Origin of the sequence: Streptomyces cucumeris, from assembly GCF_024295805.1 — a bacterium.
Classification (GTDB): Bacteria; Actinomycetota; Actinomycetes; order Streptomycetales; family Streptomycetaceae; genus Streptomyces; species Streptomyces cucumeris.
Window position 1 is genome coordinate 42,353 of sequence record NZ_JANCLX010000033.1, and the last position, 57,671, is coordinate 100,023.

At 72.4% G+C, this 57,671-nt stretch carries 46 protein-coding genes and 2 pseudogenes (1 of these 48 cut by a window edge); 23 read left to right on the forward strand and 25 right to left on the reverse strand.

Annotation, left to right across the window (positions count from 1 at the left end; translation table 11 throughout):
* Positions 1-167: 167 nt before the first annotated feature.
* From NMK44_RS33515 to NMK44_RS33525, 3 genes are all read left to right on the forward strand, one after another.
* Positions 168-1,433, forward strand: a complete 1,266-nt coding sequence (locus tag NMK44_RS33515; RefSeq protein ID WP_254750236.1) for a Glu/Leu/Phe/Val dehydrogenase dimerization domain-containing protein — start codon at positions 168-170, stop codon at positions 1,431-1,433.
* The gene (locus NMK44_RS33520) at positions 1,417-2,535 is read left to right on the forward strand and encodes an FAD-dependent oxidoreductase (RefSeq protein ID WP_254750238.1); all 1,119 of its coding nucleotides are present in this window, start codon (positions 1,417-1,419) and stop codon (positions 2,533-2,535) included. The genes NMK44_RS33515 and NMK44_RS33520 overlap by 17 nt, the downstream gene beginning before the upstream one ends.
* Positions 2,536-2,643: 108 nt before the next feature.
* A complete protein-coding gene (locus tag NMK44_RS33525; protein ID WP_254750240.1) occupies positions 2,644-3,402 on the forward strand; it encodes a nucleotidyltransferase domain-containing protein in 759 nt (252 codons plus the stop codon).
* Between the two features lie 19 nt (positions 3,403-3,421).
* Here the strand turns inward: NMK44_RS33525 and NMK44_RS33530 are convergent, their stop codons facing one another.
* The 11 genes from NMK44_RS33530 to NMK44_RS33580 form a co-directional block, all read right to left on the reverse strand.
* On the reverse strand, positions 3,422-4,684 hold the full coding sequence (locus NMK44_RS33530; protein ID WP_254750242.1) for an MFS transporter: 1,263 nt from the start codon (positions 4,682-4,684) through the stop codon (positions 3,422-3,424).
* A gap of 88 nt (positions 4,685-4,772) precedes the next feature.
* Complete coding sequence (locus NMK44_RS33535; protein ID WP_254750244.1) at positions 4,773-6,749, reverse strand: CocE/NonD family hydrolase; 1,977 nt, start codon at positions 6,747-6,749, stop codon at positions 4,773-4,775.
* Positions 6,746-7,600, reverse strand: coding sequence for an ABC transporter ATP-binding protein (locus NMK44_RS33540; protein WP_254750246.1), 855 nt, complete (start codon positions 7,598-7,600; stop codon positions 6,746-6,748). The genes NMK44_RS33535 and NMK44_RS33540 overlap by 4 nt, the downstream gene beginning before the upstream one ends.
* Positions 7,597-8,589, reverse strand: a complete 993-nt coding sequence (locus NMK44_RS33545) for an ABC transporter ATP-binding protein (RefSeq protein WP_254750248.1) — start codon at positions 8,587-8,589, stop codon at positions 7,597-7,599. Before NMK44_RS33545 ends, NMK44_RS33540 begins: the two co-directional genes overlap by 4 nt.
* The gene (locus NMK44_RS33550) at positions 8,586-9,506 is read right to left on the reverse strand and encodes an ABC transporter permease (RefSeq protein ID WP_254750250.1); all 921 of its coding nucleotides are present in this window, start codon (positions 9,504-9,506) and stop codon (positions 8,586-8,588) included. The genes NMK44_RS33545 and NMK44_RS33550 overlap by 4 nt, the downstream gene beginning before the upstream one ends.
* Positions 9,491-10,435: an ABC transporter permease gene (locus tag NMK44_RS33555; RefSeq protein WP_254750252.1), complete on the reverse strand. Its 945-nt coding sequence runs from the start codon at positions 10,433-10,435 to the stop codon at positions 9,491-9,493. Before NMK44_RS33555 ends, NMK44_RS33550 begins: the two co-directional genes overlap by 16 nt.
* Complete coding sequence (locus NMK44_RS33560) at positions 10,432-12,105, reverse strand: ABC transporter substrate-binding protein (RefSeq protein WP_254750254.1); 1,674 nt, start codon at positions 12,103-12,105, stop codon at positions 10,432-10,434. Before NMK44_RS33560 ends, NMK44_RS33555 begins: the two co-directional genes overlap by 4 nt.
* Before the next feature lie 471 nt (positions 12,106-12,576).
* Positions 12,577-14,088 carry an aldehyde dehydrogenase family protein gene (locus tag NMK44_RS33565; protein ID WP_254750256.1) on the reverse strand — a complete coding sequence of 504 codons (1,512 nt, stop codon included), beginning with the start codon at positions 14,086-14,088 and terminating at the stop codon, positions 12,577-12,579.
* Positions 14,089-14,383: 295 nt separating this feature from the next.
* Positions 14,384-15,976: a phytoene desaturase family protein gene (locus NMK44_RS33570; RefSeq protein WP_254750258.1), complete on the reverse strand. Its 1,593-nt coding sequence runs from the start codon at positions 15,974-15,976 to the stop codon at positions 14,384-14,386.
* 876 nt (positions 15,977-16,852) lie between these two features.
* A complete protein-coding gene (locus NMK44_RS33575; protein WP_254750260.1) occupies positions 16,853-18,322 on the reverse strand; it encodes a carbohydrate-binding protein in 1,470 nt (489 codons plus the stop codon).
* 628 nt (positions 18,323-18,950) lie between these two features.
* Complete coding sequence (locus NMK44_RS33580; RefSeq protein ID WP_254750262.1) at positions 18,951-21,857, reverse strand: helix-turn-helix transcriptional regulator; 2,907 nt, start codon at positions 21,855-21,857, stop codon at positions 18,951-18,953.
* Between the two features lie 347 nt (positions 21,858-22,204).
* On the opposite strand from NMK44_RS33580, the gene NMK44_RS33585 reads away from it, so the two are divergent.
* The 9 genes from NMK44_RS33585 (at position 22,205) to NMK44_RS33625 (ending at position 32,656) form a co-directional block, all read left to right on the forward strand.
* Positions 22,205-24,955: a helix-turn-helix transcriptional regulator gene (locus NMK44_RS33585; protein ID WP_254750325.1), complete on the forward strand. Its 2,751-nt coding sequence runs from the start codon at positions 22,205-22,207 to the stop codon at positions 24,953-24,955.
* 101 nt (positions 24,956-25,056) lie between these two features.
* Positions 25,057-25,797, forward strand: a complete 741-nt coding sequence (locus tag NMK44_RS33590) for a class I SAM-dependent methyltransferase (RefSeq protein ID WP_254750264.1) — start codon at positions 25,057-25,059, stop codon at positions 25,795-25,797.
* Between the two features lie 68 nt (positions 25,798-25,865).
* Complete coding sequence (locus NMK44_RS33595; RefSeq protein WP_254750266.1) at positions 25,866-26,936, forward strand: FecCD family ABC transporter permease; 1,071 nt, start codon at positions 25,866-25,868, stop codon at positions 26,934-26,936.
* On the forward strand, positions 26,937-27,752 hold the full coding sequence (locus NMK44_RS33600) for an ABC transporter ATP-binding protein (protein ID WP_254750268.1): 816 nt from the start codon (positions 26,937-26,939) through the stop codon (positions 27,750-27,752).
* Positions 27,752-28,783, forward strand: a complete 1,032-nt coding sequence (locus tag NMK44_RS33605; RefSeq protein ID WP_254750270.1) for an ABC transporter substrate-binding protein — start codon at positions 27,752-27,754, stop codon at positions 28,781-28,783. The genes NMK44_RS33600 and NMK44_RS33605 overlap by 1 nt, the downstream gene beginning before the upstream one ends.
* Positions 28,780-29,907, forward strand: coding sequence for a pyridoxal-phosphate dependent enzyme (locus tag NMK44_RS33610; RefSeq protein WP_374215378.1), 1,128 nt, complete (start codon positions 28,780-28,782; stop codon positions 29,905-29,907). The genes NMK44_RS33605 and NMK44_RS33610 overlap by 4 nt, the downstream gene beginning before the upstream one ends.
* Complete coding sequence (locus NMK44_RS33615) at positions 29,904-31,148, forward strand: ATP-grasp domain-containing protein (protein ID WP_254750272.1); 1,245 nt, start codon at positions 29,904-29,906, stop codon at positions 31,146-31,148. Before NMK44_RS33610 ends, NMK44_RS33615 begins: the two co-directional genes overlap by 4 nt.
* A complete protein-coding gene (locus tag NMK44_RS33620) occupies positions 31,145-32,449 on the forward strand; it encodes an MFS transporter (protein WP_254750274.1) in 1,305 nt (434 codons plus the stop codon). The genes NMK44_RS33615 and NMK44_RS33620 overlap by 4 nt, the downstream gene beginning before the upstream one ends.
* Before the next feature lie 18 nt (positions 32,450-32,467).
* On the forward strand, positions 32,468-32,656 hold the full coding sequence (locus NMK44_RS33625) for a hypothetical protein (protein WP_254750276.1): 189 nt from the start codon (positions 32,468-32,470) through the stop codon (positions 32,654-32,656).
* On the opposite strand, the gene NMK44_RS33630 is transcribed toward NMK44_RS33625, so the two are convergent.
* Positions 32,657-33,553, reverse strand: a complete 897-nt coding sequence (locus tag NMK44_RS33630) for an alpha/beta fold hydrolase (RefSeq protein WP_254750278.1) — start codon at positions 33,551-33,553, stop codon at positions 32,657-32,659.
* 154 nt (positions 33,554-33,707) lie between these two features.
* Here NMK44_RS33630 and NMK44_RS33635 point away from each other — a divergent pair, with 154 nt between their 5' ends.
* Positions 33,708-35,696, forward strand: coding sequence for an AfsR/SARP family transcriptional regulator (locus NMK44_RS33635; RefSeq protein ID WP_254750280.1), 1,989 nt, complete (start codon positions 33,708-33,710; stop codon positions 35,694-35,696).
* 7 nt (positions 35,697-35,703) lie between these two features.
* Here NMK44_RS33635 and NMK44_RS33640 read toward each other — a convergent pair whose 3' ends face one another.
* Together NMK44_RS33640 and NMK44_RS33645 are read right to left on the reverse strand one after the other, a co-directional pair.
* Positions 35,704-36,462: a class I SAM-dependent methyltransferase gene (locus NMK44_RS33640; RefSeq protein ID WP_254750282.1), complete on the reverse strand. Its 759-nt coding sequence runs from the start codon at positions 36,460-36,462 to the stop codon at positions 35,704-35,706.
* Positions 36,459-37,123: pseudogene (locus NMK44_RS33645) on the reverse strand (AAC(3) family N-acetyltransferase). The gene NMK44_RS33640 and the pseudogene NMK44_RS33645 overlap by 4 nt, the downstream one beginning before the upstream one ends.
* A 267-nt stretch (positions 37,124-37,390) precedes the next feature.
* Here NMK44_RS33645 and NMK44_RS33650 point away from each other — a divergent pair.
* The gene (locus tag NMK44_RS33650) at positions 37,391-37,855 is read left to right on the forward strand and encodes a lamin tail domain-containing protein (RefSeq protein WP_254750284.1); all 465 of its coding nucleotides are present in this window, start codon (positions 37,391-37,393) and stop codon (positions 37,853-37,855) included.
* Between the two features lie 96 nt (positions 37,856-37,951).
* Here the strand turns inward: NMK44_RS33650 and NMK44_RS33655 are convergent, their stop codons facing one another.
* Positions 37,952-38,401 carry a DUF5959 family protein gene (locus tag NMK44_RS33655; protein WP_254750286.1) on the reverse strand — a complete coding sequence of 150 codons (450 nt, stop codon included), beginning with the start codon at positions 38,399-38,401 and terminating at the stop codon, positions 37,952-37,954.
* Positions 38,402-38,566: 165 nt separating this feature from the next.
* Here NMK44_RS33655 and NMK44_RS42250 point away from each other — a divergent pair, with 165 nt between their 5' ends.
* The 3 genes from NMK44_RS42250 to NMK44_RS33670 all read left to right on the forward strand — a co-directional run bounded on the left by NMK44_RS42250 (position 38,567) and on the right by NMK44_RS33670 (position 41,838).
* Positions 38,567-40,126: an alkaline phosphatase family protein gene (locus tag NMK44_RS42250; protein WP_308358672.1), complete on the forward strand. Its 1,560-nt coding sequence runs from the start codon at positions 38,567-38,569 to the stop codon at positions 40,124-40,126.
* 243 nt (positions 40,127-40,369) lie between these two features.
* Positions 40,370-41,602: a cytochrome P450 gene (locus NMK44_RS33665; RefSeq protein ID WP_254750288.1), complete on the forward strand. Its 1,233-nt coding sequence runs from the start codon at positions 40,370-40,372 to the stop codon at positions 41,600-41,602.
* Between the two features lie 5 nt (positions 41,603-41,607).
* Positions 41,608-41,838, forward strand: coding sequence for a ferredoxin (locus tag NMK44_RS33670; protein WP_254750329.1), 231 nt, complete (start codon positions 41,608-41,610; stop codon positions 41,836-41,838).
* Between the two features lie 18 nt (positions 41,839-41,856).
* Here NMK44_RS33670 and NMK44_RS33675 read toward each other — a convergent pair whose 3' ends face one another.
* The 3 genes from NMK44_RS33675 to NMK44_RS33685 all read right to left on the reverse strand — a co-directional run bounded on the left by NMK44_RS33675 (position 41,857) and on the right by NMK44_RS33685 (position 47,716).
* Positions 41,857-42,960, reverse strand: a complete 1,104-nt coding sequence (locus NMK44_RS33675) for a branched-chain amino acid aminotransferase (protein WP_254750290.1) — start codon at positions 42,958-42,960, stop codon at positions 41,857-41,859.
* 89 nt (positions 42,961-43,049) lie between these two features.
* Complete coding sequence (locus NMK44_RS33680; protein WP_254750292.1) at positions 43,050-44,189, reverse strand: acyl-CoA dehydrogenase family protein; 1,140 nt, start codon at positions 44,187-44,189, stop codon at positions 43,050-43,052.
* A gap of 26 nt (positions 44,190-44,215) precedes the next feature.
* A complete protein-coding gene (locus NMK44_RS33685) occupies positions 44,216-47,716 on the reverse strand; it encodes an indolepyruvate ferredoxin oxidoreductase family protein (RefSeq protein WP_254750294.1) in 3,501 nt (1,166 codons plus the stop codon).
* 166 nt (positions 47,717-47,882) lie between these two features.
* Between NMK44_RS33685 and NMK44_RS33690 the strand changes: the two genes are divergently transcribed.
* Entirely contained in the window at positions 47,883-48,323 is a 441-nt protein-coding gene (locus NMK44_RS33690) for an Lrp/AsnC family transcriptional regulator (protein WP_201880467.1), read from the forward strand.
* Positions 48,324-48,360: 37 nt separating this feature from the next.
* On the opposite strand, the gene NMK44_RS33695 is transcribed toward NMK44_RS33690, so the two are convergent.
* From NMK44_RS33695 to NMK44_RS33710, 4 genes are all read right to left on the reverse strand, one after another.
* On the reverse strand, positions 48,361-49,002 hold the full coding sequence (locus NMK44_RS33695) for a LysE family translocator (RefSeq protein ID WP_254750331.1): 642 nt from the start codon (positions 49,000-49,002) through the stop codon (positions 48,361-48,363).
* 122 nt (positions 49,003-49,124) lie between these two features.
* Positions 49,125-49,796, reverse strand: a complete 672-nt coding sequence (locus tag NMK44_RS33700) for an enoyl-CoA hydratase-related protein (RefSeq protein ID WP_254750295.1) — start codon at positions 49,794-49,796, stop codon at positions 49,125-49,127.
* Positions 49,797-49,894: 98 nt separating this feature from the next.
* Entirely contained in the window at positions 49,895-50,476 is a 582-nt protein-coding gene (locus NMK44_RS33705; protein ID WP_254750296.1) for a TetR/AcrR family transcriptional regulator, read from the reverse strand.
* 121 nt (positions 50,477-50,597) lie between these two features.
* The gene (locus NMK44_RS33710; RefSeq protein ID WP_254750297.1) at positions 50,598-51,263 is read right to left on the reverse strand and encodes a TetR/AcrR family transcriptional regulator; all 666 of its coding nucleotides are present in this window, start codon (positions 51,261-51,263) and stop codon (positions 50,598-50,600) included.
* A 97-nt stretch (positions 51,264-51,360) separates the two neighbouring features.
* On the opposite strand from NMK44_RS33710, the gene NMK44_RS33715 reads away from it, so the two are divergent.
* Positions 51,361-52,638 (forward strand): ABC transporter permease, encoded by a 1,278-nt coding sequence (locus tag NMK44_RS33715; RefSeq protein ID WP_254750298.1) that lies wholly within the window; start codon positions 51,361-51,363, stop codon positions 52,636-52,638.
* A gap of 72 nt (positions 52,639-52,710) precedes the next feature.
* Here the strand turns inward: NMK44_RS33715 and NMK44_RS33720 are convergent, their stop codons facing one another.
* Positions 52,711-53,151 carry a nuclear transport factor 2 family protein gene (locus tag NMK44_RS33720; RefSeq protein ID WP_254750299.1) on the reverse strand — a complete coding sequence of 147 codons (441 nt, stop codon included), beginning with the start codon at positions 53,149-53,151 and terminating at the stop codon, positions 52,711-52,713.
* Positions 53,152-53,292: 141 nt separating this feature from the next.
* On the opposite strand from NMK44_RS33720, the gene NMK44_RS33725 reads away from it, so the two are divergent.
* The gene (locus tag NMK44_RS33725; RefSeq protein ID WP_254750301.1) at positions 53,293-53,862 is read left to right on the forward strand and encodes a PadR family transcriptional regulator; all 570 of its coding nucleotides are present in this window, start codon (positions 53,293-53,295) and stop codon (positions 53,860-53,862) included.
* On the forward strand, positions 53,849-54,652 hold the full coding sequence (locus NMK44_RS33730) for an SGNH/GDSL hydrolase family protein (RefSeq protein ID WP_254750303.1): 804 nt from the start codon (positions 53,849-53,851) through the stop codon (positions 54,650-54,652). The genes NMK44_RS33725 and NMK44_RS33730 overlap by 14 nt, the downstream gene beginning before the upstream one ends.
* 40 nt (positions 54,653-54,692) lie before the next feature.
* On the opposite strand, the gene NMK44_RS33735 is transcribed toward NMK44_RS33730, so the two are convergent.
* Complete coding sequence (locus NMK44_RS33735; RefSeq protein WP_254750305.1) at positions 54,693-55,634, reverse strand: aminoglycoside phosphotransferase family protein; 942 nt, start codon at positions 55,632-55,634, stop codon at positions 54,693-54,695.
* Between the two features lie 228 nt (positions 55,635-55,862).
* Here NMK44_RS33735 and NMK44_RS33740 point away from each other — a divergent pair.
* Together NMK44_RS33740 and NMK44_RS33745 are read left to right on the forward strand one after the other, a co-directional pair.
* Positions 55,863-56,429: pseudogene (locus NMK44_RS33740) on the forward strand (isochorismatase family protein); the annotation flags it as partial.
* Positions 56,430-56,486: 57 nt separating this feature from the next.
* Positions 56,487-56,963: a GNAT family N-acetyltransferase gene (locus tag NMK44_RS33745; protein WP_254750333.1), complete on the forward strand. Its 477-nt coding sequence runs from the start codon at positions 56,487-56,489 to the stop codon at positions 56,961-56,963.
* 48 nt (positions 56,964-57,011) lie between these two features.
* Here NMK44_RS33745 and NMK44_RS33750 read toward each other — a convergent pair whose 3' ends face one another.
* Positions 57,012-57,671, reverse strand: the final stretch of a protein-coding gene (locus tag NMK44_RS33750) for a SpoIIE family protein phosphatase (RefSeq protein WP_254750307.1). Its footprint extends 2,010 nt past the window's final position; 660 of the gene's 2,670 nt are visible here — the last part of the coding sequence; the start codon falls outside the window, past its right edge; its stop codon occupies positions 57,012-57,014.

The following is a 57,671-nucleotide window of genomic DNA, read 5'->3' on the forward strand; positions in this document are numbered from 1 at the left end:
CTCGACCGGCCGGCGCCCCCCGACCGCCTGGCCCCGGTCACGGGGATGACCTGACCGGTGTGGTGGCCCGGTCCGGGGCCGGGCCACCACACCTCCATCCGAACCCGCATTCCCCACCCCTGACTGAACGCGCATTCAGTGACGAGTGCCCGCACTGGACGGAAGCCATGACAGCGACCCCCCTGAGCACACCTCCCCTCACCGGTGCCACCCAGCCGCACCTCCAGCTGATCTGGACCGACCCGGTCACCGGACGGCGCGGCTTCGTCGTCATCGACCGGCTGATCCGCGGCGTGGCCAGCGGCGGGCTGCGGATGCGCGAGGGCTGCACCCTCGAGGAGGTGCGCGGCCTCGCGGCCGGGATGACCCGCAAGGAAGCGCTCCACTACGACCCGGACAACCGCTACATCCCGCTGGGCGGGGCCAAGGGCGGTATCGACTGCAGTCCGCACGATCCGCGCGCCCGCGAGATCCTCTCCCGGTTCCTGGAGGCCATGCGCTGTGTCCTGGAACACCACTGGACCACCGGTGAGGACCTCGGACTGCGCCAGGACACCATCGACGAGGTCATCACCGAGGTCGGGCTGGCCAGTTCGATCCAGGCCATCTACCCCCTGCTGGACGACGACGCCCAGGCGCGGCAGCGGCTGGCGGACGCGTTCGCCATCGATGTCGACGGGGTGGCGCTGCCCGAGCTGGTCGGCGGGCTGGGCGTGGCCGAATCGGCCCTCACCGCACTGGATGTGATCGGTCTCCCCCGCGGTTCGGCACGCGCGGTGGTCCAGGGCTTCGGCTCGATGGGCGGTGCGACGGCCCGCTATCTGGCACAGGCGGGCGTCACCGTCGTCGCGGTGGCCGACGCGCACGGTGTCATCACCAATCCGGACGGTCTGGACGTCGAACACCTGCTGCGCACCCGTGATCCGCTCGGCGGCATCGACCGCGGCCGGCTGCGTCCCGGGGACCGCGAGGCCGACGGTGACACCTGGCTGGACATCCCCTGCGACGTCCTGGTGCCCGCGGCGGTCTCGTACTGCATCGACGCGGTCAACCAGAGCCGGATCGACACCCGCATCATCGCCGAGGCCGCCAACATGCCCACCCTCCCCGAGGCGGAGGCCGCGCTGCACGCCCGCGGTGTCCAGGTCATCCCGGACTTCGTCGCCAACTCGGCCACCAACGCCTGGTGGTGGTGGACGCTCTTCGGCGACATCGGCGCCGACGCAGCCCAGGCCGACCGCAAGGTGCGCGAGTCCATGCGGCGGATCACCACCGACATGCTCACCAACGCCCGGCAGTTCGGCATCACCCCGCGTGACGCCGCGCTCGGCGTCGTCGGTAACAAGATCGCCGCCATTGACGCCCGTTTCGGTACCGGCGGCGTCGCGGCCGGTCCGGTCCCCGGTGGAGGAAACCATGCCGCAGCGCTGTGAACTGGCCGTGATCGGCGGCGGGTTGATGGGTGCCGCCACCGCCTGGGCGGCCAGCCGCCGCGGTCTTTCGGTCCTGCTGCTGGAGCAGTTCGACCCGGGACATCACCGCGGGAGCTCGCACGGCAGTGCGCGGATCGTCCGCCGGGCCTACGACGACGCGATGTACACCCGGCTCACCGGGCGCGCCTTCGAGCTGTGGCGCGAGCTGGAGTTCGACAGCGGGTCGCCCCTGCTGCGGATGCTCGGCGGGGTGGACTTCGGGGCCCGTGCCTACGTCGACGCCGTCGCCGGACAGCTCGCGGACGCCGCGGTGGAACACGAGGTGCTGGACGCGCGGGAGGCGGAGCGCCGCTGGCCGGGCCTGGTCTTCGAAGGGCCGGTGATCCATCATCCGCAGGCCGGGACGGTCGACGCGGCGGCGGCCGTGACCGCGTTCCTGGACGGCGCCGAACGCCGCTCCGCCACACTCCGCTTCGGTACCGCGGTACGGTCCCTGGAGGAACGGCCCAGCGGAGTCCGGATCGTCCTGGACGACGGGGAGTCGGTGGAGGCCGCGCAGGTCGTGGTCGCGGCCGGGGGATGGACCGCGGAGCTGCTGGGCGACCGCCTCCCGCTGCCCACGTTGGCCGTCACCCAGCAGGACGCCTTCCACTTCCCCCGGCTCGACGCGGCCGCCGACGCCTGGCCCAGTGTCATCCACGAGCACGGCAACGGCATCTACCACCTCGCCGGGGGCCGTGACGGCGGCCCGGGGGACGACCGGAAGATCGGCGAGCACTACGGCGGTCGCAGAACCACCGCGACCGGCCGGGACGGTGTCGTCACCGACGCGACACGTCAGTGCCTGACCGAGTACGTCAAGCGGTGGCTGCCGGGGCTGGATCCCGTGCCACGGACCGAGACCACCTGTCTGTACACCACGACACCGAGCGAGGACTTCCTCCTGGACCGGGTCGGTTCGCTCATCGTGTGCTCGCCGTGTTCGGGGCACGGGGCGAAGTTCGCCCCGCTCATCGGTGAACTGACCGCGGACCTGGTGACCAGTGGCGAGGGCCCGCCCGCCGCCTTCCGGCTCGCCGCCCACACCGCCCGCGGCGCCTGAGACGCGGCGCCCGCGACGGGGACACGGCGCCGTCGTTCCGGCAACAGCCGGAGCGGCGGCGCCTTTCCGAGTGTCCGCGGACACCCGGCGGCACTAGCCTGGTGTGCCATGATCGCTACGATGGACGACGCCTTCCTCGACCCCATCGCCGACCGGCTCGTGGCGCTGCCGACGGTGCGCGCCGTGGCCCTGGGCGGCTCCCGGGCGCAGGGCACCCACACCCCGGAGAGCGACTGGGACCTGGCCGTGTACTACCGCGGCGCCTTCGATCCGGACACCTTGCGTGCCGTCGGCTGGGACGGTGTGGTGTCCGAACTCGGTGACTGGGGCGGCGGGGTGTTCAACGGGGGCGCCTGGCTCACCATCGACGGGCGGCGGGTCGACGTCCACTACCGCGACCTCGATGTCGTGGAGCACCAGCTCGCCGAGGCCGGACAGGGCCGGTTCCACTGGGAGCCGCTGATGTTCCACCTCGCGGGCATCCCGAGCTATCTGCTGGTCGCCGAACTCGCCCTCAACAGGCTGCTGCGCGGTTCCCTGCCCCGCCCCGCGTTCCCCGACGCGCTGCGTACGGCGGCCCCGCGGGAGTGGCGGGGCCGGGCCGCGCAGCGGCTCGCCTACGCCAGGACCGCCTACGCGGCCCACGGGAAGGCCACCGAGCTGGCCGGGGCACTCGCCACCGCCGCCCTGGAGACCGCCCACGCGGTACTGGCGGCGCGCGGGGAATGGATCACCAATGAGAAGCAGCTCCTGATGCGGGCGGGGCTGCGCGGTATCGACACGATCCTGTCGGGGCTGCGCCCGGAACCCGGGGCGCTGACGCAGGCGGTCGAGGCCGCCGAGGAGTTGTTCACGACGGCCGGATGACCCGCGCGCCGCCGTGACGTCAGCGGCTGTCGTCCTCGGCGGGCGCGGCGGCCTCCGCCGGCCGTTCCGCGGCGGCGGTCCGTTCGGTCTCCTGCGGCGGGCCCGGGTCGGCGATCCGCAGCGCGAAGCATCCGGCCAGCACCGCGCCGAAAGCCGCCGCGAGGAAGGTCATGGGCAGGCCCCACGGCTCGATGAGCACACCGGCCAGGGCACCGCCCGCCGCGGCGCCCCCGTAGGCCACGGTGCCGAACCAGGTGAACCCCTCGGTGGCCCGGGAGCTGTCGGTGTTCCGGCTCGCCAGCATGTACTCCACGGAGGTGGCGGGCGCCATCAGGGTGCCGCCGACGGCGAGCAGCAGGGCGAGCTGCCAGGGTTCGCGGGCGACGGCCAGTACGGCGAACCCCGCGGCGTTGGCGAAGATCAGGACGACGAGCTGGCGCACCAGGGGTGAGCGCGGCGCGAGACGGATGTAGAGGATCCCGCCCACGATGCTGGCGGACGACCACACGCCCAGCAGCAGTCCGCTGGAGGACGGTGAGCCCGCCTCCACCGCGAAGGCGGGCACCAGGACCTCCAGGACGCCGTAGGCGACGGACATCAGGAAGGTGACCATCAGGATGCGGCGCATGGCGGGCGAGGCCAGCACATGCCCGCTGCGGGCCGGACGCGGAGTGTCCCGGCTGCTGTACGAGCGGATCACCGGGGCGCGGGCGAGGCTGAGGGAACCGATCGTCACCGCGGCGGCGCCCACCAGCAGACCGGCCGAGGGGCTGGCCACCGCGCACACCAGTCCGGCCACCAACGGGCCCAGGACATAGAGGATCTCGACGACCACGGCCTCGAAACCGAAGGCGACGGGATGGAGTCGGCCGTCGACCAGGTGGGGCCAGACCGCCCGGGTGACCGCGGCGATCGGCGGCGCGGCGCCGCCCGCCACCGCCGCGCCCGCCACGATGGCCCACACCGGGGCACCGTTGTGCACCAGCAGCAGGAAACCGACGGTGGCCAGGGGGTTGGCACAGCCCACGATCACCATGACCCACACCGCGTGACCGCGGTCGGAGACACGGCCGTAGAAGGGCGACGTGGCGGCGAACGCGAGCCAGTTCGCCCCCATCGCCAGACCCGCCGCCCGGTAGGAGCCGGTGCTGTTCTGGACCAGCAGGACGAGCAGCACCGATGTCATCCCGACGGGCAACCGGGCCAGGATGGACGGCAGGACGACGGCGGGAACGCCCGGGGAACGCAACAGGGCCGGGTAACCGGCGCGCTCGCTGGACATGGCGGCTCCGGGAAGGGGACGTCGGGGCGGTGTGCAGTGGTGTCGGGGCCCGGCCGTCGCTCTCGGGCGAGGTCGCCGCCCTTTGGTGTCAGGCGAGGTCGCGCGGCAGGGATCGCCGCCAGTCGCGTTCGAAGACCTGCTGGTCATCCTCGCTGGCCCGGACGGTGATGTCCACCTCGTACCGGTCGGCGTGGGCGGTCAGGAACAGATCGGCGGCGGTGGTCACCCGTGCCTCGGGCCAGCCCACCGTGTACACGCAGCGGGCCACCAGGGTCTGGTCGTGGGTGCGTTCGTCCACGGTGACCCGGCCGGTGTTCCGTGCCTCGCACACCGTGCCGTCGTGGGTGGTCCAGACATCGGCGTAGTCCACGAAACAGGTGGTGGTGCGGGCCAGCACATCACGTTCGACGGTCCAGGTCACCCCCTTGCCGTCGGGGAGCGACTCGGGGGTCACCTCGTGGAAGACCGGCGGTGGACACGGCCCCGGTCCGGCGGTGACGGGCAGTGTGAGCCCGCTCCCGGCCGCGTCCACGGACAGCGTCAACGGCGTGGGCGGGGCGAAGGTGTTGGGCCAGTCGGCTCCCGCGAGGGACAGCCGCAGCCGGTGTCCGGGGGGCAGCACGCACGCGGTGGCGTTCAGTTCGATGTCGACCGTCTCCGCGTGCCCCGGTGTCAGCGGACGCGGTTCGGCGTCATGGCCGTCCCGGTGGGTGAGGTTGAGCAGGGTCCGGGTGATCAGCGAGGAGGTGCCGTCGGGGAACACCTCGCTCAGCTTGGCCGACACATAGGCCACCGGGGCGTCGGCGCTCACCTTCAGCCGCAGCCGGGGGTGGCCCAGCAGTTCCAGGGAGCCCTCGGGCAGCGGCTGTTCGCCGACCGTCCACTCCCAGGTGAGGGAGTCGGCGTCGTCGTAGCGCTGGTCGCTCGGCTGACCCCAGGGCAGTGAACCGGCGCAGTCGATCCAGGCCGCCGTGCCGGTGGAGGGCTTGACCCGCAGCTCACGGGGATCCCGGCCGAGATCCAGGGTGACTTCGCTCGCGCGGGCCGGGGGCCACTGTTGTTCGCTGCGCCACTCCCCCCGCAGTCGTGCGAGGTCCGGTTCGGGGCGGGTGGAGTGCCGGGTGAAGTAGCTGATCGGGGGTTCGCGGTCGACACCGTTGTCGGTCCCCCGCAGCCAGCGGTCGAACCACCGGGCCATCTCCGGCACCAGGTCGATCCATGGACCGGGCAGCGAGGACTGGGTGGACATATGGCTCCACGGACCGATCAGCAGCCGGTAGGGCGTGCCCTGGTCCTGGAGCCGGCTGATGGTGCGGAAGCTGTTGTTGCGGTATCCGTCGGCCCAGCCCTGGACGATCATCGTGGGGCAGCGCACCAGGTCGTAGTCGGGGCGGATCGAGCCGCGCCGCCAGAACGCGCCGTGGCGCTGGTTCTCCAGCCAGCTCAGCAGCCAGGGCTCCATGGTGTCCATCCGCTTGTGCCAGGTCTCGCGCCAGTCGGGACCGGCCAGTGCGGGCACCGGCGGCAGCGCGTTCATCGCGGCCAGGTAGAGCGGGTAGTCGATCAGGTCGACCGCGCGCAGCGCGCCGCCCAGGTAGTGGACGTCGTCGGTGTAGCGGTCGTCGGAACTGTAGATGGGGACGATGGCCTTGAGGGCGGCCGGGGCGCGCATGGCGGCGTGGAAGGCGTTGAAACCGCTGTAGGAGGTGCCGAACATGCCCACCGAACCGTTGCACCACGGCTGTCCGGCGAGCCAGGCGATGACCTCGCACAGGTCCTCGGGCTCCCGTTCGGGGTACTCGTCGTCCGCGTACCCCTCGGAGCTGCCGGTGCCCCGCAGGTCCACCCGGCAGACGGCGAAGCGGTACTCGTCGCGGAAGCGCAGGTACTCGGGGCGGGCCTCCACTCCGAGGTGGTCGTCCTTGCGGTACGGAAGCGCCTCCAGCAGGACGGGGACGGGCTCCGGACCCGGTACGGGCAGATAGAGGGTGGCCGCGAGCCGGATCCCGTCACCGAGGGGGATGGTGGTGGTGTGTGTGGTGCCGGTCTCGGTGGTGGTGGTCACGCGGGGTCCTCCTTCGCGTCGTGGGGCGGCCGCGGTGCGGGGGTGTCGATGTCCAGCGGCGGGCCGATGTGGCGCTGACGCGGCGAGATCGCCGGTACCGCGCCCAGCAGCCGCTGGGTGTAGGTGTGTTCGGGGCTGCGGGTGATCTGCTCGGCGGTGCCGCGTTCCACGACGGTGCCGCGCAGCAGGACGTCCACCTCGTCGCTGATCCGCCGCACCACGTCGAGGTCATGGGTGATGAACAGGTAGGCCAGCTGCCGCCGGGACTGGAGGTCCAGGAGGAGGTTGAGGATTTGGGCCTGGACCGACACGTCCAGGGCGGAGGTGGGTTCGTCGCAGATGACCAGATCGGGGTCGGTGGCCAGGGCGCGGGCGATGCACACGCGCTGCCGCTGGCCGCCGGAGAACTTGTGCGGATAGGCGTCGGGTTCGGCACCGTGCATACCGACGGAGTCCAGCAGTTCGCGGACCCGCTCCTTGCCGCCGTCCCGGTACATGCCGTGGGCGCGCAGGGGTTCGGCGACGATCTCGCCGATGGTCAGCCGGGGGTCCATCGACTCGTAGGGATCCTGGAAGACCATGCCGACGCTGCGCCGGAAGGCGTGGCGGGACCGGCGGCCGCGGATCGCCTCGCCGCGGAAGCGGACGGTGCCGCTGTCGGCGCGCTCCAGGCCGACGATGATGCGGGCGAGGGTGGACTTCCCGGAGCCGGACTCCCCGACGATGCTGACCGTACGCCCGGTCTCGATGCGCAGGTCCACGTCGTCCAGCGCGGTGTACTGGCCGTAGCGTTTGGTGATCCCGGTGGCTTCCAGCAGCGGTGTGCCGGGGGCGGGCTGGGGCGCGCTCACGGTGTCTCCTCCAGACGGTGACAGGCCGCGGTGTGGTCGTGGCCGACCCGGCGGGGCGCGGGGAGTTCGGTGCCGCACCGGGCGTCGGCCTGCGGACACCGGGGGTGGAAGGGACAGCCACCGGGGGGACCGGCGACCGGCGGACTTCCGGAGATGGTGGTGAAGGGCTGCTTGGGCCCCGCGAAGCGGCCGCTCTGGAAACAGGTGAGGAGGGCCTGGGTGTAGGGGTGGCGCGCGCCTTCGAAGAGCGTGAGCACATCGGTGTGTTCGACCAGCCGCCCGCCGTAGAGCACGGCCACGTGGTCGGCGAGTTCGGCGACCACCGACATGTCGTGGGTGATCCAGATGACGGTGAGCCCGCACTGCTGCTGGAGTCTGCTGACCAGGGCCAGGATGTCCGCCTGGACGGTGACGTCCAGCGCGGTGGTGGGCTCGTCGGCGATGAGCAGCTGGGGGCGGAAGGCGAGCGCGATGGCGATGATGACCCGCTGCCGCATACCGCCGGACAGCGCTCCGGGGTAGAGGCGCGCCACCCGGTCGGGGTCGGGGATGCCGACGTCGGCCAGCCCCTGCCGGGCCAGTTCGGCGGCCTCGGCCCGGCTCGCCCCGCAGCGCACCTGGTGCACTTCGGCGATCTGCTTCCCGACCCGGATGACGGGGTTGAGGGCGGCCGAGGCGTCCTGGGCGAGGTAGGCGGCGGTGTGGCCGCGGGCCTCGCGCAGTGCCTTCCCCCTCAGCGCGGTCAGTTCGGTGTCGCCCACCGTCACGGACCCGCCGCTGATCGAGGCGCCGGGCGGCAGGATGCGTCCGGCGGCGAGCGCGAGGGTGGACTTCCCGGAGCCGGACTCGCCGACCAGGGCGGTGGTGGTGCCCGCGGGAACGGTCAGGCTGACGTCCCGCAGGGCGGTGAAGTCGCCGTAGTTCACGGACAGACGGTCGATGGTGACCTCGCTGCCGAGGGTGGCGGCGGGAGCCGGGGCGGTGGTCATGGTGCCTCCGATGCGGCACGGGGGTCGATGGCGGACCGGAGCAGATCCACCAGGAGGTTGGCCGTGACCACGAGGGCGGCGGCCACGATGACGGTGCCGGTGAGCAGCGGGCGGTCCAGATCCGCGAACGCCTCGGTCTGCATCTGGCCGATCCCGGGCCAGGCGAAGATCTTCTCGACGAAGACCACACCGGACAGGAACACGGCAACATCCATGCCGATCAGGGTGGTCACCGGGGAGGCGATGTTGCGCAGCACATGGCGGGAGACGATCCGCCTGCGGCTGAGGCCCTTGGACACCGCGGTGCGCACATACGACGAGGAGAGCGCCTCGCGCATGCTGTCGCGGACCACGTTGGCGTAGTACGGCGAGCCCATCAGCCCGAGGGTGATCGCGGGCAGGACGAGCTGGGCCGGTCCGGAGCCGCCGTCGATGGGGAAGATGGGCAACTGGTATCCGAACAGCAGCAGGAGCAGGAAGCCCAGGGAGAACACCGGCATCGACAGCAGACCGACGTTGACGGTGGCCAGCAGCCAGCTGCGCTTGGGCCGCAGCGCCTCCCACATGCCCCACAGACCGCCGAGGACGAGTTCCACCACCAGGGCGGCGGCGGCCAGGGCGGCGGTGGCGGGCAGCCTCTCCAGGATGAGCGAGAGCACGGGCCGGTCGTTGGAGTAGGAGGTGCCCAGGTCGCCCTGGAGAACCGAGGAGAGGTAATGGCCGAGCTGGGACCACCACGGGTCGTCCAGCCGTAGCTGTCCGCGGATCTCCTTGAGGACTTCGGGGGTGGCCTTGGGCCCGGCGATGCTGCGGGCCGGGTCGCCGGGGACGACGTACTGCAGCACGAAGGTGAGCAGGACGACCGCCAGGACGGTGAATGCGCCCAGCAGGATGCGGACGGCTATGCGTCGAGCCATGAGCGTCGCTCCGAGAGGGGGTTGCGGCGGTTGAGTCCCTCGGCGACCAGGACGAACGCCAGGACGGTCGCGATGACGAGGACGAGCGGGACGAACAGGGTGTGCGGTGCGTAGGTCATGCTGCTGGAGCCGTCGGCGAGCATGTTGCCCAGTTCGGGGGTGGGCGGCTGGATCCCGGCGCCCAGGTAGGACAGTCCGGCTCCGACCACCACGACGGCGGCGCCGTTGAGGGCGGCCACGTTGAGCAGGATGGTGGACAGGTGCGGCAGTACGTGGCGGCGCAGCGCGGTGTGACGGCGCACCCCGTGGGCGAGGGCCGCCTCGACGAAGCCGCGGCCGCGCAGCCGTACCGTCTCCCCGTGCACCAGCCGTGCGGTCCAGGCCCAGTACAGGGCGGTGACCACGATGATGATGCCGGTGGTGCCGCGGCCGACGATGCTCGCCAGGGCGAGGCCGGAGAGCACGGTGGGGACGGACAGGAACACATCGACGATGCGCATCAGCACCTGTTCGAACCAGCCGCGGTAGAAACCGGCGACGAGGCCCACCACGGCGCCCAGGGCCACCGAGGTGAGATTGGCGGTCAGCGCGATGATGAGGGTGGCGCGCAGCCCGAAGAGGGTCCGGGCGAACAGGTCACGGCCGATGGCATCGGTGCCCAGCAGGTGTCCGTTCTCGCCGACTCCGGCGGGCAGGCCCTGGCTGGTGAGGCTGTCGGTGTGGATGGTGTAGGGGGATCCGGCCAGCGGCGTGCACAGCGCGAGGACGACCAGGAACCCCAGCAGACACAGCCCGGTGAGCCACAGCCGCCGTCCCGCGGTGCGCGCGGTGGCGCGGGCGGCGGGGCGGGGCTGGTCCGGCCGCGGGCCGGACGCGGCGGTCGCCACCGGGGCGGTGGCGGTCGGCGGTGTGACGGGAACGGTGCTCATCGTTTCACCCACAGCCGGTCGTAGTAGCTGCCGGTCTCGCCGCGCATCTGGTAGTTGCGCAGGTCGGGCGAGCGTGCGGCGAGGAAGTTGAGGCTGCCGATGTAGATGCCCGCGGCGTCCTCGGTGAGTTCCTTCTCGACCTCGGCCAGGATGGCGTTGGACGCCTCGACGGTGGGCGCCTTGCGGGCCTTGGCCGTCAGCGCGTCCACGCGCTTGTTGTGGTAGCCGGTGTAGTTCTGGGCGGCGTCCGAGGTGAAGCAGGTGGTCACCAGCTCCAGTGCGCTGTCCAGGACGATGTACATATCGGTCCCGTACAGGTCGCCCTCGCCTTTGGAGGTGGCCAGTTCGAAGGCGGACTCGCTCATCGCGTCCAGGGTGATCTCCACCCCCACGCTCGCGAACTGCTGCTGGAGGACCTGGGCCATCAGCGGCCACGGGTCCTGGGTGCCGTGCAGGAACCTCAGCCGCAGCCGCCCGACACCGGCCTCCTTGAGGAGGGCCCGCGCACGATCCGGGTCATGGGTGTAGGGGCGCGCGGTACGGCGGTAGCGGTCGAGGTGTTTGGGGAAGGCACAGCCCCAGGGGTCGGAGAGGCCGAAGGAGACCCGGGTGAGCTGTTCACGGTCCACCGCCCAGCTCAGCGCCTGCCGGACCCGGGGGTCCTTCAGCACGGGCCGCTTGTGGTTCGTCGTGATCCACTGGCTGCCGCGCACGGGCACGGGGTGGACGAAGCGTTCGCGCATCTCGGGGTCCGCGGTGAAGCGGGCCGCCTGGCTGGGCACGAGCCCTTCGCCGAGCACATCGACCTTGCCCCCGCTGAGCTGGAGAGCCTGCAGCGGGTAGTCGATGCCCCAGCGGTACTCCAGGGTGTCGATCAGCGGGGTGCCGCGCCAGAAGTAGTGGTCGTGGGGGCGGAACAGCGCGCGCTGCCGCTTGCTGTCGTAGCGGGTGATCCGGAAGGGGCCGGTGCCCACCGGGGTGCGGGAGAAACCGGCGCCCAGGCGCTCCACCTCCTCCTTGGGCAGCGCGGCCATGTACGGCTGGCACAGCAGGGCCTGGAAGAGGATGTCCGGCTCGCTGAGGCGGATCCGCAGCGTGTGGTCGTCGAGCGCCTCGAGCCCGCGGACCTTCTTCGCCTTCTTCTCGTAGACCTCGGTGGCGCCCTCGATGCCCAGCAGATAGCTCGACGCCCACGAGGCCAGCTCCGGGTCCAGCACACGCGTCCAGGTCCAGACGTAGTCCTGCGCGGTGACCCGGCGGCCGTTGTGGAACCGTACGCCCCTGCGCAGGGGCACGGTGTACGTCCTGCGGTCCGCGGAGACCTTGGGCATGGCGGCCGCGGCGTGCGGCGCGGGCCCGTCGGCCGGTCCGGCGTACTGGTACAGCGGGGCGTGCAGCACCGTGGAGATGGCTTCCCAGCTGTGCAGGTCCCAGCCGATGGCCGGGTCGTAGGACTGGGCCTCATTGGACCAGGCGGTGATGATGTGTCCGCCGCGGCGGGCGCCGCTCTGGTCGCCCGGGCCGGGCGCCCAGGCACCGACATGGGCCAGGGCGCCGGGGCGCGGGGGCGAGCCGGGCCCGCCGCAGCCGGAGAGGAAGGCTGCCGCGGCTCCGGCGGCACCGAAGGTCAGCAGATGTCGTCGGCTCGGTAGGGGTGGTGGTCCGGCCATGGGTGTCCTCTCGTGAAGCTGCCGCTTCGCAAGATGACCGGGCGGCAGGGCGATGGGGACCTGACGCCGGGAGCGAAGGAACGGCGAGGGGTGATTCACGTGTGGGTGCGCCGAAGCGGCGGGCGGGGGCTGCGGTGTGCGATGTGCGGGCCCGGGGTGGGGGTGGCCCGGGACGGGGTGGAGCGGTGGCGCGGTGTCCCCCGGGGTACGGGGGTGTGTTCCGGTGTGCGCCGCGGCGTCGGCGGCGCGGTCCGGCAAGGGGCCGGGCGGCGGAGCGGGCCGGTGCCGTACGGGGTGGGGCACGGGGCCGGGGCGGTGCGGTGTCCATGGCGGGTCCGGCGGCCACCCGGTGTCCCCGGCGGCGGCCACGGCGAACCGTGCCGCCGGCGGCCGGGGACGGCGGGAGGTGTCCGGGAGCCGCGGCCGGTCAGGCTCCGCCCGGTTCATCCTCGCCTGCGCAGGGAGTCGGTGTCACCATTGGATGGTCTTCGTTTCCAGGTATTCGGCGAGGCCGTGCGCGCCCAGCTCCCGGCCGATCCCGGACTGCTTGTAGCCGCCGGTCGGGGCCAGGACGTTGAACGTGCCGTCGTTCACGGTGATCAGCCCGGCGCGGATGCGGCGGGCGAAGTGTTCGGCGCGGTACGGATCGGCGCACCACACCGCGCCGGCCAGGCCGTAGATCGAGTCGTTGGCGATCCGGGCGGCCTCCTCCTCGTCCCGGTAGGGCAGCAGGCATACCACCGGCCCGAAGATCTCCTCCTGGGCGATGGTCATATCGGGCGTGACGTCGGCGAACACGGTGGGCAGCACCCAGTGGCCGGCGGCCAGGCCCTCGGGCCGCCGGTCGGCGGGCGCCTCGCCACCGGTCACCAGCCGGGCGCCCTCGGCCGTCCCCTGGGCGATGTGCGCGAGCACGCTGTCGTACTGCGCGGCGGTGGCGATCGGACCGAGGTGGCCCCCGGGTCCGGCCGGATCCCCCAGCGGCCAGCGTCCGGCCTCCTCGGCGGCGAGCGCCACCGCCCGTTCGTACACCGCCTCCGGCAGCAGGACCCGGGTGCAGGCCGTACAGGTCTGGCCCGAGTTGTAGAAGGCGTCGGCCAGGGCCGTGGCGATGGCGCGGTCCAGGTCCTTGACGGTGGAGCCGTCGGGCTCGTCCGCGAGGATCACCCGGGCGGATTTTCCGCCGAGCTCCAGCCCCACGCGTTTGACGGTCTCGGCGGCGGTGCGCGCCACGGCGCGTCCGGCGCCGGTGGAGCCGGTGAAGGAGACGGCGTCGACACCGGGGTGGGCGGCGAGTGTCGCACCGGCCACCGATCCGGCGCCGGTGATCAGGTTGAACACCCCCGCGGGGGCTCCGGTCTCCGCACACGCCCGCTCGAAGACGGTGGCGAGCAGGAAGGCGTTCAGGGGGGCTTCGCAGCTCGGCTTGAGGACGACGGTGCAGCCGGCGGCGAGCGCGGCGGCCACCTTGGCCGCGATGAGGTAGAGCGGATAGTTCCACGGGGTGATGGCGGCGACGACCCCCACCGGTTCCCGGACGACCTGGGAGGAGGCGATGCGCTCCTGCCACTGGAAGTCGGCGAGGACGGTGAGGTAGGAGTCGAAGACCTCGGCCGCGAGGCGGGTCTGCACCTCGAGGGCGTTGTCCCGCGGGGCGCCCATCTCCGCGGTGATGACCGCGGCGAACTCCGCCTCGCGCTCCCTGATACCGGTGGCGACCGCGGCGAGCAGCGCCTGACGGGTCGAGACGCCGGAGGCGGACCAGGCCGGGAAGGCGGCACGGGCGGCCGCCACCGCGGCGTCCACATCGGCCGCCGTCGCCTGTGGCACCCGGCCGATGGCACATCCGGTGGCCGGATCGGTGACCACCGCGTGGGCGTCCCCGGAGCCCTCCAGCGGAGCCTGCCACGTACCGCCGATCCAGAATTCCCGGCGGTCCGGGTCCAGTTGGCCTGACAGGGGATATGAGACCGGATTACCCATGGTCGTGCTCCTCGGGCGCGGACTGGGGTTTCGGTGTGAGAGACGGCGCGGGCTCAGATGGAATGCCACGCGCTTGACTGGTTTCGAACCGTAGGACGCTACTGACTGGGGAGTCAACAGGCGTCACCGAATTTACTGACTGCCGGATCAATACCGCTCCTCCTGGCGGGCTCCGCCACGGAGCGGAGCCGGTCGTTCGCGGCGGGGCCACCGGCCGGCGCGCAGCGCGCCGGTGGCCCGGCCGTGGGCCGTCCGGGGGGGGGGCCCCCGGCCGGCCCGGTGTCGTGGTGCGGGGTCAGCGGCCGAGCACGGCCATGGCCGCGTTGTGTCCCGGCACCCCGCTGACCCCGCCGCCACGGGCCGCTCCCGCCCCGCACAGCAGGACGTTCGCGTGTCCGGTCTCCACTCCCCAGCGGCCCGCGCCGGGCTCGGCATAGGCGAAGTCCAGATCGCCGTGGAAGATGTTGCCGCCGGGCAGCCGCAGATCCTCCTCCAGGTCCAGGGGTGTCCTGGCCTCGATGCAGGGCCTGCCCTCGGCGTCGGTGGCCAGGCAGTCGGCGAGCGGTTCCGCCAGGTGGGCGTCGAGCTGGGCCAGGGTGGCCTTGAGCAGGGACTGGCGGGCGCCCTCGTTGTCCTCGGCGAACAGCCGCGCGGGGGCGTGCAGACCGAACAGGGTCAGGCTGTGCCAGCCCTGTTCCACGAGCCCGGGGCCCAGGATCGAGGGGTCGGTGAGCGAGTGGCAGTAGATCTCCGAGGGGGGCGTGGTGGGCAGGCTCCCGGACACGGCCTGCTGGTACGCCTCCTCGAGCTGGTTGTAGCCCTCGGCGATATGGAAGGTCCCGGCGAACGCGGTACGCGGGTCCACGGAGGTGTCCCGCAGCCGGGGCAGCCGCCGCAGCACCATGTTGATCTTGAGCTGGGCGCCTTCGGCCGGTGTGGGCGGCTGCTCGCCCAGCAGCTCCGCCAGGGCCTTGGGCGAGGCGCCCACCAGCACGTGGTCCGCGTCGACCACCAGCTCGCGGTCACCGGGCAGCCCGTCGCCGTCCACCGGGCGGAAGGTCACCTCCGCGCGGCCGCCGTCGGTGGCCACTCGCGTGGCCTCGGCGCCGGTGACCAGCTCGGCCCCGGCCGCGCGGGCGGCGTCCGCCAGCGCGTCGGTGAGCGCGCCCATACCGCCCACGGGCACGTCCCAGTCACCCGTGCCACCACCGATCACGTGGTAGAGGAAACAGCGGTTCTGCCGCAGCGAGGGGTCATGGGCGCCGGAGAAGGTCCCGATCAGGGCGTCGGTGAGCACGACACCGCGGACCAGGTCGTCCTGGAACCGCGACTCCACGGCCTCGCCGATCGGGCGCTCGAACAGCGCCTCCCAGGCCGCGTCGTCCCCGACCCGGGCCTTGAGCTCGTCCCGGCTGGGCAGCGGCGAGGTGAGCGTGGGGAAGATCCGCTGCCCGACCCGCTCGGTCATCGCGTAGAACTCCTGCCACGCGGTGAACTCGCGGTCGGAGCCGGTGAGCCGGCTGAACGCGTCTCGGGTGCGGGCGGTATCCCGGTGCACCAGCAGCCCGGTGGCCCGTCCGTCGCGGACCGTGGGGGTGTAGGACGACACCGACCGGGAGCGCACCTGGAAGCTGAGCCCCAGGTCGCGCACGATGTGCTGGGGCAGCAGGCTCACCAGGTAGGAGTAGCGCGACAGCCGCGCGTCCACCCCGGCGAACGGCCGGGTGGACACCGCCGCTCCCCCGGTGTGGTCCAGACGTTCCAGCACCAGAACGCTGCGCCCGGCGCGCGCCAGGTAGGCGGCGGCGACCAGCCCGTTGTGACCTCCACCGACGATGACGGCGTCGTAGCGCGTCTTTCGCGGCTTGACTTCGGGAAGAGCGGACACGGTTCCCTCCAGACGGCACAGCAATCTCTTACTGATTGAGCGTTCAGTATTGGGCTACGCGGGACGGCCGCGTCAACCCCCCGTCCGCACCGCGATACCGGTATCCGCGCAACGATCTTCGACAGACGCGCGGGCGCGGGGACACCACGATGCGGGGGTGGCGGAGCGCTATGGGAGAAGGGCGGGCGGGCCGCGGCAAGGGGCACGGGGCACGCACCGCCGACGGGCCGTTCCACCGCCCCGGCCGGGAGGCACCCACGGGCATCGGCGATGGCACGGGAGGGCGCCGGGCGCGAGGCGGGGCGGCGGCGCGCGGCCCGGCACCCGGTCAGGTCTCCACGGGAAATGCCGGTGCGCGCCGGGGCGGCTTTCGGCGTGTCCGCCATCGGCTCGCGCGTTCGGTACACACGGGTGCATTTCTCCGCGTGAACGGATCTTTTCAGGAATTCAAGGGGAGGGCACCAGGGAATTTCCCTAGTCACCTCCAGGGCCGCAATCCGGATTCAGGTGACATAGGCTGTCCACACTTCCGGGGCACCCGAACCTTTGTACGCATATCCGCGTCCGCCTGCCGATGGCACCCGAATGTCATCGCGCGCGGGACCGTGGACGAGCCGTACCGGATCCCGTCCGGGACACATACACCGATCCCATCGGATGGCGCCGGTGTACCGCCGGAAAATGACGTCGTTCCTCCGCGAACGCGGGGACGACGGAAATCATCGAGCTGTCGGCCCCCTTGAGGACACCGGCACCTCCCAGGGGGTCGGCAGTCCGCCGGGGACCCACAAAGACCGGCTCGCCAAGGTGAACTGACCGGCCACCGGGATCACCAGCGGGTGGCCGCCGGGATCCGGCGGCCACCCGCTCCGGGTGTCAGCGGACCACGGTGCCGAACCAGTGGAGGTCCCCGCACACCCGGCGGGCGTCACAGACCGCGGTGATGAACACCGTGTGTCTGCCCTGGACGGCCTGGACCTCGGCGGTGACGTCCTCCTGCTCCCCGTCCGCGGGGACGGTGACGAGGGCCCACGGCTCACTGTCCGCGCAGTCGAGCCGGAACTCCAGCCGCGCCCCGCTCTCACCGCCGTTGGACACCCGGGTGACCAGCCGGCCGTCCCCTTCCTTGCCGAAGTCGACCTGGTCGTAGCGGAGTTGGTCGCCCCCACTGAGGCTGCGGGCGTGCCGGTAGCCGGAGCGGGACCCCTCGGCCCCCTCCTGAGCCGAGTACTCGTCGGCATTGACCCGCAGCCGCGAGGCCAGCGGGGGGCCCGCCTTCGGCGAGGCCGTCGTCCCGGGATCCTGACCGCCCTGTCCGCAGGGGGCCGGGTCGGACGACTCCATCCACCGCATCGCCAGGGTGCCGGTGAGCGCGGTGGCCACGGTGACCGTCACCGCGACGAAGACCGTGGTGCGGTGGCTCGTCCCGCGCAGCCACATCACCGCCTTCCGGACCGGTCCGGCCTCGCGGTGCCGACGGCGGCCCGCACCGGCGGGACGGGGCACGGGCGCGGTGCGCACCGGCCGTTCCCGCGGTGCCTCGGGGGCGGCGGCCTCCTTGTTGCGGCGGTACTCCTCGGCCGGCCACCACCCCAGCAGCCGCAGGGGCAGATGGCGTGCCGCGCGGGCGTCGAGCCGCACCAGGTCCTCGTAGAGGGCCCGGCACCGGGGGCAGGCGGCCAGATGCGCCGTGACCTCGGGACTCGGCGTCGCGTACGGGAGACCGGCGCCCTCGCTGAGGATCTTGATGCAGTCCTCGCTGTCGACCCGCTCGAGGTACAGCTCCATCCGCGAACGCCGCAGACCGCGGTCGGCCGTCGCCAGACGCGCCCGCAGATCGCGGCCGGTGAGGCCGGTGACGCCCGCGAGGGCGGTCATGTCGTCCCGCTCGACCAGGGCGTGCCACAACAGGCACTGCTCCAGCGGGGTCAGCCCCTCATAGGCCACCTGCAACTGGCCGTCGTCGTGCATCGGCCACACCGAACCGCTGGCGATCCACGCCATGAAACCGGACGAGAAGGCGTGTGGATGCCGCAGGGCGTCGGCCACCGCGGCCAGCCGGGTGGACTCCAGGAGCTGGAGCCGGACGCAACCCGCGTGGCGGCCGCGGTCCAGCGGATGCGGCGAGGCCACCCGCTCCCCCAGTTTGGCGAACGCCTCCGACACCAGCTTCGCCGCGAGCGCCGGGGAGGTGGTGCAGGTCAGCGCGTAGGCACGGACGGATGCCTGGTGGCGTTCGTACACCTCCCGGAACACCGCGGTACGGCCCTCCCGGACCGCCCGGAGCGCCGCCATGTCACCGTCGACGGACTCACGGACCAGCGACGCCATCGCCGACCGGTTCATCGGCCGCCACCCCCGGGACACCCCGCGGCCGGAGCGGAGCCGGTGCCGTCACCGATCGGCGGGGATGAGTGTGCCGCACGGCCCTCTAAGGCACGCTCCGCGGTGAGGGTGTCCTTCTTGGCCTTCCAGGCGAGCAATGGCATGGTCCAACCCCGATGGTGTAGTTCTTCGCAGTGCCCGCCTGCCACGATTTCGCCGGTCTCCGCGTACGCGTTGGTTGGTCATTTTGCTTTCAACTTCGACGCGGGTTCCGGTGTGAGGGGGGAGCCGCCTCACACCGGGTGAGCGCGGGCATGGACAACGGCGGCCGGGGATCCAACAGCCGGTCCGATCGTGGGAGTTCTTCGGGTTGCGTGGTCGTCCGGGAACATCAGCATCTTATGCACCAGACGCCATTGTTTTCACCCGCCAGCAAGAAAACTTTCCTAACTGGCCAGTACGGTAACGGCGATGAAACGCCCGAGCGAGAAGTGCGACCATGTAAATCATTTCGTTTTGAAACATCTGTGCGTCGTCAACGCCGCATTCACCCCTGGCTGTTCCCTGTGATACGAGGGCGGCCCCGGGCGCCGTCCGATTTCCGGACGCATCACCGGGCCCCGGCCGTACGCAGTGGTCCCGCGCGGGGTCATAAGCTCCGGTCCTGCACCCGGTTGCGCAACTCCCGGCGGTTGCGCACCCCGAGTTTGCTGAAGATGCTGCGCAGGTGGTACTCGATCGTCTTCACGCTCAACAGCAACTCCTGTGCGATCTCCCGGTTGGTGTGGCCGAGTCCCACCAGACCGGCCACCTCGCGCTCGCGCGGGGTCAGCAGGGCTTCGAGTTCGCCGAGCCCCTCCCGGGTGCTCAGCGCCGCCAGATCGGCGCGGCAGGCGGCCTGGAACGGGATGGCGCCCAGCGCGGTGAACGTGGCCTCCGCCGCCTGGAGATGGCGCTGGGCGTCGGCCACCCGCCCCTGCGCCGCCACACACCGTCCGTACGCCTGTTCCAGCAGCCCCCGGTACAGGGGCACATCCTGTTCCGGGCGCAGCGCGTCGGCCGCCGTGGCGTACACCTCCTCCGCGGCCTTCGGATCGCCACCGGCCTCCACCAGCCGTCCGCGCAACCAGATGTCGGCCACGGCGAGCAGGGCGTTGTCCGGGTCGGTGTCCGGCGCCAGCGCGGTCATGGCCTGCCGCGCCTGTTCCAGCCGGCCGCACTCGATCAGCGCCTCGATCCGGAACGGCAGCCAGCAGGCGGCGAACAGCCGGGCCCGTTCCACGTACGCGGCCTGCTGGGCCACGTTCTGCAGGGCCGCCAGCACTCCGCGGAAGTCCCCCCTGGCCCGTGCCGTCATGGCCCGCGCCAGGGCGATGTGGAACTGCGGGCCCGCGTAGTCCAGGTCACGGGAGGCCTCGGTGGCCAGCCCCACGCTCCGGGCGGCGGCGTTCTGGTCTCCCCGCGCCGACTCGATCATGGCGCTCAGGGAGAAGAGCAGGGCCCGGTCGAAGACCCGCCCGTGTGATTCGACCATCGCCAGCCCGCGTTCCATGTCCCGGGCGGCCTGGTCCCAGTAGCCGGTCAGGAAGTGGCAGATGCCCAGGTACATCCGGGAGCACAGGCCGAGGATGCGCTCGCCTTCCGGGCGCACCCGGGTCGTGGCGGCCGTGAGGTCGGCCTCCGCCTCGGCGAAGCGGCCCGACGCCAGGCGCAGCACCCCGCGCAGCGCGAGCCCCAGCAGATCGTCGTCACGGACCCGGTCGGGCCGCTCGGGGAGGTAGCCGAACGCGTCCAGACCGGGGAGCGCCCCCTCCCGCAGCGCCCGGCCGTACGCGGCGAACGCCCGCGCGGCACCGGCCACTCCGCCGGGCACCACCGCTCCGCCACCGGGCGGAGTCCGCACACCGCCGGTGTCGGCCCTGCCACCGCCGGCCGGCACCGCGGGGCCGTGCGCACGGACGGCCCCGCGGAGGTCCCGTCCGGTGGCAACACGTGGCACGCCACCACGAGTGTCGCGCGGGGCACCGAGGGCGGTGAGGGCGGCCGCCGCGGCCCGTTCGACCTCCTCGCCTTCGCCGAGCACCGCGCATACCGCCGCCAACTCGGCCAGCAGCACGGCAACTTGGGGATCGCGTCCGGTGGTGGCCACCGTGCGGCAGGCCCGCCGCAGCAGGGTCCGCGCGGCGATCAGCCGTCCGGCGGCGAACTCCAGCAGTCCCAGTGCCTCGTCCCGCAGGACCGATGGGCGCCGCGCGCACACCTCCTGGCCGCGACGGGACACCTCCCCGTCCGCCCCGGCCCAGAACCACAGCCGGATCGCGCCGAACACCAGGCGGTCGCTGCGGTCCTCGTCCTCCGCCGCCAGCAGTCCGGACGCCCACCACAGATAGCGAGCGGCCGAGGCGAGCCTGCCCTCGCGCAGCTCCAGCCCCGCGAACGTCTCCAGTTCCGCCGCCAGCGCGGGGTCCGGCGCCTGTGCCGAGGCCACCTTGTGCACCAGCGCGCCACGCCGGCTCACGGCCGCGCCCGCGGCACGGTGCAACTCCCGTCGCCGGGTGGGCGACATGGCGCCGTAGACGGCCTCACGCTGCACCGGGTGGCGGAAGCCCACCGCCGGGAGGTCTCCCTCCACCGACCACTCAACCAGTCCGGCCTGCACCGGCGCGTCCAGCGCGGCGGTGCAGTCGCGGTAGCCCAGCACCCTGCTCAGCACCGCGACGGGCACCGCCTCCCCCAGGACGGCCAGCGCCTCCAGCACCTGACCGCTGTCCACCGGCAATCCCACCATCTGCCGACTCACCACTTCCGCCAGCCGCGAGGGCACGGCCCCCTCGCCGGACACCACGTCCCATGCCTCCCGCCACCCCAGCGCCAACAGGTTTGCCACATACGACGGATGGCCACCGGTGTACCGGTGCAGCCGCCGCACCACCTCCGTACCGGCCCCGTCCCCGCCCGCCAGCCGGACCAGCTCACCGACCTCACCCACCGCGAGCCCCGACAGCCCCACCCGTACGACCGGCTCCACCCCCTCCACCGCCATCCGGGTCGGACCGTCCCATGACGGCGGCCACCGCACCCCCAGCACCACCAGCACCCGGCCGCGCCCCATCCGCCGCATCATGGACGCGAGCGCCTGGAGCGAGGCGGCGTCCACCCCTTCGGCGGAGTCCACCACCAGCGCCACCGGTGACGCCCCCTGCAACTCCCCCACCCAGCCCAGCAGTCGGCGCCCCACGACGCCGGGGGCCATCACACTTCCGCCGCCCACCGGCACCACACCATTGCCCGAAGCCCCACCGGCCCCGGACACCAACTCCCCCACACAGCCGTACGGCACACCCACGCCGTCCCCGGCACCCCGGGCCCCCAGCACCAGGAAATCATCCAGCCCCGCGACAAAACGCCGGATGAGAGCCGACTTCCCGGCCCCCGGCATCCCCTGCACCACGACCAGACCCGGCACACCCAGCCGAACACCCCGTGCCACCACACCCAGTCGGCGGAGTTCCATCTCCCTGCCCACGAAACCGTCCGGCGACTCGGAATTCGACAACCACCCAGAACCCCCCGAACAATCCACCCTGTCGATGACGACACAACCCTTCCCGCAAAGCCACAAACCCATAGCGCCGGAAAAATCCACGACACCCGTTAACACCACCACACCCTAAGCCACACCCATGACAAAACCACCCCAGCGCCCTACTAGGGACAATCACCGACCACACCCCACCACAACCCAGACAAAACAACCACGCGGCAAAACACCCCGCCAGTCCCTGATGGCGCCGACAACCCCCGCCAGCCCTGCCCTCGCCGCCCCGGCACCCCGGGGCGGACCAGAGTAGAATTGATTACACAGTGTTACCTCACCGGGAGAAAGAGACCGCGGGGGTGAACATGGAGGAAGAGGACACCGAATCGTTCATCGGCCGAATCGACGAGCTGGACCAGCTACGCCACAAGGCTCATGCCGCAACCCATGGCAGCCCTAAAGTCATCTTGTTGTCCGGACCGACCGGAATCGGCAAGACCATGCTGGTCCAGCATTTCTCAGAAAGCCTCGGGGACACCTTCACGGCCCTGCGGACCGAGGGTAATCGAGCGGAAATCGATATCCCTTTCGCCGCCGTACTCAGGCTTCTGGACGACGTCACCACCACGTACGGCAGAAATACCGCCGCCCCCGAATACTCCGGACAACAGCCGTCCGTTCTGGCCTTCGGGGGAGCGGTGCTCGGCGCACTCGACACCGCGCAGCAGCACGCACCCCTACTCCTGTGGCTGGACAACGCCCACGACATCGACCTCGACTCCCTCCAGACCCTCGGGTTCGCACTGCTGCGGCTGCGCGCCGACCGCGTCCTGACGGTCGTGGCCACCCAGCGCCCCGCCCGCACCGCCCGCGACATGGGGCTGAACGGCCTGGGCAACGCGGTGCAGCACATCGCGCTGGGTGGTTTCACGGTGCCGGAGACCCGGCAGTTCCTCCAGACCAGGAACGGCCGGGCACCCTCCGAATCACGGCTGCGCAACCTCGTCGGCTGGAGCCGCGGCAACCCGCTCTACCTCCGGGCCGTCCTGGGCGCTCACGCGGGAGCGTTCCCCGACGATCCGGGAACACTGCGGATCCCCACCTCGCTGAGCGAGGCGGTCGGTGAATGGGCCCGTTCGTTCCCCCCGGCCAGCCGCCGCATCCTCGATCTGCTCGCCGTCCTCGACACACCCGCCTCCGTCCCCCTCCTCGGCGAACTGCTCGCCTCGGAGACCGTGGTCACCGACGCCGAACCCCTGGTGCAGCAGCACGCGGCCCAGTGGACGCGGACCGGTGGCGCGCCCCAGCTCCGGCTGATGCACACCGGCCAGCGGGAGGCGCTGTACGCCGCCATTCCGCAGCCGGAGAAGACCCGGGCACACCGCGCCGTCGCCGAAACGCTCGAACCGCCCACCCGGTGGCGCCACCAGATCGCGGCCGCCCAGACCTACGACGCGCCGCTGGCCGATGAACTGGCACACGCGGCAGACCGCGAACTCCAGGCCGGACATGTGTCGCTGGCCGCCGAGTACGTCCTGGCCTCCTCCCAGTGCGACCCCGACGGCGCCCGACGGCAGGACGCACTGCTCAGGGCCGTGCGCATGCTGGTGATCAGCACCCAGTACCGGGCGGCGCTGCACCACTACGACCAGGTGCTGCGGACACCGTCCGGACCTCAGCGCCAGGAGGCGCTGGGGCTGCTGAGCTTCGCCGACGGGCAGGACACCAGGGCGAGCACCTATCTGCGCCGGGCCCGGGACGAGTTCAGCGAGGCCGGAATGCCCGAGGACGCCGCCACCGCGGCCGCCGAACTCGGCGTCGCGGAGGGCTCCCTGGGGCTCGGACGGGAGTCGCTGGCCTCGTCCGCCTTCGCCCTGCGGCACACCCGGGACGAGGCCGTACGCGGTATGGCCCGTGCCACCGCCGCCTACGGTCACGCGCTGCTCAGCGGACCGGCCGAGGGGCTGCGCCATATGGACGGGCTCAGCGCGGACCCGGACCGGGTCCCCGTCCCGGACACCGACACCCTCACCTACCGCGGCATGTTCCGCGGCCTCGCCGGGGACCTCACCGGGGCGCTGTCGGACCTCTCCGTGGCCGCCCGGCGGCGCAGCCTGGGAGTGTCGCGGATCAGCAGCGTCTCGGCGCTGCACAACGGCGCGTGGTGCCACTTCCTCCTCGGCGAGTGGCAGGAGGCCCGCCGCAGCCTCTCGGTGGCCTTCGACGTCGCCCAGACGACGGGGCGTTCGGTCGACTTCTTCACCCTGCACTGTCTCAGCGCCATCCTCTATGCCTTCACCGGCCGTCCGGAGGAGGCCCGGGCGGACCTCCAGGAGGCGCTGGAGCTGGAGTCGACGGCCGACTACGCCGGGCCGGGCTTCCATCTGGCCGCCACCCAGGCCGCGGTGGAGTTCACCCGGGGGAACGACGCGAGGGTGGTCGGCCTGCTGGCACGGGCCCATGAGGAGCCCGCCAATCTCACCCGGTCACGGCTCTACGCCAGCCGCCACCTGCCCCTCCTCGGTATCGCCTGCGCACACACCGGCGACCTCGACCGGGCCCGCAGGGTCCTGGCGGAACTGGAGTCGGCCCACCCGCACGGTGCCCTCCTCCCGGTGTCGGTCCAGTGGGTCAAGGGCAGCATCGCCGCCGCCACCGGGGACACCGAGGGCGCGGTCCGGGAGTTCACTGCCGGACTCGCGGTGACGGCCCAGGGCGGTGACCCGGTGCTGCACAAGGCCGTCATCCGCCACGATCTGGGGGCCCTGCTGATGCGGGCGGGCGACGTCGAACGGGCGCGGGAACAACTGCGGCGCGCAGGGCGGACGTTCGAACGGCTGGGGGCGAAGCCGTACGCGGACCGCTGCCGGTCGCTGCTCGGCGCCGCGGACAGCGCGCGGGAGCGGACGCTGTCCCGCGGGTTCTGGAGCTCACTGACCGACCGGGAGAAGGACATCGCCGGTCTGGTGGCCCGCGGCTGGACCAACCGGGAGATCGCCGAGGAGCTGTACCTCAGCACCAAGACGGTCGAGTACCACCTGAGCAACATCTACGCCAAGCACAACGTCCACGACCGGCGTCACCTCCGCAATCTGCTCCAGCCCGGACGCCGTTGACCCCACCCCCGCCGAAGTCACGGGAACCGGACCGCCGGAGCGTACGACTACCTGATCACCGGCGCACCGGCCGGTGAGGGAACCCCGCGACGGAGGACGTCATGCACTGGTACGAGGACGACGGTTTCTGGTCGGACTTCTCCGAGACGATGTTCTCCGAGCGCCGCAGGGAGCAGACCCGGGAGCTCATCGCCGGTTCCCCGCTGCTGGACTTCCCCACCGGCTCCCGGGTGCTGGACCTGTGCTGCGGACCGGGTCTTTACCTGGTGCCCCTGGCGGCACGCGGCCACACCGTCACCGGGGTGGACCTGAGCCCGGTGATGCTGGAGCGGGCCCGCGCGGCGTGCGCGGACGCCGGGGTGGACGTCCGCCTGATGCGCGCCGACATGCTCGACCACGTCGAACCGCGCGCCTATGACGTGGTGCTGAACGTCTTCACCTCCTTCGGCTACTTCGACGACCCCGAGGACAACGTCCGGGTGCTGCGCAACGCTTATGAGTCACTGGCACCCGGCGGGCGGCTGCTGATCGACGTCATGGGCAAGGAGGTGCTCGCGGGCTGGATCGGCCGCCCCCAGGTGGTGGAGCTGGAGGACGCGTACGTGGTGCAGCGGGACACCGTCCTGGACGACTGGTCCCGGCTGCGCACCGACTGGACCCTGGTGCGCGGGGAGACGGCCCGGGAAGCCTCCATCACCTCCTTCCTCTACAGCGGGACGGAACTGCGCTCGCTGTTCGAACAGGTGGGCTTCACCAAGGTGGAGTGCTTCGGCGATTTCGACGGCTCCCCCTACGACCAGCACGCCCGGCGGCTCATCGTGCGCGGAACGCGGGAACTCTGACGCCCCGTCGTCCGACTACCTACCCCGGGGACACACCGTGCCCCCGGGGCCCGCGTGGAGAGGACCGCATGACCAAGGCACCGGTGACCAGCGGCCGGACGCCAGTCCGGGTCGGTACGAGGACGATCCTCGTACTGCTCTCGGCCTTCCTGGCGATCTCGGTGGTGGCGGGGGTGGCCCTCGGCCCCACCGTCGTCCCCTTCGGCGATGTGCTGCACTATCTCGCCGCGGCCGTCACCGGGGGCCGGATCGGGGCGGAGGAGGTCACGGACTACTCCGTGGTCTGGGAGATCCGCACCCCGCGGGTGCTGCTCGCCGCGGTGGTCGGCGCGGGTCTGTCCGTCGTCGGGGTCGCGGTCCAGGCCCTGGTCCGTAACGCGCTGGCCGACCCCTTCGTCCTGGGGATCTCCTCCGGCGCCTCGGTCGGCGCGACCGCCGTGGTGGTCTTCGGACTGTTCGCCTCGCTCGGGGTGTACGCGCTGTCGGCCGCCGCCTTCCTCGGTGCGCTCGGCGCCACCTTGCTGGTGTACCTCGCCGCGCGGAGCCCACTGGGACTTACCCCGCTGCGGCTGGTGCTGACCGGGGTGGCCCTCGCCTACGGATTCCAGGCACTGATGAGCGTGCTGGTGTTCCTCTCCCCCAACGGCCAGGCGGCGCGCACCGTGCTGTTCTGGCTGCTGGGCTCACTGGGCTCCGCCTCCTGGGAGTCGCTGCCGCTGGTGACGGCCGCGGTGGCGGTCACGGTGGTGGCGCTGCTGCGGCAGAGCCGGGCACTGGATGTACTGTCCCTGGGGGACGAGACCGCGGCCAGCATGGGCGTGGACGCGCGCCTGCTGCGGCGCAGACTGTTCGTCCTCACCTCCGGGGTCACCGGACTGATCGTCGCGGTGAGCGGGGCGATCGGATTCGTCGGTCTGGTACTGCCGCACGTGGTGCGGATCCTGGTCGGTTCCGCCCACCGCAGGGTGCTCGCGGTCGCGCCGCTGGCCGGGGCGTGCTTCATGGTCTGGGTCGACCTGGTGGCCCGTACCGCCTTCGCGCCCGAGGAACTGCCCCTCGGCGTGATCACGGCGCTGATCGGGGTGCCCGTCTTCATCTCGCTGATGCGCCGCCGCGGCTATCTGTTCGGAGGCCGCTAGATGACCCTGCGCCTGCGCGAGCTGTCGGTTCAGGCCGCGGGCCGCACCCTGGTCGACCGGCTCAGCCTGGACGTGGCCGCCGGCCGGATGGTGGGACTGGTCGGCCCGAACGGCAGCGGCAAGTCCACGGCGCTGCGCTGTGTGTACCGGGCGCTCCGCCCCACCAGCGGCGCGGTGCTGCTGGACGGCACCGATCTGGCGTCGGTACCACTGCGGGAGAGCGCCCGTTCCATCGCCGCGCTGACCCAGGAGAGCCACACCGAACTGGACTTCACGGTGGCCGAGGTGATTGCCCTGGGCCGCACCCCGCACAGCCGCGGCAACGGCCCGCTGACCGGACGGGAGCGCGAGCTGTGCCGGACGGCGATGGACCGGCTGGACGTGGCGCACCTGGCGGACCGCAGTGTGCTCACAATCTCGGGCGGGGAGCGCCAGCGGGTCCTGGTGGCCCGCGCCCTGGTGCAGGAGCCCCGGGTGCTGGTGCTCGACGAACCCACCAACCACCTGGACGTACGCCATCAGGTGCGGCTGCTGTCGTTCCTCCGCGGCGCGGAGCTGACCGTGCTGACCGCGCTGCACGATCTGAACCTGGCCGCCGCCGTATGCGACCGCATCGCCGTGCTCAGCCACGGCTGCCTGGTGGCCTCCGGGGCCCCGGCCGAGGTGCTCACCCCGGAGCTGGTGCGTGAGGTGTTCGGCGTCGATGCCACCGTCGTACGCCATCCGCGCACCGGCACCCCCCAACTCCTGTACGACTTCGTCCCCTTCGACACGTCCTCACCGTCCCCCGGGGCGGTTCAGGAAGGAACGCGCTGATGATCCGAGCCCATCTGCCCCCTCGTCGCACGGTCCGCGCCCGCGCCGCCTGGATCGCCGGGCTGGTGGCCGCCGTACTGCCGGTCACCGGCTGCGGAGCCGAGGTCGACCGGTCCGACAAGGGCGGCAAGTCCGCCGAGGTCACCGTCTCCAACTGCGGCAAGGACATCACCTACACCCGCCCGAAGCGGGCCGTGGCCTATGACGTCAGCGGGGCGGAGAAGATGTTCGCCCTCGGCCTCGGCGGCCGGATGCGCGGCTATGTGATGAACAAGCTGGGCGATCCCTCCATCGCCGGATCCCCCTGGCGCGCCGACTACGCGAAGGTCGACCGGCTGGGCACCGAACGCATCACCCGCGAGATCGTCGTGAACGCCGAGGCCGACTGGGTCCTGGCGGGATGGAACTCCGGCTTCGGCGAGGACCGCGGCATCACCCCGGCCCTGCTGAAGAAGGTGGGCATCGCCTCCTACGTGCACACCGAGACCTGCTGGGACTACGGCAGCGGGGCCGCCGACGTACCGCCGCTCCGGGCGCTCTACACCGATCTGCGCGCCATCGGCAAGATCTTCGGGGTGAGTCCCCGGGCCGAGCGGCTGGTGGCCGGTCTCAAGAGCCGGGTCGCCGCGCTCAAGAAGACCTGGCCCGACAAGGGCGATCCGGCCCGGGTGTTCGTCTACGACTCCGGCACCGACCAGCCGTTCACCGCCGGGCGCCACGCCGCGCCGAACGACATCATCGCCGCCGCGGGCGGCCAGAACGTGCTCGACGACCTCGACAAGGGCTGGACCACGGTCGGTTGGGAGCCGGTGGCCAAGGCGAAGCCCGAGGTCATCGTGGTGGTCGACTACGCGGGCCAGTCCGCCCGGGAGAAGATCAGGTACTTGAAGTCCCAGCCCGCCATGAAGTCCGTGCCCGCCGTGCGGAACAACCGCTTCCATGTCATCTCCTACGGCGACGCCGTCAGCGGGCCGCGCAACGTCAAGGGCGCCGAGGACCTCGGCCGCTATCTGAGGTCGGTGGGCCGGTGACCACCCAAGTGACCTCCCTGCCCGCCGCCGCGCACACCGCGGCGGCGCCCTCCGCCCTGGTCCACGACCACATCACCGACGCCACGAAGACCCCCGATCTGCTCCGGCTGACCGACAACGTGGTCCTCGCGCGCTTCGAGACGATGAAGGTCTACGCCGCCCTCGGCGCGGTGCGCACCCTCCTGGAACGCGGCACCATCAGCCCCGGCCAGACCCTGGTGGACAGCTCCAGCGGTATCTACGCCCTGGCCCTGGCGATGGCCTGCCACCGCTATGGACTGCGCTGCCACATCGTGGCCTCCACCACCGTCGACGCCGCCATGCGCGCCCAACTGGAGATCCTGGGCGCCACCGTGGACCAGATGCCGCCCTCCCAGGACCTGCGGCTGGACCAGGAACGCCGGGTCCGCCGGGTGCGGCAGCTCATCGCCGACCAGCCCGGCACCCACTGGATGCGCCAGTACCACGACGCCGTGCACTACGCCGGCTACCGCGAGTTCGCCGATCTGGTCGACGAGGCCCTGCCCGGGGTCCCGCTCACCGTGGTCGGCGCCGTCGGCACCGGGGCCTCCACCGGTGGGCTGGTGCGCCCGCTGCGGGACCGCGGCCGGGCCGTCACCCTGCTGGGCGTCCAGCCCTTCGGCAGCGTCACCTTCGGCAGCGAGGGGTTCCAGGACCCCGAGGCCATCATCGCCGGGATCGGCAGCTCCATCGCCTTCGACAACGTCCGCCACGAGCTCTACGACACCCTGCACTGGGTCGACTTCCGCCACGCCATGGCGGGCGCCGTCGGACTGCTGCGCGACCACGCGGTGTTCGCCGGACTGTCCACCGGCGCCGCCCACCTCGTCACCGCCTGGGAGGCCGCGCGCCACCCGGAGCGGACACACCTGGTCATCGGCGCGGACACCGGACACCGCTACACCGAGCGGGTCTTCGCCCGCCACCACGAAGCCCCCGACCCGCGCACGCTCGCGCCCCGCCGGATCACCCGCCTCGAGGAACTCGCCATGCCCTGGTCCACGATGGACTGGGGCCGCCGGAGCCACGACGTGGCGCTCGCACCCGGGGCCGCTGCGGGCCGCCCCTCGTCCAGCACCGCCCAGGAGGACCGCACCCCATGACCATCGCCGCCCTGGAAGCCCTCACCTTCGGACTGGGACGGCTGGCCGAAGCGGCCGGCACCGCCGGACACCGGCTGTGCCTGCTCACCCGGGACCGCGCCGCCTACCGCCATGAACTGTCCCAACTGCCGCCCGGCACACTGGACATCGTCGACGTCGACACCGGCGACGAGAAAGCCACCGCCGACGCCCTGACCGTCCTGCCCTCCCTGCACGGACTGATCAACTCCACCGACACCTGGAGTGTCATGGGCGCCGACCTCGCCGCGCGCCTCGGACTGCCCGGACCCGACCCGGACGCGGTGCGCCTGCTGCGCGACAAACACCGCGTCCGCAACGTCCTGAACGACCACGGACTCAGCCGGGGCCGGGCCCTGGCCCTCACCCCGGAGGCCGTGGCCACCGGGGACGCGGCCGCCGACGTCCTGCGCGCGGTGGGTCTGCCCGCCGTCCTCAAGGACTCCTCCGGCACCTCCTCGCGCCATGTGTGGCTGGTCCGCGAGGAACACGAGCTCCGCGCGGCACTGGCCGAAGCCGCCCGGCAGCGGCTCACCGGACGGCTGTTCGCCGAGCCGTACCTCGCCGGTCCCGTGTACAGCGCGGAAACCCTCAGCTGGGCGGGGAGCACCCGACTGCTCGGGGTCCTCAGCCGACAGCTCTCCCCCGCGCCCGCCGTCCGGGAGGAGGCCGCCGCCTTCCCCGTCGTCCTCCCCGGACCGGACCACCACACGATCCAGGACTGGGTGGCCCGCGTCCTCAAGACGGCCGGTCACGACAGCGGCTTCGCCCATGTGGAGTTCGTCCTCACCCGCGAGGGGCCGGAACTGGTGGAGATCAACCGCCGCATCGGCGGAGCCCTCGTCGGCGAATCGCTGTGCCGCGCCCTGAACACCAATGTGTACGACGCCATGGTCGACACCGCGCTCGGCCGCCGCCCCGCACTGCTGGACACCCACGACGACGGGGGCGGCGGCCCCGCCACCGGCTTCGTCCTGCTCTACCCCGACCGCCCGGGCACCCTCACCGGCTGGACCGGTCTGGAACGGCTGGCGGACTTCCCCGGCGCCCCCGAGTGGTATCCCACCGCCACCCCCGGGAGCCGGCTGGAGCACCTGACCGACCAGCGCGGCTGCACCGGGATCGTGCTCGCCGAGGCACCGACGGCGGAACTGGCCCTGCACCGGGCGCTCAGCGCGGCGGGCAGCGTCCGTCCCGTCATCACCACCGACGGCCCGGGGTGAGCCTGCGCACCGGGCTCGCCGGACTCACCGGCCCCCAGCGGTTCCTGCTCGCGGGCTCCTTCCTGATCCCGCTGGGCAGCTACGCCGTGCTGCCTTTCATGTCCGTCCTGCTCCATGAACGGCTGGGCATGGGGCTGGGCACCGTCGGCATCGTGCTCGCCACCGCCTCGCTGGTGCAGTTCTCCGGCGGGGTGGTGGGCGGGGCCGTCGCGGACCGCATCGGACTGCGGCACACCATGGTGCTGGCGCTGGTGATCCGTACGGCGGGGTTCGCGGCGTTCCTCCCCGGGCTGACCCACACCGCCGCGGCGGTGGCCGCGCTCTTCCTCGTCTCCTGCGGCGCTGCGCTCTACCTCCCGGCGAACAAGGCGTATCTGGTGCACTCCGCCGACGCCTCACAGCGCCCGCTGCTGCTGTCCACCAGCGGTTCGGCACTCAACGCCGGGATCGCCCTGGGCCCCCTGGCCGCGGCCCCCTTCGTACTCGACTCCTCGGCCGGGCTCTTCGCCGCGGTGACGGCCCTGTTCGCGGCCGTCACCGCGGGCCATGCGCTGCTGCCCGCGGAATCCCCCGCGGCCGCGGCCGGCCCCCCGGCGGCGGAGCCGGGCGCCACCGCGCCGAAGACCACGGTTCCGGTGGCGCGGCGCCTGGGCGACCGGCTTCTCGGCCCCGGCGCCCTCCCCTTCGGGATCACCGTGCTGAGCCTGTACGTGTTCATGTTCTTCCAGCACTATCTGGCGCTGTACGCCGTGCCCCGCACCTCGACCGCGTACTACAGCCTGGTCCTCGCGCTCTACGCGCTGCTGCTGGTGGTCGCCCAGCCGCTGGTGTCCGACCGGGTGGCCCGGCTGCCCTACGGACATGTCCTGCGGCTGGGGTTCGCGGCGATGGCCACGGGCATGGCCGCCCTCGCCCTCGGCGGCCACCTCGCCATCCTCGTCGGATCCCTGCTCATCTGCTGCGCGGAGACCACGCTGTTCCTCAAGAACGACCTCGAGGCACTGGCCCGCTCCACCCGCTCCCCCGCCGTCGTCTTCGGACGCCAGCGGCTCGCGGCGGGCATCGGCGCCTTCCTCAGCGGCACCGCCGGAGGCGGAGGCTACGAAATGGCCGAACGATCCGGTCACACCGGCCTGTTCTGGGCCGCGGTCGCCCTCCAGTGCGTGGCCCTGCCCCCACTCCTGATCGCAACCCTGCGCCGGATGCGCTCAGCCCACTGCGCGCGGGCCGCGCGACACCCCGCGGCCACCGCCGCCACCGGGCGTACCGGAGGGAACAACTCCGCAGACACCGGCGTTTGACCGCGTGAGGAGGCGAGGATGAGCCACGCGGAGAAGGACCAGAAGGAGACCCGGGACCCCGCCGAGGAGCGGCGGCATACGCGCTTCGGGGCGCTGCCGGAGCGGGTGCGGCCCGAGGAGATGGTGGAGGAGCGCCCGGCCATCGCCCAGGACCCGGCGAGGAACGCGTACAACGACGAGGAGTGGATGGTCCGCTACGGGCTGTAGTCACGATCGCGGTCGGCGGGCCAGCAGCTCCCTGAGAGCCGCGGTGACATCGGCGGGTGTCTCCTCGGCCATGAAGTGACCGCCGGTGACGGTGGTGTGGCGCAGATCGGGCGCCCAGGCCCGCCACCGGGCCGCGGCGTCGAAGCCGAGGGCGGCACCCCAGTCCTGCTGGAGTACGGTCACCGGCATCCGCAGCCGGTGACCCGCCTGCCGGTCGGCCTCGTCGTGGTCGACGTCGATGCCCGCGGAGGCCCGGTAGTCGGCGACGATCGAGGGCACGGCCGCACGGGACGCGTCCAGGTAGGCGGCGCGCACCTGGGCGGGAACCGCCCGCGGGTCGCGGGCCCAGACATCGAGGAAGTGGCCGAAGAAGGCGTCCGGGCAGGCGCCGATCATCCGCTCCGGCAGCCCCGGCGGCTGGGCCATCAGATACAGATGGAAACCGACGGCGGCGGCGGTCCCGCCCATCACCTCCCACATGTCCACCGTCGGCAGCACATCGAGGCAGGCGAGATGGCTGACGGCCGCCGGGTGGTCCAGACCGGCGCGGAAGGCCACCAGCGCCCCGCGGTCGTGTCCGGCCAGGGCGAAGCGCTCATGCCCCAGGGCGCGCGCCAACCGGACGATGTCGGCGGCCATGGTCCGCTTGGCGTAGACATCCGCACCGGTGGCCTCCGGCTTATCGCTGTCACCGTAACCCCGCAGGTCAGGACAGATGACCGTATGGTCGGCCACCAGGTCGGCCGCGATATGGCGCCACATCAGATGGGTCTGGGGGAAGCCGTGCAGCAGCACGATCGCGGGGCCTGAGCCCGCGACGGCCACGTTCAGGGACACGCCGTCGGCGACGGGAACACGCCGGTACGCGAAACCGGCGAGGGCGGTGGCGGAGGTCATGGCGGCGTTCTCGCTTTCCGGTAGCTGATCGGGAGCCCTGTAAGCCTCCCGGGCCCGGATGAGCACGCGATGAGCACGCTAGCGTGGACACGGCCGCGGAGACCCGGAGTGTCCCCGGGGGGGGTGGCGGGGCACGAAGAAGGAGGTGGCCGGGGTGCGGGTCGTCTTCGGGGTGCTCGGACCGGTGACGGCGTGGGACGCCGCCGGACACCCCATCGCCCTCAAAGGGCCGCGGCACCGCGCCGTCCTGGCCCGGCTGATCGTGGCCCGCGGACGCGTCGTACCGGTGGGCCGCCTGGTGGACGATCTGTGGCCGGACCCTCCCGCGGGCGCCGTGAGCGCGGTACGCACCTTCGTGGCCGCGCTGCGCCGTGCGCTGGAGCCCCGGCGCACGCCCCGCACCCCCGCCCGGCTGCTGGTGACCGAGGGCCCGGGGTACGCGCTGCGCGCCGGGCGCGACACGGTGGACGCCTGGTGCTTCGAGGAGGAGCTGACCACCGCCGCGGCCCTTCCGCCCGGGGACGCGCTCGCACGGCTGGAATCGGGGCTGGGGCGATGGCGCGGGCCCGCGTACGCGGAGTTCGCCGACGAGCCCTGGGCCCGCGCCGAACGCTCACGGCTGACGGGCCTGCGGCTGCACGCCGTCGAGCGCCGCGCCGAGGCCCGGCTGGCCCTGGGCCGCGCCGGTGAGGTGGTGCCTGACCTGGAGGCACACACCGGGGAGCACCCGTGGCGCGAGGACGCCTGGCGGCTGCTGGCCCTCGCGCTGTACCGCACCGGTCGGCAGGGCGACGCGCTGGCGGTGCTGCGGCGGGCGCGGGCCCTGCTGGTCGAGCAGTTGGGGGTGGATCCCGGGCCGGGGCTGCGCCGGCTGGAGCGGGACATCCTCGACCAGGCGGACCACCTCGAGACCGCGGCCCGGCCCGACGCCGGCCCGGCGGACGCGGCCGAGCGGGTGTGGGCCCGGACCACCGCGGCGTACGACCGCACCGTGGCCTCCGGCGCACGGAACCGGCTGGAGTCGACGGCCGGCCTGCTGCGCCAGCTCGCGGTGTCCGGCGGCGGCGGTCTCGAGGCCGCCCGTGAACACCGGGTGGCGGCCGTCGCTGCGGCCGAGGAACTGGGCGACCCGGAGCTGACCGCCCGGGTGATCGGCGCCTATGACGTCCCGGCGATCTGGACACGCTCGGACGATCCGCACCAGGCGGCCCGGGTGGTCGCGGCGGCCGAGCGCACCCTGGCGGCCCTGCCGCCCGGCGGACCTCCGTCCGCACGCGCCCGGTTGCTGGCCACCATCGCCATGGAGTCACGGGGCACCCGCTCGGCACGCGGCCGCCAGGCCGCCGGACAGGCCGAGCGGATCGCCCGCGACCTGGACGACCCCACCTTGCTGGCGTTCGCCCTCAACGGCACCTTCCTGCAGAGCTGTTACCACGCCGGGCTGGCGCCCCGTCGGGACGGGATCGGCGCCGAGCTGATCACCCTGTCCACCCGCCACGGTCTGACCACCTTCGAGGTGCTGGGCCACCTCATCCGCCTCCAGGCCCGCTGCGCACACGCCGACTTCCCCGGGGCCGACGGCCACGCGGCCGCCGCGGACCGGCTGGCGGCACGCCATGAGCTGCCGCTGGTGGGCGTGTTCACCCAGTGGTACCGGGCGCTGCGGCTCGCCGCCACCGGCGGCGGCCCGGGCACCGCACAGGAGTCGGCCTACCGGGCCGCCGCCGCGCGTCTGGACGGTGCGGGGATGCCCGGTGTGGAGCGCGGTCTGCTGCCGCTCGCGCTGCTGTCCGTAGCGCTGCGCCACGGCTCTCCCGCCCCGGTCGGCGAACACACCGACTGGGGACCCTACGCGCCCTGGACCCGCCCGCTGGTGCTGCTGGCCCGGGACCGCCGCGACGAGGCGGCGGCCGCGCTGCGCGACGCCCCCGACCCACCGGGCGATCTGCTGTCCGAGGCACTGTGGTGCCTGCTCGCCCGGGCGGCCGTGGACCTGGACGACCGGGAGACGATGGAGCGGGCACACCATGAACTTGCCCCGGCAGCCGAGGAGTTGGCCGGTGCGGGCAGCGGGCTGCTGACCCTGGGCCCGGTCTCCGGACATCTGGACACCCTCACCACGGCCCTGCGCCGCCCGCGGTGAAGCGGGGTCATCGCCGGACGACCAGCAGGTCCACCTCGTAGGACTCCTCCACCTCCCCGTCCGGGAAGACATCGCGCAGGTGGGTGCGCTCCTCGGCGAGGAACGCCCGGGTGCCGGGCTCGCCGAGCACGAGGAACGCCGAGTGGCTGCTGATGTTGGACAGATGCAGATCGAGCGAGACGGTACGGCTCCAGCGCACCTGCCGCCGCGTCAGACGCAGCCCTTCGAGCCCCGCCAGCCGGGCGGCCCCACGGTCGTCGGTGCGCGTCGTCGGGGGCGGTGTCACTCCGCAGTGGTGGGCGATGCGTTCGCTCTGCGCGGAGATCCACGGCACATCGGTCGCGGCAATGTTCCACCACAGCGCGAGGGCGCCACCGTGCCGCAGCACGCGCAGCGCCTCGGGCACCGACCGGGCGGTGTCGGTCCAGTGCCAGGCCTGCGCATAGGTGATCAGGTCGACGGAGGCGGTGGCGAGGGGCAGCGCGTCGCCGTCGCCCCGGACGATCGGCACCCCGGGAAGGGCGGTGCGGAACTGGGCCGCCATCCCGTCGCCGGGTTCGACGGCGACCACCTCGGCGCCGCGCTCGCGCAGCAGTGCGGTGGCGATCCCGGTACCCGCTCCGACATCGGCGACCCGGGCGCCCGCGAGGGAACGCCCCATCAGTTCCTCCACGGTGTCGAAGAGGGCGGGCGGATAGGAGGGCCGGCTCGCCGCGTACTGGGCGGCGGCCCGGTTGAACGAATGCGCGCGCGTGGTCGTGGTCATCTCCCCATCCTCACCCCTCGACCGCCCGCGCGGGGATGGCGAACCGCCGTGTTCTCCGGCGGGGTTGACGGCCCGGACCCACCCCTGGGCAGGTGTGCGGCCAGCCAGCCTCCGGCATAGCCGACGGCGTCGGCCAGGGCGAACAGCCGTACGTCGGCCCCGCCCACCCGGCCGCGCACCACCGGGCGTTCCGTCTCGGAAGGCCGCGCCCAGTTCGGCGAAGCGCTCTTCGCTGATGGAGGTGTCCCGGACGGTGTGCCAGCGGCGTCCGTCCGGGGTCATGACGGCGAAGGAGACATCGACCCGTGGGGCCGGAATCCGGTATTCGGCGAGCTGGAAGGCGGTGCAGGAGTCGAAGCCCGCCCCCAGCAGCAGGATCCGCGCCCCCGCCTCCTCCAGCCGGGCGAGCGGGCTGCGTTCGCCGAGCCGGCAGTCCGGGGCATGGCCGTCCACGATCGCGAAGGCCCCGGCCCCGATGGCCGCGAAGGAGGTCTGCGGATGGGCGCTGCGCAATGCGCCGGGCCAGGTGCGGACGGTCTCGGGGATCCGGCCGCCGATGTGCGTCGGCACCACCAGCGTTCCGCCCGGACCCAGGACATCGAGCAACGCCTGGACCCGTGACCGCGCCGCCGCAGACCCAGCCGAGCGCGCTCAGGGGGATTCTGCGGCGCCCCCGGCGGTGGGAACCACCGGTTTTCGCGTACCCGCGGCGGCGCCCCGGACCGGGCCGCTCGTCAGCCCATCACCCATGACAAGTTCACTAAGTCCGCCCTTGTTATAGAAAGGCAAAAAATGTCCGTATTGTGTAACACGCGGTGTTTCATGGCGTCTCCCCAGCAAGCGGCGCGGCACAGTGATCTCCCCGGCCACCGCCGGGACCCGATCAACGGGACGGCCCACCGCCGTCCCCGCACACCAAGGGGTCACCATGACTCGACTCGCCCGCCTTGCCGCCGGCAGCCTCGCCGCCACCGCACTGCTCGGCGCCGCCGCCCTTCCGGCCGGCGCCCACCCCACCACGCACCACGCACGCGTGACCATCGGGGAGGTCCAGTACAACAGCCCGGGCAGCGACGACTACTCGCGCCGGAGCCTCCGCGCGGAGTGGGTCACCATCACCAACAACAGCCGGCAGCGCGTCGACCTCACCGACTGGACCCTGTCCGACACCGCCCGCCACGTCTACCGCTTCGAGGACCTGACCCTGCGCGGCTACGAGTCGGTGCGGGTCCGGACCGGTTCCGGCACCGACACCCGGCGCGACGTCTACCAGGACTCCCGCACCTACATCTGGAACAACGACGGGGACACCGCGATCCTCCGCAACGACCGCGGCCGCGTCGTGGACGCCAAGTCCTGGGGACGCCAGAGCCACTGGCACGACCACCGCTGAGCCCGACCGGACCACCACCGCGGCCCCGGTGTGCCCCGTCCTCGGACCGGGCGCACCGGGGCCGCCCCGCGTACGCCCCGGCACCCCGGGGCCCCGTCAGCCGGCCGGCAGATCCCACACCGCCATCACCGCGCGCAGCCGGTCCCGGTGGGCCGCGATCCAGCCGGCCGGAAGATCCACCGGCACCCGTACCGTGACCATCGAGACCAACTCGTCCACCACGACGACCTCGGGACAGCCCCGCTCCCCGGAGAGCCGGACGGAGAGCGTCGGACCCCGCTCCACCCCCATCCACGTGATGTCATGGCCCGCTTCGAGCCGGTCCAGCGCACGGCCCCACGCCTCCAGCCGCGTTCGCCACAGGGAGACATCGAGCCGCCCCCGCACGAACGGGGTGTCGAGGACGAGTTCGGCGGCCAGACCGTGCGGTACATCCGGCAACCGCCCCACCACGGTGACGCCGACGCGATTGCCCTCGGCGTCGGCCAGATGAACCAGCTCCCCGGCCGGACGGGCCCCTTCGACACCCTCGATCTCCGTTCCCATGGGACGCGACTGTAGGTCACCGCCCCGGAACGGGCCGCGATTGAGGGATCTTTGCTCTGGTCTTCCGCCTCCCCGGGGTCTAGTCCTGGTGGGTCGAACAACGGGACCCCACGGTGCGTCAGCACCGCGGACACCTCCCGCCCCCACACTTTCGGAGACCACAGCGTGATTCTGAAAACCCGCGCCCGGATCGCCCTCGCGACCGCGGTCGTGGCCGCCACCGTGCTGCCATTGTCCGGCGCCGTCCACGCCACGGCGGCCGACGGGACGTCAGCCGACACCGCCGCCTACAAGGGACTACCGCAGGGGAGCAAGAAGACCAAGACACTGGTCATCGGCGTGGACGGCGCCACCTACGACGTCCTGGCCAAGACCCCGATGCCCCGGCTCAAGGGACTGATGGCGCAGGGGATGACCGCCACCAGCAACCTCTACGCCGACCCGTTCGCGCCCACCCTCTCCGCACCCGGCTGGGCCTCCATCGCCACCGGGGTGTGGCCGGACAAGCACGAGGTGACGAGCAACTTCTTCTGGGACACCAACTTCGAGGAATACCCCGACTACGCCACCCGGCTGGAGACCGCCGACCCCGCCGTCTCCACGCTGACGGTGGGCACCTGGGAGCCCATCACCGACGAGATCTTCGGCGAGAAGACCGACCGGCGCATCGAGGGCGAGGACGACACCGACACCACACGGACCGCCGCCGACTACCTGGCCCACGGCAACCCCGACTCCACCTTCGTCCACCTCAACGACGTGGACGAGGCGGGACACGACTCCGGCACCGCAAGCAGCGACTACACCGACGCACTCACCACGACGGACCAGCGGATCGGACAGCTCCTCGACGCCGTCGCCGCCCGGCCGGGCCGCGCCTCCGAGGACTGGCTCATCGTGGTCACCGCCGACCACGGACACACCGCGGAGGGCGGCCACGGCGACGACAGCCCCGCGGAGCGCAAGACCTTCGTCATCGCCAAGGGCGCCGGGATGCGCCCCGGTTCCCAGCGCAACGACATCAAGCTCACCGACATCGCACCCACCGTCCTCGCCCATGAGGGCGTCGCGATCAACCCGGCCTGGGGACTGGACGGCGCACCCATCCCCACCGTGACCCCCGACGACTTCGACAGCGTGCGCGGCGCGCTGCGCACCCGGGCCGACGAGACCGAGCCCGGAGCGGACGTCAAGGGCTGGACCACCACCCCGCCCCGCGGCTGGACGATCGACAACTCCCGGATGCCCGCGGGGGGTGTCACCGAATGGCGCGGCTGGTCCTTCGCCACCGACGAGTTCTGGACCAACACCGACCTCGGCCAGGGCCGCGAGGCCAATGTGCGCGCCCGCGACGTCTTCGCCGTGGCCGACTCCGACGAATGGGACGACAAGCCCCACGGTGACGGCCGGTTCGACTCGACCCTGGTCAGCCCGGCCTACCCGCTGCACGGATCCGGCGCCGTGAACGTCTCCTACGCCAACCACTACGAGATCGACGGACCGCAGACCGGAGACGTCTACGCGGTGTGGGACGGCGGACAGCCGGTGCTGGTCAGGAGCCACCGCTCCGACGCCAACGCCGTCGAACACCTGAGGCTCACCCCGCCCCCCGGCGCCCGGTCGCTCCAGCTCCGGTTCCGCTACACCGGCGACAACAGCGCCTTCTGGACCGTCGACCGCGTCGCGGTGCGGCAGCCCACCGCCGCCCAGCCGTCCACGCACTGACCCCTGCGGCGGGGCCCGGGACCGTCCGTCCCGGGCCCCCCCCCCCCCCCCCCCCCCCCCCGGGGGGGGGGGGGGCCCCCGGGGGCGGCCCCCCCCCCCCCCCCCCGCCACCCCCGCCAACCTGGGCCGCTTGGCACACTATTTCTATGATGTCGCAGATGGGATCCGGTCTCGGAAGCAGCGCCCGCACACCCGCACTACGCTCGGAGTAGAGGATCCGGTCGTCCGGAGGGAGGTACTCCCGTGTCGGTCACATCGTCCCGATCGTCTCCGGTCCCCCTGCCCCGCCACCGCGGCTGTCCCTTCGATCCGCCCGAGGAGTACGCGGGACTGCGCGAGGAGGGACGGGCCACCCCGCTGGCCTTCCCCGACGGCAAGGCCGGCTGGCTGCTCACCCGCTACGAGGACGTACAGGCCCTGCTCGCGGACGAGCGGTTCAGTGCGGACCGCCGACGGGCCTCCTCCCCGGTCCGCTCCCTCCCGATCCGGGAGGACGACTCCCGGCGGGTGGGGTCGTTCCTCGGCATGGACCCGCCCGAGCACACGCGCTACCGGCGGCTGCTGGCCCGGTGGTTCACGGTCCGGCGGATACGCGGACTGCTGCCGGACATCGAGGAGATCGTCACCTCCCGTCTGGACGCGATGGAACGCGGCGGCCCGCCCGCCGATCTGGTGGCGGCGTTCGCCCGTCCGGTCCCCTCGCTGGTGATCTGCCAGTTGCTGGGGGTGCCGTACGAGGACCGGGCCGACTTCCAGCGGTGGACGTTCACCCTCTTCGGGATCGACCGGGAGGAGGCGGAACTCTTCGCCGCCCGGGACGCGCTGTGGGAGTACATGCGCGAGCTGGTGGCGGCCAAACGGCGGCGGCCGGATGACGCGCTGCTGTCCGGACTGGTGCACGGCGCGGACACCGCCGCCGACGCGGACGCCCCGCTGACCGACGACGAACTGACCGGTGTGGGGCTGCTGTTGCTCGTCGCGGGACACGAGACCACCGCGAACATGCTGGGCCTTGGCACCTACGCGCTGCTGAGCCACCCCGGGCAGGCCGCGCTGGTGCGCGAGCGTCCGGAGCTGGCCGACCACGCGGTCGAGGAGCTGCTGCGGTATCTGACCATCGCCCAGTTCGGCACCATCCGGACCGCCCGCGAGGACGTCGGGATCGCGGGGGTGCGGGTGCGCGCCGGGGAGACGGTGGTGGGCTCGCTCGCCGCCGCCAACCGCGATCCCTCGCACTTCACCGGCCCCGACGACCTGGACGTCACCCGGGACGCCGGACAGCACCTGGCCTTCGGCCACGGGATGCACCAGTGCCTGGGCCAGCACCTGGCCCGGATGGAGATGAGGACGGCGTTCCCCGCCCTGCTCCGCCGCTTTCCGGCCCTCCGGCTCGCGGTGCCGCCCGACCAGGTGCCACTGCGGGACGACATGCTCGTCTACGGGGTGCACCGGCTCCCGGTCACCTGGGACCGGTGAGGGTGATGCGCGTCCGGGTGGACCGCGACCGGTGCCGGGGGGCCGGTCGGTGCGTCCTGGCCGCGCCGGAGGTGTTCGACCAGTCCGAGGACGACGGCCTGGTCGTGGTGGTGGACGACCGGCCGCCGCCCGCGCTCCACGAAAGGGCCAGGCTCGCGGCGCGGCTCTGCCCGAACGGCGTCATCGCCACGGTGGACAGCGCCACGCTGGACGAGGACGGCCGGGGCACCGGATGAGACCGGCGCCCCGCCCGGTCATGCGCAGGGGTGCAGCCAGCCGTGCGGATCGGTGTCCTCACCGGTCTGCCGCCGCAGCAGCGCCTCGCGCAGTCGCGTGGCCACCGGACCGGGCCGTCCGTCGGCGATCGTCCAGGAGCCGTCCGTGGTCTTCACCTGGCCGACCGGGGTGATGACGGCGGCGGTACCGCAGGCGAAGACTTCGCTGATGGAGCCGTCGGCACAGCCGTCGCGCCAGTCGTCGACGCTGATCCGGCTCTCGCGGGTGGCATAGCCCAGCTCCCCGGCGAGGGTCAGCAGCGAGTCACGGGTGACACCGGCCAGCAGGGTGTCGGTCAGCCGCGGGGTGACGATGGTGGCGTCGGAGCCGGTGCCGTACACGAAGCACAGGTTCATCACTCCCACCTCCTCGATCCACCGGCGCTCCAGCGCGTCGAGCCACACCACCTGTTCACAGCCCTGCTCCGCCGCCTCGGCCTGGGCGATCAGCGAACCGGCGTAGTTCCCGGCGCATTTGGCGGACCCGGTGCCACCGGGGGCGGCCCGGACGTAGTTCTGGGACACCCACACGGACACCGGCTCGACGCCGCCGGGGAAGTAGGCACCGGCGGGGGTGGCGATGACCACGAAGAGATAGCTGGCGGCCGGCCGGACCCCCAGGGAGTTCTCCGAGGCGATCATGAAAGGCCGCAGATACAGCGTGTGTTCGGGCTCACGCGGAACCCATCCGGCGTCCTCGCGGACCAGCAGCTCGCACGCCTCGACGAAGGTCTCCACCGGCAGTTCGGGCATGGCCAGCCGACGGGCGCTGAGCTGGAAGCGGCGGGCGTTCGCCTCGGGGCGGAACATGGCCGCGGTCTTGTCCGGCTGGGCGTACGCCTTGAGCCCTTCGAAGATGGCCTGTCCGTAGTGCAGGGTCATGTTCGAGGGGTCCATGGGGATCGGCGCGTAGGGCTCCAGCCGGGCGTTGTGCCAGCCGCGGTCGGCGGTCCAGGCGATGGTCACCATGTGGTCGGTGAAGTGCCGGCCGAAACCGGGCGCGGCCAGGATCGCATCGCGCTCCGCGGCGGGCCGGGGTGAGGGATGGAGGTGCCGCTCGAAGGTGAGGTGAGGTGGTGTCACGCCGCGTCCTCGCAAGCGCTCGGGCCTGTTGCCAGGCGGGGTGGGGGTGGGGGGTACGGTCCGCGCCGCGGTCGGCCGGTCCGGTGGCGTCAGCGGGCGAGATGGCGGCTGATGACCAGCCGCTGGATCTGGTTGGTCCCCTCGAAGATCTGCATGATCTTCGCCTCGCGCATATAGCGCTCGACGGGGTAGTCACGGGTGTAGCCGTAGCCGCCGAAGACCTGGACCGCGTCGGTGGTGACCTTCATCGCGGCGTCGGTGGCGACGAGTTTGGCCACGCTGGCCTGGCGGCCGTAGGGACGCCCCCGGTCACGGCGGCGCGCGGCGTCCAGATAGGCGGCACGGGCGGAGTCGACGGCCGCGGCCATGTCGGCCAGCAGGAAGCCGAGCCCCTGGTGGTCGATGATCCGGCGGCCGAAGGTGGTGCGCTCATGGGCGTAGTCGACGGCGGCGTCCAGGGCGGCCTGGGCCAGTCCGGTGGCGCAGGCGGCGATGCCCAGACGGCCGGAGTCCAGGGCGCTCAGCGCGATGTGCAGTCCCTGGCCCTCGTCACCGATGAGCCGCTCGGGCCCCAGGAGGGCACCGTCCCAGAAGGCGGCCGTGGTGGGGATGGCGTGCAGCCCCATCTTCTCCTCGGGACGGCCGAAGGTGAGGCCGTCGGCCCGCCCGGGGGCGAAGAAGCAGGAGATGCCGTCGCTGCCGGGGCCGGTGCGGGCGAACAGGGCGTAGAAATCGGCCTTGCCGCCGTGGGTTATCCACGCCTTGGCACCGTTGATCCGGTATCCGCCGGGGTCCTTCTCGGCGCGGCAGCTCAGGGCCGCCGCGTCCGATCCGGCCTGCGGTTCGGACAGGCTGTAGCCACCGACGAGACGGCCCGCCAGTACGTCCTCCGCCCAGGTGGCGCGCTGCGTATCGGTGCCGAACGTGAGCAGCGGGAAGGAGGCGAGGGTGTGGACGCTGACCGCGACGGCCACGGCCGCCCAGCGCGCGGCCAGTTCCTCCAGCACCTGGAGGTAGACCTCGTAGGGCTGGTCGCCCCCGCCGTACTCCTCGGGGCTGGGCAGGCTCAGCAGTCCGGCCTCGCCGAGCAGCCGGAACAGCCCCTCGGGGTAGCGCTCGGCGCGTTCGTGTTCCTCCACGCGAGGGCTGAGTTCCTTGTCGGCGATGTCCCGGACGAGGTCGATCAGATCCTCGGCTTCCCCGGTGGGCAGCAGACGGTCGACGGGCATGGCGGCTCCTGGGCTGGGCGTACGGATCAGGCGGAAACGGCCGTGGGGGTGCTCAGTCCGGCGAGGGCGTCGCGGGCCTGGTCGCGGAAGTCCGCGATACGGGCCAGCTTGATGTCCTCGTAACCACGGATGCCCTCGGCGAGCCGCACCAACTCCTCGACCTCGGCGGTGTTGTCCGGGGTCAGATGGGTCAGGGCGGTCCGGACCAGGTTCCGGTACTCCTCGATCAGGGCGCGCTCCTCGCGGCGGAGCCGGGCGTAGCCGAAGATGTCCAGCCGGGTGCCGCGCACCCGGCGCAGGGCGTACAGGGTGCGGAAGACGGCGGGGGCGGAGCGCCGCAGCCGCATCTTGCGCTTCATGCCCATGGCGCGCAGGAGGGGCGGGTGCAGCATGACGGAGACCGAGGCGCCGGGGCCGAACTCCTCGGTGACCTTGGCGCGTTCGACGGTGTCCAGATGCAGCCGGGCCACGTCGTACTCGTCCTTGTAGGCCATCAGCTTGTGCAGGCCGTGGGCGTACGCCAGGGCGATGCGCTCACCGTTCTCCTCGCCCGCCCGCTCCCGGGCGGTGGCGGCCACCTGCCGTACATCGGCGGTGTACTGCCGGGCGTACGCCTCGTTCTGATAGGCCATCAGGTCGGTGCCGCGCAGCGCCACCGTCTCCTGGAGCCGTCCGCCCGCGCCGACGGCGGTGGCGAGGGTGCGCGCCACCGGGGCGATGTGCACCACGGGCCGTTCGGGGGCGGCGGTGGCGCGCCGTACGGCCTCGGGGTCGATGACGGCGGCGCGCCCCCAGGCGAAGGCCGCCAGGTTGGTCTCCACGGCGGCGCCGTTGAGGCGGATGGCGTCCTCGATGGCGCGTGCCGACAGCGGCAGGCAGCCGCTCTGGAAGGCGGCTCCGATCAGCAGGGTGTTGGTCGGCATATGGTCGCCGAAGACGGCCTCGGCGAGGCCCTGGGCGTCGAGGTGCACATTGGCCTCGGGGCGGGTGGCGGAGGCGATGCGCTCCAGGGAGTCGTCCGGGGAGCCGGGGACGACGACCCGGTTGGTCACCATGGCGGCGGTGGGCACGATGGCCGTGTTGACGATCGCGATGGTGTGTCCGGGGCGGGCGACCTGGAGGTTGCTGTCGGCGGCGGCGCCGAGCAGATCGAAGCCGAGCAGGACGTCGGCGGTGGCGCGGGAGGCGCGCAGCGCACCGGTCACCGGTGTGCTGGAGATGCGTACGTCACTGACGACCGGCCCGCCCTTCTGGGCCAGCCCGGTCTGGTCGAGCCCGGCGGCGTGGCGGCCGTCGAGGTGGGCGGCCATCTGGAGGATCTGGGAGACGGTCACCACACCGGTGCCGCCGATCCCGGGCATCCGCACCAGGGTGTCGTCCGCGTCGACCGCGAGGGCGGGGTCGGTGAGCTCCACCGGGAGCCGCGGGACGGCGCGCCGCCGCTTGGTGGCCTCCTGGGCCCCGGCGTTGGGCTCGACGAGCAGGAAGGACGGGCAGTCGCCCTTCAGACAGCTGAAGTCGGAGTTGCAGGACGGCTGGTGGATCCGGGTCTTGCGGCCGAACTCGGTCTCGACGGGGTGGACCGACAGACAGGTGGACACATCGCCGCAGTCGCCGCAGCCCTCGCAGACCCGCTCGTTGATGACCACCTTCTCGGCGGGGGTGGGCAGCTGACCGCGTTTGCGCAGCCTGCGTTCCTCGGCGGCGCACCGGTCGTCGTGGATGAGGACCGTGACGCCCTCGGTGGCGGCGAGGGCCTTCTCCGCCTCGGGCAGGTCGTCGCGGTGGCGGACGGTGGCGATCGGGTCCAGGCGGATGCCCCGGTAGTCCTCCGGCTGCGCGGTGGTCACGACGACCTTGCGCACACCTTCGAGGGCCAGCCAGCGGGTCAGGGCGGGTACGCCGAGGCGGCCTTCGGCGCGCTGGCCGCCGGTCATCGCCACCGCGTCGTTGTACAGCAGCTTGTAGGTCATGGTGACGCCCGCGGCCACCGCCGCCCGGACGGCGAGCGATCCGGAGTGGTGGAAGGTGCCGTCGCCGAGGTTCTGGACGAAGTGGCGGTCGTCGGTGAAGGGGGCCAGCCCGATCCACTGGGCGCCCTCGCCGCCCATCTGGGTGAGCCCGATCTGGTGGCCGCGGCCGGCGCCGTCGAGGGCGATCATCACATGGCAGCCGATGCCCGCCCCGACGAGGGTGTCGCTGTCGGTGCGGGTCGAGGTGGAGTGCGGGCAGCCGGAACAGAAGTACGGGGTGCGGGCGGAGAGGGTCGGCAGGGAGATACGGGCCGCGGGCTTCGGCGCGAGGGAGGCCAGATGGGCGGTGGCGGTGCGCGGCAGCAGCTCGGTCCCGATGCGGTCGGCCAGGGCCCGCGCGACGTGTTCGGCCTCCAGGGTGCCGCGCGCGGTGAGCAGCGGACGGCCGTCCTCGCGGTGGCGGCCGACCACGACGGGGGCGTCCTTGGTGCCGTAGAGGGCCTCCTTCAGATGTCCTTCGAGGAAGGGGACCTTGTCCTCGACGACGAGGACCTGGTCGAGGTCGCCGGTCATGGCGACGAGGTCCTCGGCGCACAGCGGGTACGGCATCCCCAGCCGGATCAGCCGGAGTCCGAGCGTCTCCATGGCCGCCTCGTCGATACCGAGGTCGGCCAGGGCGCGCTGGACCACGGCGTAGGAGGTGCCGGAGGCCACCACACCGAGGGTGGCGCGGGGGGCGCTGTAGGTGATCCGGTTCAGACCGGTGTCACGGGCGTAGGCACGGGCGAGGCCGAGGCGGCGGGTGAGCATGTCGAACTCGGCGTCCAGGGACGCGGGGCCGACGAGGGTCGGGAGGGTGCCGCGGGTGGTCCGGCGCGGGGCGGGGATGTCGGGGACGATCCCGTCGAGGTCGACGGTGGCCGAGGCGTCGGCGATATCGGCGACGATCTTCAGTCCGGTCCACAGTCCGGTGGCGCGGGAGAGGGCGACGGCATGCAGTCCGAACTCGATGATCTCGGCGATGGAGCCGGGGGCGAGCAGCGGCATCGCCAGGCTCTGGCACATCGGCTCGCAGGAGCTGGGCACGGTGGACGACTTGCTGGCCGGGTCGTCGCCGATCCAGGCCACGGCGCCGCCGAGCGGGGCCGTACCGGCCACCGTGGCGTGGCGGATGGCGTCGGCCGCCCGGTCGAGACCGGGGTTCTTGCCGTACCAGAACCCGGTGACGCCCTCGTGGCGGCTCCCGGGCACCTGGTCCAGCAGCTGGGTGCCCGCCACCGCGGTGGCGGCCAGTTCCTCGTTGAGACCGGCCTGGAACACCACCCCGGCGGGGTCGAGGAACCGCTGGGCGCGGCCCATCTCCAGATCGACGCCGCCGAGCGGCGAACCCTGGTAGCCGCTGACGAAGGCACGGGTGTTCAGTCCGCGCTCCTCGTCCAGGCGGCGCTGTTCCAGCGTCAGCCGGACCAGTGCCTGGATGCCCGAGATCAGCACCCGGCCGCCGCGGGCCGTGTACTTGTCGTGCAGCGATACCGCGGCAGGTTCGGTGCTCACTCGAGCCTCCTCGTCGTCGTGGGGTTCGAGCGTTCAGGACAGCAACACCTCCCCCAGGGGCACAAGTAAGTTGCGAGAGATTGGTTCAAGGACGCAAAGGATTCCGCGAATGAGGCGGTCCCGGTAAAATTAATTGCATCCAACAGGGGCTGGGGAGGGTGTGCCGATGACCGAGATAGACCAGGTGGACCGCCAACTGCTGCGCATGCTCCGCGAGGACGGGCGCCGTACGTTCTCCGAGATGGCGCCCGAGGTGGGGCTGTCGGTGGCGGCGGTCAAGCGCCGGGTGGACCGGCTGCGGGAGAGCGGAGTGATCACCGGATTCACCGTGCAGATCGACCACACCAAGCTGGGCTGGGGCATCGAGGCGTTCGTGGAGCTGTCCTACACGGGCACCACCCCGGTCGGGGAGATCGTCCGCACCGCCTACGAGGTCCCGGAGGTGCAGGCGGTGTTCACCATCGCCGGTGACCCGGACGCGCTGGTGCATGTGCGCGTACGGGACATCGAGCACCTTCAGCAGATCATCGACGGACTGCGCCGGGCCGGGCAGGTCACCGGCACCAAGACACTGATGGTGCTGGGCTCCTGGACCCGCACCGCCTGAGCGGGCGGGCGGCCCGGGGCGTCCCGCCGGGGGGGGCTCAGTCCGGGCGGCCGGTCGCCGCCACCGTCATGCCCAGACCGACCATGGCGAAGCCGCCCGCTCCCCCGATCATCGACAGCCGGCGCTCGGAGCGGCCGAACCAGTTGCGGGCGGCCGAGGCCGTCAGTCCCCAGAGGGTGTCGGTGACCATGCCGATACCGATCGGCACCAGCCCGAGGATCATCATCTGGGTGGGCAGTCCACCGGCCGAGTGGTCCACGAACTGCGGCAGGGTGGCGGCGAAGAAGACGAGGCCCTTGGGGTTGGTGACACCCACCATGAACCCGTCGGCGATCGTGCGCAGATCACCGCGGGCGGGCCGTCCCGACTCCTCCGCGGTGACCAGCTTCATGTCCTTGCGGTGCCGGAACGCCTGCACTCCGAGGTGGATCAGATAGGCGGCGCCGGCCAGCTTCACCGCCATGAAGACCGCCGCGGACCGTTCGACCAGCGAGCCCAGGCCGAACGCGACGGCCACGACGAGGAGATAGGAACCGAGCGTGTTCCCCAGGACGGTCGCCATCACGGTGCGGCGGCCGTGGGCCAGCGCCCTGCCGATCATGAAGAGCACACTGGGGCCCGGGATCACGATCACCAACAGCGACATCGCGGCGAACTCGAGCAACCGGTCGGTGAACATCGCGGCCCTCACCTCCACACCGTGGGCAGGCGCCGGACTCCCGGCGCGCCACGTCTTCCGGGTGAGCGATCATACCGGTGGCGGCCGTGGGCGACCGGGCCCCCGTCACCCGGTCCACCGCCTCAGCCCAGGGCGATCTCCCGCTGCCGCAGCGCCTCGACCGCCGGGCCGTACATCCGGGCCTTGATCTGGCCGAGGGTGGGACCGGCCTTGGCGGCGAGGGGGCGCGCGATCTCGATGGCGGCCGCCCGGACACCTTCCTCGTCGGCGGCGCGGTCGACGATGGCGGCGGCGAGCGCGTCATTGCCGCCGTAGCGGCGTCCGGTGGTCATGGCCTCGTGGGCCACCTGGGGGGTCAGCCGGGACTGGATGAGCGCCGCCATCCCGTCGGTGAAGGGCATGGCGATGTCGACCTCCGGCAGACACCACCAGCCGCGGTCGGCCCGCATCACCCGGAAGTCATGGGCGAGGGAGAGCATGGCCCCGGCCGCGAAGGTGTGCCCCTGGAGGGCGGCCACGGTGACCACCGGCAGGGTGAGCACCCGGGCCATGAGGTCCTGCGCGCTGACGAGGTAGTCGCTCGCCTGGTCGGAGTGGGCGAGCAGCCACTCCAGGTCGAGGCCGTTGGAGAAGAACTTGCCGGTGGCCGCGGTCACCAGGGCACGCGGCCCCTCCGCCTTCTCCACCTCGTCCAGCAACGCGCCGACCGAGGTGATCCAGTCGGGGTGGAATCGGTTCTCGGTGTCCCCGAGATCGAGGACGAACACCTCGTCGTGGCGCTCCAGCGCAGGCATGACAGCTCCTTCGGGCAGAGATCATCGGGATGGGGGTGATACGGGGTACGGCGGTGTGCCGGGAGGACGGCGCGGGGCTTCGGAGACGGGCCCGGCGGTCACGGCCGCAGGGCGCGGCTCAGCAGATCGTGGATCTCCTCGGCCGCGGCCTCGAGCGGGGTGATGCTCTGCTCGGCCCGGCACATGATCACCGAGCCTTCGACCGCGGCGATGATGAAGGAGGCCAGCCGCCGGGACCGCTCCTCGGACAGTCCGTTGCGGAGGAACATCCCGGCGAGCGCCCCCTTCCAGCGGCCGAAGACCTCGGCCGCGGACCGGGCGAGCTGCGGGGCGTCATGGTTGGTCTCCACCGCGACCGCCACGATGGGACACCCCGCCCGGAACTCGCTGTCGACCAGCCGGTCGCGCCACAGGGCGAAGAAGGCGTCGATCGCCTCCAGCGGATCGTCGGCCCGGGCGGCCGCCTCGATCATTCCGGAGATCACGTCCCCGGCGAACGCCACGGCCTCGTCGATGAGTTGCGCCCGCCCCCGGGGGAAGTGGTGGTACACCGAACCCCGGGGCGCACCGCTGTGGGCCAGCACCCGGTCGATGCTGGTGGCACTGGCGCCGTACTCCCTCAGCAGGGCGACAGCGCTGGCGATCATCCGCTCCCGGGTCTCGGATCTGCGCGGACTCATACCAGGACAGCACCTCCCTCTGCGGTCGCCGGTCTGTTCGACACACCGGCCCTACTGGTCGGTAACTATAGTGGATGGCATAGCCTATGGAAGAGGGTGCGGTGATTTTCCCGCCCCGGCGCTACCCGCGAGGGCTGAGCAGAGCGGTGAGCATGTCCCGCAGCCAGGGCCGCAGGGTGGTGAGGTCCGGCTCCAGCAGCAGCCTGGTGGCCGCCGCGTCATGGACGGTGACGACCGCGGCGGTGAGGGCCTCGGGGTCCCGCAGGGCGGGCGGCATGGCGGCGAGATCCACCGCCCCCACGACAACCGGCTGGAGTGTCTCGCGGATGGCCTCGCGGTGCCGGATGAGCGCGGCCGCCGTCTGCGGATCACGGGCGGCGTGCAGCAGGAAGTCGGTACGCACCAGGACCCAGGTCCGGTCGATGAGCAGGGCGCTGATGACCCGGTCCAGCAGGGACGGCAGCCCCTCGTCGGGGGTGGCACCGGCCAGCGCGGCGTGCACCTGGGTCATGGTGTGCGCGGCCTGCTGCTCGTAGAGGGCGAAGAACAGCTCGTCGAGGCTGTCGAAGTTGGAGTAGAAGGCACCCCGGGTGTACCCGGCCGTCTCACAGATCTCCTCGATGCCCGCACGGCCGAAGCCGCGCTCCGCGAACACCGCGAGCGCGGCGGCGAGCAGGCGCTCCCGGGTCTCGGCGCGCCTGCGGGTGACGCGTGCGGGGGTGCCGTCCGCCCGGCGGCCGGTGCGCAGCGCCCGCCGGTCGAGTGCGCTGTTACTGACGTCAGCCATGCGCCCATCCTAGCGTTTGATACATGACCGCATCCGATACACTCATGTATCGAAACGGGGACCGTCGAACGCAGTCGCAGTGAGGAAGTGCAGTCGAGTGAGCCAGGCGGACACGGACCGCGAGGATCGCGAGCGCGAGGACCAGGAAGAGCGCACGGATCAGGAAGGGCACGCGGACCGGGACGAGGGCGCCGGCCAGGACGAGGGCGCGGGCCAGGACGCGGCCGGGGAGCGGACGGACAGCGCCGCGATACCGGAGCCGCGGGCCGAGGAGCCCCGGGGCGACGCGTCACCGACCGAGGAGCCGCGGACGGAGGCCAAGCCGGCCGGCGGCACCGCCCCGGACGGCTTCTGGTCCGAGCTGCGCGCCGCGGTCACCCCGCGGATGGTGGCGATGATCGCGGGCGCGCTGCTGTTGCAGCTGGGCTTCGTCCTGTCCTACGTGGGCGCCTTCCACCACCCCCAGCCGCACCGGGTCCCGATCGCGGTCGTGGCGCCGCAGCAGACGGCGGAGCAGGTGGTGCGGAAGATCAACGCGATCCCGGACCAGCCGGTGAAGGCGACCGCCGTCGCCGACGAGAAGGCGGCCCGCGCGCTGCTGGGCGACGGGGAGACCAGTGGCGCGCTGATCGTGAACCCCCGGTCGCACAACGACCGGCTGCTGGTGGCCGGCGCCGGGGGCGCGTCCACCGCGAACGCGGTGGAATCGGTGATCACGCAGGCCGAGAAGAGCCAGCAGCGCACGGTCTCGGTGACCGACGCGGTCCCGCCCCAGTCGGGGGATGCCCGGGGACTGAGCAGCTTCTACCTCGTGGTGGGCTGGACCGTGGGCGGCTATCTCTTCGCCGCGCTGCTCGGCGTGTCCAAGGGCGCCCGCCCCTCCTCGGTCCGGCGCGCCGGGGCGCGCCTGCTGGCGGCCGTGCCGTACGCGGTGCTCTCCGGTCTGGGCGGCGCCCTGATCGTGGGCCCGGGGCTGGGCGCCCTCAATGACCACTTCCTCGCCCTGTCGGCGCTGGGCGCGCTGGTGGTCTTCGGCGCGGCGGCCGTCACCGTCGCCTTCCAGGTCCTCTTCGGCGTCCTGGGGATCGGGGTGACCGTGCTGCTGTTCGTGGTGCTGGGCAACCCCAGTGCGGGCGGGGCGTACGGCACCGATCTGCTGCCGCCGTTCTGGCGCACGATCGGCCCCGCACTGCCCAACGGCGCGGCCACCCACGCCGTTCGCCATCTGGTGTACTTCTCCGGCCACGGCATCACCGCGAACCTGGCGGTGCTCATGGCCTACGCGCTCGGCGGGGTGCTGGCCACCCTCGTCGCCGCCACGCTGATCCACCGGCGGATGTCCCCCGAGCTGGATCCGGCGGGCGCCCGCGCCTGAGCGGAGGAGCACCCGGCCCGGGTCCGTACCGCTCCCCCGGTACGGACCCGGGCCTCGTCGTACGACCGCCGATCAGGCCGGTTCCGCCTCCTGCGGGGCGGGGACCAGGCCGTCGGCCACCAGCCCCGCGAACACCGCCGCGCCGAGCGTCTGCACCGCCGACTGCGGACGGACCATCACGGTGAACTCCCGGATCCTGCCCTCCTCGTCGAACTGGAGCAGGTCGATGCCGTGGATCTCCTTGCCGTTGACCGTGGTCCGGAACAGCAGGACGGCCGACGGCAGCACGGCCCCGTCGGAGCTGGTCTCCGCCGTGCCGTCGAACTGTCCGACGTAGCGGAAGTCCTCGAAGGTGCGCAGCAGGACGCCGAAGAGCCCCAGCACCATGGGCCTGCCCTCGAACGGGGTGAACTTCACCGGGCTGTAGAACCGGATGTCCTCGGTGAACAGGTCCTCCAGCGCCGCCCGGTCACCGTTCTCGACGGCGGCGCGGAAGCGGTCTGCGGTCGTCATGGCGTACCTCCTCCAGTTCATGAGGCCACTCGGGTAGCTACTCATGAAAATGATTAGTCACTTTCTTGAGTATCATGGCGCAGGGCCCGGGGAACAGGGCCCGGGGAGAAGAGCGGAACGACGCGGGAGGAGAACGGACCGATGGCATTGCGTCATGCCGTACTGGCGGCGCTGCTGCACGAGGAGCTGAGCGGGTATCAGCTTGCCAAGGCGTTCGACACCGGAGTGGCGAACTTCTGGCACGCCCTGCCCCAGCAGCTCTACGCCGAGCTGACCAGGCTGGAGGCCGACGGTCTGGTCACCGGCCGTGAGGTGGTGCAGGACAGCCGCCCCAACAAGCGGCTGTTCACGGTCACCGACGCCGGCCACGCCGAGCTCGAGCGCTTCGCGGCAGCCACCGCCAAACCCTCGTTCATCCGGGACGATCTGTTGGTCAAGGTCCAGGCGGTCGACCATGTGAGCGCCGACGCGGTGATCGCGCAGCTCCGGGAGCGGCTCGCGTTCGCCGAGGCCAAGATCGAGCTGTTCGGCTCACTGTTGCGGACCCTGCGCGGCGACCGCGACGAGGAGGAGTTCCTCCGCCATGGCGACCGGATCGGCCCCTATCTGACCTGTCTGCGCGGGCTGGCCTTCGAGGAGGGCAACCGGGACTGGTGTCTGCGCGGTGTGGCGGTGCTGGAGGAGCGGAGGGCGGCCCGTGCCCGGGGATGAGTATCTGCGGTACGTCGCCCTCGGCGACAGCCAGACCGAGGGGCTCGGCGACGGCGACGACACCACCGGGCTGCGCGGGTGGGCCGACCGGCTCGCGGAGCGGATCGCGGTCCACCACCCCGGGCTGGCCTACGCCAACCTGGCGATACGGGGCCGGGTCGCCGCCGAGGTGCACACCCAGCAGCTCCGCCCCGCGCTCGCCCTGCGGCCCGATCTGGCCACGGTCGTCGCCGGGATGAACGACCTGCTGCGGCCGCGCTTCGACGCGGACGAGACGGCGGGCCACCTGGAGGCGATGTTCGCCGGACTCACCGCCGCGGGCGCCCGCGTGGCCACGCTCACCTTTCCCGACATCGCACGGATCACCCCGCTCGCGCGCCCGCTGAGTCCCCGCGTCGAGGCCCTCAACCGGCGGATCCGTGCCGCCGCCGGGCGTCATGGCGTGGCGCTCGCGGAGACCGCGCACCACCAGGTGGTCACCGATCCGCGGCTGTGGAGCGCGGACCGGCTGCACGCCGCGCCACTCGGCCACGACCGGATCGCCGCCGCCGTGGCCGACGCCCTCCGGCTGCCGGGAAGCGACGCCGCCTGGGCGCTCCCGCTGCCCCCGCCGGACACCCCGTTCCCGGTCGGATGGCGGGCCCTGGGCACCGAACTGCGCTGGGCCGGGTCGTTCCTCGGCCCCTGGCTCGGCAGACGGCTGCGGGGCCGCTCCTCCGGCGACAACCGCGTCGCCAAACGGCCGGAGCTGCTGCCGGTGGCGTTCCCCCGGGACCTCTCGGCACCGTGAGTCCGCCACCGGCTCAGGCCGGTTCACCGGCGCGGCGACCTCATCCGCGACGGCTCTCCGCCCGGTGCCCCAACAGGGTGGTGGCGATGGTCACTTGGGCGGGATCGAGGGCGGTCTCGCCGTCCTCGATGTCCCACAGGGCGTTCTGGAGCACCCGGCCGAGCGTCCAGCCGACCGCCCGCCGCCGGTCCACTCCGACGGCCTCGGTCAGCACGTCGAAGCGGCGGAGCACCGCACGCGGTACGTCACCGGTGGCCACCACCTCCTCCCACCGGTTGTGCAGCGCGGGCAGCAGCTCGAACCCGGGGTCCCCGGCGATCGGTTCGGGGTCGATGACCAGCCAGGGCTCCCGTTCCCCGGCCAGCACGTTGTCGTAGTGCAGATCCCAGTGCAGCAGCCGGTCCCCCGGTTCACCGGTCAGCTCGGCGACGGCGGACGCGCAGGTGCGCACCAGCCGCCGTTCATCGGGGTCGCTCAGCGCCGCGATGGCCCGTGGCGCCTCGTCGAGCATGGCGGTGGCGATGCCGGACAGCCCGCGCACCCCCTCCGGGGCGGGGACGGCGACCAGACGGGCCAGCAGTCCGGCCAGAACGCACAGCGCCTCGTGGTCATCGGAGACCGAGGACAACGGACGGTCGGCGTCCAGCCGTTCCAGTAGCTGGGTGCCGCTCTCCTCGTCGTGGCCGAGCAGCCGCACCACGCCCCGGCCACGCCACGCGCGCAGTCCGGCGGGAACACCGGCGGTCTCCTCCCGGAGGCGCTGGAGCTTGAGGACGGCCGGGGTGCCGTCGTCCTGGCGGACGGGGAGGACCAGCGAGGCCATACCGTGCGCGGGCGGGCCGTCCGGCCGCAGCGCCCAGCGGTCCAGGAACTCATCGCCCAGCCGGGGCAGTCGGGCCAGCCAGGCCCGTTCCTCGGGGCCGTGGGCGCCGTAGGACGCGATGAACGCGTCGGGGACGTCGAAGCGGGTCGACGTGGTCATGGGGAAGCTCTCCTTCGTGGTGTCCGGAACCCGGGAGCGCGCACCGGCGGAGCCGGGTCGCCGGAATCGGCGTGCGACGGACGAAGGAGTCGGCGGGGGTGCCCGCGGCGCGGGCAGGCGTCACAGCATGTCTTCCACCTTACCCACCCCCGCCCCCGCGCAACTCCCCTGCGCGGTCAGGCGAAAAGGGCAGGAGAATCCCACCGGGTGCGCACCATAATCAGCGCCATGAGTGACCAGCCATCCCCCGTACATGCCCTGCTCGTCATCGATATGCAGACCGCCTTCGTCTCCGGTCCCGAGGCCGTACCGGCCGCCGCGGGACTGCTCGAACGCGTCTCGGACCTGCTGCACCGGGCGCGGGCCGCCGGGGCGCTGGTGGTCCATCTGCAGAACGACGGGCCGCGAGGCGAGCCGGACGAGCCGGGGACACCGGGCTGGGAGCTGTTCCTGCCGGTGGTGGAGGGGCCGCGGGAGGTCGTGGTCCGCAAGGCGGAGGACGACGGTTTCCACGGGACGCCGCTGGCGGAGTTGCTGACCGGGGCGGGGGTGCGGGAGCTCGCGGTGTGCGGGGTGATGTCCGAGATGTGTGTGAGCGCCACGGCGCGCACCGCGCTGGAGCGGGACCACCGGGTGGTCCTGCCGCACGACGCCCACGCCACGTACGACGTTCCCGGGGTGGCGGGTGTCTGTGCGGCGGTCCCGGCCGCGCTGGCGTCACGGGCGGCCGAATGGGCGCTGGGGGACGAGATCGAGCTCGTGCCGCGGGCCGCCGATGTCACCTTCGGCACCTCCCCGGGGACGGCCGTGGCAACGGTGATCGAGGGGCGCGCCGTCCGGCTGCGCCGCGCGGTGCCCGGGGACGCGGAGCGGTTCCGGGAGATCCTCGGCCATCCGGCCGTGGCCCGCTGGTGGGGGGACGCGCACGAGGAGGCGGCGGAGGCGTGTGATCCGCCGGAGGGTGTCCGCGGCTACGCCATCGAATCCGGGGGCACGGTGGTGGGGCTGATCCAGTCCTGCGAGGAGAACACCCCCGAGTACCGCAGCGCGGGGCTGGACATCGCGGTCCACGCGGACTGGCACGGGCGGGGCATCGGGGGCGAGGCCCTCCACACGCTCGCCCGCCATCTGATCGAGGTGGCCGGACACCACCGGCTGACCATCGATCCGGCGGTGGACAACGAGCGGGCGATCCGGCTCTACCGCCGGCTCGGCTTCCGGCCGGTGGGTGTCATGCGGCAGTACGAGCGGCGCCCGGACGGCACCCTGCGCGACGGACTGCTGATGGATCTGCTCGCCGCCGACCTGGTGGCACCGGACCACCCCTGACCACGGGCGGGGCCGGACGGGCCGGCCGCGGATCCGGCCGGACCGCGGTCAGCCCGGGACGTCGTCCCACTGGTCGAGCAGATCCTCCTCGTCCAGCGGCGGGGCGGCCACACCGGTCAGGGGCAGCTCAGCCCAGATGATCTTCCCGTTGGGGGTGTAGCGGGTGCCCCAGCGCTGGGCGAACTGGGCCACCAGGAACAGCCCGCGTCCGCCCTCGTCGGTCGTGGCCGCACGGCGCAGATGCGGTGAGGTGCTGCTGCTGTCGGACACCTCCACGATCAGGCTGCGGCCGCGCAGCAGCCTGACCCGGATGGGGTCGGAGCCGTAGCGGATGGCGTTGGTGACCAGTTCGCTGAGGATGAGCTCGGTGGTGAAGCCGACCTCCTCCAGTCCCCATCCGGCCAGCCGGCGGTCGGCCTCGGTGCGGATCCGGGGGACGGCGGCGGGGTCGGAGGGGATGTCCCACTCGGCCACCGCATGCGGATCCAGCAGCCGGGTGCGGGCGATCAGCAGGGCGATGTCATCGCTGGGGTGCGGGGAGGCCATGGTCTCGAAGACCGCCTGGCAGGTCCGCTCGGGACTGCGCTCGGGGTACCCGGCCAGGGTGGCCTTGAGCATGTCGAGCCCGGCGTCGACATCGCGGCCGCGGTCCTCGATGAGGCCGTCGGTGTAGAGCACCAGCCGGGTGGCCTCGGACAGCCGCAGCTC

Bases quoted from the DNA above. Each gene is read 5' to 3' on its own strand.
- NMK44_RS33525 (WP_254750240.1), top strand. From the start codon at position 2,644: ATGATCGCTACGATGGACGACGCCTTCCTCGACCCCATCGCCGACCGG.
- NMK44_RS33625 (WP_254750276.1), top strand. From the start codon at position 32,468: ATGAGCCACGCGGAGAAGGACCAGAAGGAGACCCGGGACCCCGCCGAG.
- NMK44_RS33700 (WP_254750295.1), bottom strand. From the start codon at position 49,796: ATGCCTGCGCTGGAGCGCCACGACGAGGTGTTCGTCCTCGATCTCGGG.
- NMK44_RS33720 (WP_254750299.1), bottom strand. From the start codon at position 53,151: ATGACGACCGCAGACCGCTTCCGCGCCGCCGTCGAGAACGGTGACCGG.
- NMK44_RS33705 (WP_254750296.1), bottom strand. From the start codon at position 50,476: ATGAGTCCGCGCAGATCCGAGACCCGGGAGCGGATGATCGCCAGCGCT.
- NMK44_RS33605 (WP_254750270.1), top strand. From the start codon at position 27,752: ATGATCCGAGCCCATCTGCCCCCTCGTCGCACGGTCCGCGCCCGCGCC.
- NMK44_RS33590 (WP_254750264.1), top strand. From the start codon at position 25,057: ATGCACTGGTACGAGGACGACGGTTTCTGGTCGGACTTCTCCGAGACG.
- NMK44_RS33530 (WP_254750242.1), bottom strand. From the start codon at position 4,684: ATGTCCAGCGAGCGCGCCGGTTACCCGGCCCTGTTGCGTTCCCCGGGC.
- NMK44_RS33560 (WP_254750254.1), bottom strand. From the start codon at position 12,105: ATGGCCGGACCACCACCCCTACCGAGCCGACGACATCTGCTGACCTTC.
- NMK44_RS33550 (WP_254750250.1), bottom strand. From the start codon at position 9,506: ATGGCTCGACGCATAGCCGTCCGCATCCTGCTGGGCGCATTCACCGTC.
- NMK44_RS33630 (WP_254750278.1), bottom strand. From the start codon at position 33,553: ATGACCTCCGCCACCGCCCTCGCCGGTTTCGCGTACCGGCGTGTTCCC.
- NMK44_RS33585 (WP_254750325.1), top strand. From the start codon at position 22,205: ATGGAGGAAGAGGACACCGAATCGTTCATCGGCCGAATCGACGAGCTG.
- NMK44_RS33695 (WP_254750331.1), bottom strand. From the start codon at position 49,002: ATGTTCACCGACCGGTTGCTCGAGTTCGCCGCGATGTCGCTGTTGGTG.
- NMK44_RS33725 (WP_254750301.1), top strand. From the start codon at position 53,293: ATGGCATTGCGTCATGCCGTACTGGCGGCGCTGCTGCACGAGGAGCTG.
- NMK44_RS33735 (WP_254750305.1), bottom strand. From the start codon at position 55,634: ATGACCACGTCGACCCGCTTCGACGTCCCCGACGCGTTCATCGCGTCC.
- NMK44_RS33690 (WP_201880467.1), top strand. From the start codon at position 47,883: ATGACCGAGATAGACCAGGTGGACCGCCAACTGCTGCGCATGCTCCGC.
- NMK44_RS33575 (WP_254750260.1), bottom strand. From the start codon at position 18,322: ATGAACCGGTCGGCGATGGCGTCGCTGGTCCGTGAGTCCGTCGACGGT.
- NMK44_RS33650 (WP_254750284.1), top strand. From the start codon at position 37,391: ATGACTCGACTCGCCCGCCTTGCCGCCGGCAGCCTCGCCGCCACCGCA.
- NMK44_RS33515 (WP_254750236.1), top strand. From the start codon at position 168: ATGACAGCGACCCCCCTGAGCACACCTCCCCTCACCGGTGCCACCCAG.
- NMK44_RS33565 (WP_254750256.1), bottom strand. From the start codon at position 14,088: ATGGGTAATCCGGTCTCATATCCCCTGTCAGGCCAACTGGACCCGGAC.
- NMK44_RS33600 (WP_254750268.1), top strand. From the start codon at position 26,937: ATGACCCTGCGCCTGCGCGAGCTGTCGGTTCAGGCCGCGGGCCGCACC.
- NMK44_RS33595 (WP_254750266.1), top strand. From the start codon at position 25,866: ATGACCAAGGCACCGGTGACCAGCGGCCGGACGCCAGTCCGGGTCGGT.
- NMK44_RS33545 (WP_254750248.1), bottom strand. From the start codon at position 8,589: ATGACCACCGCCCCGGCTCCCGCCGCCACCCTCGGCAGCGAGGTCACC.
- NMK44_RS33670 (WP_254750329.1), top strand. From the start codon at position 41,608: ATGCGCGTCCGGGTGGACCGCGACCGGTGCCGGGGGGCCGGTCGGTGC.
- NMK44_RS33680 (WP_254750292.1), bottom strand. From the start codon at position 44,189: ATGCCCGTCGACCGTCTGCTGCCCACCGGGGAAGCCGAGGATCTGATC.
- NMK44_RS33655 (WP_254750286.1), bottom strand. From the start codon at position 38,401: ATGGGAACGGAGATCGAGGGTGTCGAAGGGGCCCGTCCGGCCGGGGAG.
- NMK44_RS33615 (WP_254750272.1), top strand. From the start codon at position 29,904: ATGACCATCGCCGCCCTGGAAGCCCTCACCTTCGGACTGGGACGGCTG.
- NMK44_RS33555 (WP_254750252.1), bottom strand. From the start codon at position 10,435: ATGAGCACCGTTCCCGTCACACCGCCGACCGCCACCGCCCCGGTGGCG.
- NMK44_RS33640 (WP_254750282.1), bottom strand. From the start codon at position 36,462: ATGACCACGACCACGCGCGCGCATTCGTTCAACCGGGCCGCCGCCCAG.
- NMK44_RS33520 (WP_254750238.1), top strand. From the start codon at position 1,417: ATGCCGCAGCGCTGTGAACTGGCCGTGATCGGCGGCGGGTTGATGGGT.
- NMK44_RS33710 (WP_254750297.1), bottom strand. From the start codon at position 51,263: ATGGCTGACGTCAGTAACAGCGCACTCGACCGGCGGGCGCTGCGCACC.